Origin of the sequence: Streptomyces sp. NBC_00385, assembly GCF_035917155.1 — a bacterium.
In the GTDB taxonomy this organism is placed as follows: Bacteria; Actinomycetota; Actinomycetes; order Streptomycetales; family Streptomycetaceae; genus Streptomyces; species Streptomyces poriferorum.
Genome location: NZ_CP107951.1, coordinates 3,917,521 through 3,973,624, shown reverse-complemented (window position 1 = coordinate 3,973,624; position 56,104 = coordinate 3,917,521). Strand labels below are relative to the sequence as shown.

The window sequence follows — 56,104 nt, the reverse complement described above, 5'->3', positions numbered from 1 at the left end:
GACGGGCCGCGCGGATCGACCTGAGCGCGGCGAGGGTGTTACCGGCGCCCTTCTTGCGGCGGTTGACGCCCCAGAGGGTGTCGTCGACGGCGGAGTAGCAGCCGTGGAAGTGCCGGACACCGTGGGTGCGGTGGTAGGTCGCAGGGCGCCGTTCGGGGCGACCAGCAGAGGCCCGCACGATCCGGCGGTGGGGCGGATGCCGAGTGGGCCGACCTCGTCGAACGCGAATTCGCGGTCCTGGAAGCGGTCAGGAACGTGCTCGATGCGGTCGAGCTTGGCGTCGCGCTCGGGGCCCGGTGACTCCTTCCAGGTCTTGGTGCGCTGGAAGGAGACGCCGCGGCGGACCAGGAGGCACCGTAACTCCTCGCGGCCGACCCGGAGCACCAGCAGGCGGCAGGGCAGTGATGCGGATCTTGAGGCCACAGGATCGCGGTTCTGGCCTTCTGGGCAGCGTCCGCCGATATCCGTTTCACCCCGTGTGGGCAGCGACCTACTGTGGCTCGGTGACGACTCAGATGATCATTCTCAACGGTGGTTCCAGTTCGGGGAAGTCCGGGATCGTGCGATGCCTGCAGGACGTACTGCCCGTTCCCTGGCTGGCGTTCGGATGCGACTCGTTCGTCGACGCCATGCCCGTGAGGATGCAGACGTCGGACGAGGGGATCGTGTTCTCGGCGGATGGGGCGGTGAACGTCGGGGAGGAGTTCCGGGCGTTGGAGGCGGCCTGGATGAGGGGCGTGGTGGCGATGGTCCGTGCTGGCGCGAGGGTGGTCATCGATGACGTCTTCCTCGGCGGAGCCGCGTCCCAGCAGCGTTGGCAGAGGGCGCTGGACGGACTGCCCGTGTTGTGGGTCGGCGTCAGGTGCGACAGCGCGGTCGCGGCAGGACGTGAGGTCGCACGAGGAGATCGCACTCAGGGGATGGCGGCGGCGCAGGCGGATGCGGTTCACGAAGGGGTGAGCTACGACCTGGAGGTGGACACGACGCATACCGAGTCCCTGGTGTGCGCGCGAACCATTGCCGCCCGCCTCGGCTGATCGCAGGATCGGTGCCGGCGCACGCCGCCGGTGTGCGGGCTCCGATGGCGGTTGTGCCCGACCACGACCTCAGCGACGAGGAGACGCGTGTGATTGTCTGGGTGAACGGTGCGTTCGGCAGTGGGAAGACCACGCTCGTCGAAGAGCTGCGTCGGCGTCGGCCCGAGGCGCTGGTCCACGACCCGGAGATGGTTGGCTACGTGCTGCGCGAGATCGTGGAGGTCCCCACCGGCGACTTCCAGGATCTGAGGTTGTGGCGAAGGCAGGTCGTGCACCTGGCGGTGGGTCTTGTCGAGGAGTACCAGAGACCCGTACTCGTACCCATGACCCTGATCAACGCGGCGTATGTCGAAGAAGTCTTCGGCGCGCTGAAGGACGCGGGGGTCGTGGTCCATCACTTCTTCCTCAAGGTCTACGAGGAGGTCTTGAGGAAGCGGATCGAGGGGCGGAGCTTCACGCCGGACCATCCCGAGCAGGATGAACGGGTCCGGCAGTGGTGCAAGGCCAGGATCGAGCCGTGCACGGCCGCTATGAGTACGCTCCCCAGCGACACCGTGTTCCTGGACGGCGAGCTGACAACGACGGAGTTGGCCGACGGCGTGCTGGCTCGCGTGGGTGGGGGGTCGGGCGGGTCGGCCTGGTGTCCAAGGTCGCTTTCATGACGAGGCCCACGCCTTCGCGCCCTCTCGATGTTGAGGCGCTCTTCCCGGAGTTGGCCGACTATCGGGGGACGACAACACGGCTTCACCCGCGCCCGGGTGCACCGGATCCGGCGGCCTGCTCCGTGGGCGGCCCATGTTGTGGCCGGCGGGTGAACCGTGGCCCGTATGCAGCGAGGCCCACGGCCGCGGGCGCGGGCGACGGCCTGCCGACATCCGCCGCTACCGACAGGTCCTGGCTTCGGCATGGGCACGCGAACCGGTCTCCGGTCCGACGGACGAGGAACGGGAGCTCCTGGGCGACCTGCACCGGGATCACCGGATCGCGGGGGCGGCCGAGACCGACCCGCTGCCGATGGTCGGCCTTGCGCAGCTGTACCGGCGGGACGTGCCCGACCTTCCGGCGGGGCCGGGCGACTGCGACCTGCCCCAGGTGTTCTGGTGCCCGTTCAACGCACACGGCCCTGGCAGGTACGACCTGGAGGTGCACCTGCGCTGGCGGCGGTCGTGGGAGGTCGGCGAGGCACTGACGGCGCCTCCGCAGCCGCTGGTCGTGGGGTCCGACGGCTTCGTGCCCGGGCCCTGCGTCTTGTACCCGGAGCAGGTGGTCACCTATCCGGACGCCGGCCTTCTGCCCGAGGAGCTGTGCTCCCGGATCGACGCCTGGGAGGAAGCACTTGAGGGAGACGCCGAGCAGTCTGCGGACGGAACCACGGCAGAGCCGCTCGGCTACCAGTACGACCTGTCCATCCCGTCCGGCTGGCGCGGGGGCTTCGCCTCCTGGCACGCGACTGATCCGTACCCGATGGGCTGCCTGGTCTGCACGACACCGATGAGCCTGCTCCTGACCATCGACAGTTCGGAGTGGGACGGGGAAGCGGCAGCTGGATCCCGCTGGAGGAACGGGCCCAGCCCACTTACCGGCGCGCGTCTCCCACCCAGGTCACCGTCGGCCGCTGGGGTGAGCTCAACGTGTTCGCCTGCCCCAGCGATGCTGATCATCCACATCGCTGGAGCATTCAGTAGCTTGTCGCGGGCGAGCGCCGTCGCTTCTGTCTCCTGAAAGAGGGTCCTGGCGGACCAGGGCTCGCGTCAGGCCGTGCGACCGGAGTGTTCCGCCGGCTCACCCGAGGTGGCCCGGCTGCACCGTCAGGACCGCGACGACTTCGGTGCGCACCCCGTAGCGAACGACAGTCGTCTGCGCCTGTCAGGGACTCTGGACAGAGCTTAGGAATCGCTCGACCGTGCTCAGCCGGTCTGGCGAGATGTCGGAGAGACCGCCCACTGCGAGCGTCAGTTGTTCCGGAAGGTCTGGGTAGGCGCTCCAGACAGCTGGGCTCCTGGCCAGGACCGCGCGCAGCAGGTCTCCCTCGTACATGTCGCCCGCGGCCAGCGGGTTGTCACGGAGTACCTCCACCGCGAGAGCAAGGAGCACCGGAAGCCCAACGTCCTGCCCGATCAGCAGGCGCGGGTCCTCAACGGTCAGAGTTCCGACAGGCTTGCTGCGCAGGGCATGTGCTGTCGCCATGAGATACGTGGCGTCAGCCGGGGGCGTCGGCCAGCGAGCACCTTCGAGTTCCTCAAGGGACCGGCTGCGGTCAGAGCTGGAAGGGGTGAAGGGCGACCTTCTCGCGCTCGAGGAAGAGCTCGACCCATGTGCCCGCGAGGCCTTCGGACAACGGGGCGGCGAGGTCCAGCAGGACCTGCGTGCCGTCGAGGTCCAGCACGGCCGCCCCGTCCACGGTGAGGTTCAACCGCCCGCGCAGGACAACACAGCGCCCGCCAGACCGGAGTCCTGGCCCGGCTTCGGTAGCCGGCTTGGCGTTCCGCCCCCAGGCGATGTCCTCGTCGACCGTCCACTCGACGTGGTACTCGCCCGGTCCAGCCGCCTGGTCACCGCACCAGCGGACCGAGGTCCCCCCGAGCGGGGTGCGGATCTGGGCCAGCCAGGGACTCGAGGGAAACTTGACGACCCTCACCAGTTCGATCAGCATCGTCCGATCGTGCTGTAGCGGAGCTCCTGCCGGAAGCGGTGAAGTCGTGCCGATGCCGCCTCGAAGTCCGTTGGCACGTCGGCGGGTTACTGATGCGCGTTCCAGGCCGGGCCCTCGCACGCGGTCGGTGCGGGACGTCGCAGCCCGGTGCGGGCGGGCCCAGAGAGGCCCGGGCCCATGTGCCGAGGGTCGTGGAAATGATGGGGCGTCAGGCAAGGCCGGGGGGTGGGAATCGAGCCCGAAAGTCTCTGGTAGAGTTGAGCTCGCTGGAAAGGGAAAGCGCGAAAGCGAAGAACTGGAAAGCGAAAATGCGAAACCCGCTTCGACCGGGAATCGGACACGAAAGAGTCTGATAGAGTCGGAAACGCAAGACCGAAGGGAAGCGCCCGGAGGAAAGCCCGAGAGGGTGAGTACGAAGGAAGCGTCCGTTCCTTGAGAACTCAACAGCGTGCCAAAAGTCAACGCCAGATATGTTGATACCCCGACCTGTTTCGGCAGGTTCGAGGTTCCTTTGAAAGTCCTGCCAGGCCTTTACCGGCTTGGTAGGCAATGCACACAGCGAGGACATAGCGAACGACCGGTCCTATTCCGACTCGGTTGTTCCGCTCTCGTGGTGTCTACCCGATTACGGGAAAACATTCACGGAGAGTTTGATCCTGGCTCAGGACGAACGCTGGCGGCGTGCTTAACACATGCAAGTCGAACGATGAAGCCTTTCGGGGTGGATTAGTGGCGAACGGGTGAGTAACACGTGGGCAATCTGCCCTTCACTCTGGGACAAGCCCTGGAAACGGGGTCTAATACCGGATAATACTTTCTCTCTCATGGGGGAAGGTTAAAAGCTCCGGCGGTGAAGGATGAGCCCGCGGCCTATCAGCTAGTTGGTGGGGTAATGGCCTACCAAGGCGACGACGGGTAGCCGGCCTGAGAGGGCGACCGGCCACACTGGGACTGAGACACGGCCCAGACTCCTACGGGAGGCAGCAGTGGGGAATATTGCACAATGGGCGAAAGCCTGATGCAGCGACGCCGCGTGAGGGATGACGGCCTTCGGGTTGTAAACCTCTTTCAGCAGGGAAGAAGCGAAAGTGACGGTACCTGCAGAAGAAGCGCCGGCTAACTACGTGCCAGCAGCCGCGGTAATACGTAGGGCGCAAGCGTTGTCCGGAATTATTGGGCGTAAAGAGCTCGTAGGCGGCTTGTTGCGTCGGTTGTGAAAGCCCGGGGCTTAACCCCGGGTCTGCAGTCGATACGGGCAGGCTAGAGTTTGGTAGGGGAGATCGGAATTCCTGGTGTAGCGGTGAAATGCGCAGATATCAGGAGGAACACCGGTGGCGAAGGCGGATCTCTGGGCCATTACTGACGCTGAGGAGCGAAAGCGTGGGGAGCGAACAGGATTAGATACCCTGGTAGTCCACGCCGTAAACGTTGGGAACTAGGTGTTGGCGACATTCCACGTCGTCGGTGCCGCAGCTAACGCATTAAGTTCCCCGCCTGGGGAGTACGGCCGCAAGGCTAAAACTCAAAGGAATTGACGGGGGCCCGCACAAGCAGCGGAGCATGTGGCTTAATTCGACGCAACGCGAAGAACCTTACCAAGGCTTGACATCGCCCGGAAAGCCGTAGAGATACGGCCCCCCTTGTGGTCGGGTGACAGGTGGTGCATGGCTGTCGTCAGCTCGTGTCGTGAGATGTTGGGTTAAGTCCCGCAACGAGCGCAACCCTTGTTCTGTGTTGCCAGCATGCCCTTCGGGGTGATGGGGACTCACAGGAGACTGCCGGGGTCAACTCGGAGGAAGGTGGGGACGACGTCAAGTCATCATGCCCCTTATGTCTTGGGCTGCACACGTGCTACAATGGCCGGTACAATGAGCTGCGATGCCGCGAGGCGGAGCGAATCTCAAAAAGCCGGTCTCAGTTCGGATTGGGGTCTGCAACTCGACCCCATGAAGTCGGAGTTGCTAGTAATCGCAGATCAGCATTGCTGCGGTGAATACGTTCCCGGGCCTTGTACACACCGCCCGTCACGTCACGAAAGTCGGTAACACCCGAAGCCGGTGGCCCAACCCCTTGTGGGAGGGAGCTGTCGAAGGTGGGACTGGCGATTGGGACGAAGTCGTAACAAGGTAGCCGTACCGGAAGGTGCGGCTGGATCACCTCCTTTCTAAGGAGCATCTAGATTCCGCAAGGAATCCAGAGACCATTTCGTCGGCAAATGTTCGACGGTGGTTGCTCAAGGGTGGAACGTTGACTATTCGGCACGATGAGCACGGTTTCGTTAGTACTGCTTCGGCGTGGAAAACGGGAACGGGTTGATCGGGTCGGGCACGCTGTTGGGTATCTGAAGGTACGGGCTCATTTGAGTCTGTCCTTCGGTTGCCGGCCCCAGTGAACTCGTTCTTCGGAGCGGGGTGATGGGTGGCTGGTCGTTGTTTGAGAACTGCACAGTGGACGCGAGCATCTGTGGCCAAGTTTTTAAGGGCGCACGGTGGATGCCTTGGCACCAGGAACCGATGAAGGACGTGGGAGGCCACGATAGTCCCCGGGGAGCTGTCAACCAAGCTTTGATCCGGGGGTTTCCGAATGGGGAAACCCGGCAGTCGTCATGGGCTGTCACCCGCTGCTGAACACATAGGCAGTGTGGAGGGAACGAGGGGAAGTGAAACATCTCAGTACCCTCAGGAAGAGAAAACAACCGTGATTCCGGGAGTAGTGGCGAGCGAAACTGGATCAGGCCAAACCGTATGCGTGTGATACCCGGCAGGGGTTGCGCATGCGGGGTTGTGGGATCTCTTTTTCATGGTCTGCCGGCCGTGAGACGAGTCAGAAACCGTTGATGTAGGCGAAGGACATGCGAAAGGTCCGGCGTAGAGGGTAAGACCCCCGTAGCTGAAACATCAACGGCTCGTTTAAGAGACACCCAAGTAGCACGGGGCCCGAGAAATCCCGTGTGAATCTGGCGGGACCACCCGTTAAGCCTAAATATTCCCTGGTGACCGATAGCGGATAGTACCGTGAGGGAATGGTGAAAAGTACCGCGGGAGCGGAGTGAAATAGTACCTGAAACCGTGTGCCTACAAGCCGTGGGAGCGTCGCTGTGTGTGCTTGCACATGCAGTCGTGACTGCGTGCCTTTTGAAGAATGAGCCTGCGAGTTTGCGGTGTGTTGCGAGGTTAACCCGTGTGGGGAAGCCGTAGCGAAAGCGAGTCCGAATAGGGCGATTTAGTAGCGCGCTCAAGACCCGAAGCGGAGTGATCTAGCCATGGGCAGGTTGAAGCGGAGGTAAGACTTCGTGGAGGACCGAACCCACCAGGGTTGAAAACCTGGGGGATGACCTGTGGTTAGGGGTGAAAGGCCAATCAAACTCCGTGATAGCTGGTTCTCCCCGAAATGCATTTAGGTGCAGCGTCGTGTGTTTCTTGCCGGAGGTAGAGCACTGGATAGGCGATGGGCCCTACCGGGTTACTGACCTTAGCCAAACTCCGAATGCCGGTAAGTGAGAGCACGGCAGTGAGACTGTGGGGGATAAGCTCCATGGTCGAGAGGGAAACAGCCCAGAGCATCGACTAAGGCCCCTAAGCGTACGCTAAGTGGGAAAGGATGTGGAGTCGCAGAGACAACCAGGAGGTTGGCTTAGAAGCAGCCACCCTTGAAAGAGTGCGTAATAGCTCACTGGTCAAGTGATTCCGCGCCGACAATGTAGCGGGGCTCAAGCGTACCGCCGAAGTCGTGTCATTCACACATATAGGGCCAACGCCTGTGTGGATGGGTAGGGGAGCGTCGTGTGCCGGGTGAAGCAGCCGCGGAAGCGAGTTGTGGACGGTTCACGAGTGAGAATGCAGGCATGAGTAGCGATACACACGTGAGAAACGTGTGCGCCGATTGACTAAGGGTTCCTGGGTCAAGCTGATCTGCCCAGGGTAAGTCGGGACCTAAGGCGAGGCCGACAGGCGTAGTCGATGGACAACCGGTTGATATTCCGGTACCCGCTTTGAAACGCCCAATACTGAATCAGGCGATGCTAAGTCCGTGAAGCCGGCCCGATCTCTTCGGAGTTGAGGGTAGTGGTGGAGCCGACGAACCAGACTTGTACTAGGTAAGCGATGGGGTGACGCAGGAAGGTAGTCCAGCCCGGGCGGTGGTAGTCCCGGGGTAAGGGTGTAGGCCGTGTGGTAGGTAAATCCGTCACACATTAAGGCTGAGACCTGATGCCGAGCCGATTGTGGTGAAGTGGATGATCCTATGCTGTCGAGAAAAGCCTCTAGCGAGTTTCATGGCGGCCCGTACCCTAAACCGACTCAGGTGGTCAGGTAGAGAATACCGAGGCGTTCGGGTGAACTATGGTTAAGGAACTCGGCAAAATGCCCCCGTAACTTCGGGAGAAGGGGGGCCATCACTGGTGAGGGAACTTGCTTCCTGAGCTGGGGGTGGCCGCAGAGACCAGCGAGAAGCGACTGTTTACTAAAAACACAGGTCCGTGCGAAGCCGTAAGGCGATGTATACGGACTGACGCCTGCCCGGTGCTGGAACGTTAAGGGGACCGGTTAGCTGACTTTCGGGTCGGCGAAGCTGAGAACTTAAGCGCCAGTAAACGGCGGTGGTAACTATAACCATCCTAAGGTAGCGAAATTCCTTGTCGGGTAAGTTCCGACCTGCACGAATGGCGTAACGACTTCTCGACTGTCTCAACCATAGGCCCGGTGAAATTGCACTACGAGTAAAGATGCTCGTTTCGCGCAGCAGGACGGAAAGACCCCGGGACCTTTACTATAGTTTGATATTGGTGTTTGGTTCGGCTTGTGTAGGATAGGTGGGAGACTTTGAAGCGGCCACGCCAGTGGTTGTGGAGTCGTCGTTGAAATACCACTCTGGTCGTGCTGGATGTCTAACCTGGGTCCGTGATCCGGATCAGGGACAGTGTCTGATGGGTAGTTTAACTGGGGCGGTTGCCTCCTAAAGAGTAACGGAGGCGCCCAAAGGTTCCCTCAGCCTGGTTGGCAATCAGGTGTTGAGTGTAAGTGCACAAGGGAGCTTGACTGTGAGACCGACGGGTCGAGCAGGGACGAAAGTCGGGACTAGTGATCCGGCAGTGGCTTGTGGAAGCGCTGTCGCTCAACGGATAAAAGGTACCCCGGGGATAACAGGCTGATCTTCCCCAAGAGTCCATATCGACGGGATGGTTTGGCACCTCGATGTCGGCTCGTCGCATCCTGGGGCTGGAGTCGGTCCCAAGGGTTGGGCTGTTCGCCCATTAAAGCGGTACGCGAGCTGGGTTTAGAACGTCGTGAGACAGTTCGGTCCCTATCCGCTGTGCGCGTAGGAATATTGAGAAGGGCTGTCCCTAGTACGAGAGGACCGGGACGGACGAACCTCTGGTGTGCCAGTTGTCCTGCCAAGGGCATGGCTGGTTGGCTACGTTCGGAAAGGATAACCGCTGAAAGCATCTAAGCGGGAAGCCTGCTTCGAGATGAGTATTCCCACCCTCTTGAAGGGTTAAGGCTCCCAGTAGACGACTGGGTTGATAGGCCAGATGTGGAAGCCCGGTAACGGGTGGAGCTGACTGGTACTAATAGGCCGAGGGCTTGTCCTCAGTTGCTCGCGTCCACTGTGTTAGTTCTGAAATAACGAACGGCCGTGTTTTGTTCCGGTGTTGGTTAATTTCATAGTGTTTCGGTGGTCATTGCGTTAGGGAAACGCCCGGTTACATTCCGAACCCGGAAGCTAAGCCTTTCAGCGCCGATGGTACTGCAGGGGGGACCCTGTGGGAGAGTAGGACGCCGCCGAACTCCTTTTGATAGTTAAGCCCCGTGCCCTTGTGGCACGGGGCTTTTCTGCGTTCCCGGCCAGGAACGGCCTTCAGCCTGCGGTGACCAAGTGGGTGTCGTACGCCAGGATGACCGCCTGAACGCGGTCCCTGGCTCCGGTCTTCGCGAGGATGCGCGAGACGTGCGTCTTTACCGTCGATTCGGCTACATGGAAGCGTTCGGCGATTTCCGTGTTGGTCCAGCCCTGTCCGATGACGGTGAGGATCTCCCGTTCCCGGTCGGTGAGTTTCTCGATCCGTGCGTCCGGGGTCGCGGGTCCGCCGGGGGCGGCCGGCAAGTGCTGTACGTACGCGTCCAGGAGACGGCGGGTCAGGCTCGGGGCGACCACCGCGTCGCCGCTGGCCACGGCCCTGATGCCGGAGAGGAGCTCCTCGGGCAGCGCGTCCTTGATCAGGAAGCCGCTGGCGCCGGCGCGCAGACCGTCGTACGCATAGCGGTCCAGGTCGAACGTGGTGACGATGAGGACGCGCGTGCGGGAGCCGGTCCTGATGATGCGGCGGGTCGCCTCGATTCCGTCGAGCAGGGGCATGCGGATGTCCATCAGGGCGACGTCCGGCTGGTGGCGGTCGACGAGCTGGAGGGCCTCGTGGCCGTTGGCGGCCTCGCCGACGACCGTCATGTCGTCCTGGCTCTCCAACAGCATGCGGAATCCGAAGCGTTGCATCGGCTGGTCGTCCGCGATGAGCACGGTCGTCACGAGGGGGAGTCCTCCAGAGGGAGTCGGAGCCGTACCTGCCAGCCTGTGGCGGCGGGGCGGCCGGCTTCCAGTGTGCCGTCGTACAGGGAGGCGCGTTCGCGCATGCCCGTGATGCCTTGACCGGTGCCGGCGGGCGGGACGTCGGTGGGGTGCGGGGTGCCGTTGTCCGTGATCAGGACCTCCAGCTCCGTCGGACGGTACGTCAACGTGACCTCGGCTGCCAGGGATTCATCGGTGGCCCCGTGCTTCAGCGTGTTCGTCAGTCCCTCCTGCACCACCCGGTACACCGTCAGCTGGCGTCCGGCGGTGAGCGGGATGGGCGGGGGTGTGCCATTGCGGTTCAGGTGTACGGGGAGGCCTGCGTTGCGTACGCCCTCCAGGAGCGCGTCGACGTCGTCGAGTGTGGGCTGCGGAGTGCGGTCGGCCCGGTCCGGGTGGTCGCGCAGGACGCCCAGCAGGCGGCGGAGTTCGGCGAGGGCCTGGCGGCTGGTGGTGCCGATGGCGTCCAGGGCCTGGGCGGCCCGCTCGGGGCTCTTGGCCGCGGCGTAGGCACCGCCGTCAGCGAGGCCCGTGATCACGGACAGGTTGTGGCCGATGATGTCGTGCATCTCGCGGGCGATCCGGGTCCGTTCGGCGGCGGCCGCCAGTTGGGCCTGCTGGTCGCGTTCGACTTCCAGGCGGTTGGCGCGGTCGACGAGGGCCTCCGTGTACTCCTTGCGCGTACGGACCACGATGCCGACGAGGGCGGCGAACGCGAACGCGTACAGGTGCGGGACGAAGACGCGGTCCCAGTCGTCCGGGAAGTGGCCCGATCCGATCGCGAGCGGGGCGAGCACGATCGCGCCCGACCATGCCAGGGTCCGCACGGGCTGCCGCAGCGCGATGTTGAAGACGACGATCTCCTGGAGGAACGCGGCCTGGATGACCGCCCCCGTCCAGATGTTGACCAGGGAGAACGGCGCCATGAACAGCAGCACGGCCAGCGGATGGCTGCGGCGCCACAGCAGCGGGGCGGAGAACGTCACGCTCATCGCCAGGACCAGCGACGCCGGCACGTCGTCGTCGAGGGCGACCGTGCGCCAGCCGCCGGTCGAGACATCGAGGACGGCGAACAGTACCCAGAACGTGGTGAGCAGTCCGTCCCAGACGAGGGGGCGGCGGCGGTCGAACGCGCGGACCCGCTGGACCAGGCGCTGGATGTGACCGGTGAGCGGGGAGGCGCCCGTCGGGCGGTGGGTGTCGTCGTCCGTCACTTGTCCCTCACTCGTTCATCCTCGCGCCCGGTCCCGTGGGTGTCACGCGTCGCGGCGTCGCAGCAGGGCGGCTGCAGCGATCAGTGTGGCCCCTGCCCACAGGGCGAGGGCGAGCAGGGCTCCGCCGGTGGAGGCGGCGTCGGGGAGCGGAGTCGCGGAGCCCAGGACGCCTGCCGCCTGGGTGGGGAAGTAGCGCACGGCGGTCTCGACGGCGTCGTACGGGAGCATGCCGAGAACCTCGGGCAGGACCATGACACCGCCGATGAAGGCGCCGATCGCGCCCGGGACCGAGCGGAGCAGGGCGCCGAGGCCGAGAGCGATGAGGCTGAGGAGGGTGGCGCCGACCGCGTTGCCCGCGACGGCCCGGAGTACGCCGGGGTCGGTGAGGGCAGCCGCCTGGTCCGTGTCGTGGAGGAAGAGCTGTGCGACGACGAACGTGAGGAGCGAGGTGGCCAGCATGACGCCGAGGACGGTGGCGGTGAAGACGGCGGCCTTGGCCCAAAGGACCGGGAGCCGGCGGGGGACAGCGGTGAGCGAGGCGCGGATCATGCCGGAGGAGTACTCCCCGGCGGTGACGAGAATGCCCAGCACCACCGTGCAGAGCGTGCCGAGGGTGGTGCCGTAGAGGACGAGGATCACCGTGTCGACGTCCGAATCGCCGCCGTCCGATGTGTATGTGGTGCCCATGACGATGCCGACGGCGAGGACGAGGGCGGCGGCCGAGCCCAGGGTGATCCAGCTGGAGCGCAGGGTGCGGAGCTTGTGCCACTCGGAGCGCAGTACCCGGGTGGGGGTGACGCGGTAGGGGTGTGGGGCGGGTGCCGTGGTGGTCATGCGAGGGCTCCGGTCGGTTGGGGGGGGCGGTGACCCGGTACTCGACGGCTTCCTGGGTGAGGTCCATGAAGGCCTGCTCCAGCGAGGCGGCGAGCGGGGTGAGTTCGTACAGCGGGATGGCGTGGGCGGCGGCGACGCGGCCGATGTGGACGGAGTCCGTGCCGCGGATCTCCAGTCGGTCCGGGCCGTCCGCGCCGGTGGTGATGTCGATGCCGGGGCCGCGCAGCAGGTCGCGCAGGACGGAGGCCTGGGGGGTGACGACCTTGACGGCGGTGCCGCCCGCGCCGGCGACGAAGTCGGCGACGGTGGTGTCGGCGAGGAGGCGCCCGCGTCCGATGATGACCAGGTGGTCGGCGGTGAGGGCCATCTCGCTCATCAGGTGTGAGGAGACGAGCACGGTGCGGCCCTGCGTCGCGAGGGATTTGAGCAGGGTACGGATCCAGAGCACGCCCTCCGGGTCGAGTCCGTTGACCGGCTCGTCCAGGATCAGGGTGGCGGGGTCGCCGAGCAGGGCGGCGGCGATGCCGAGCCGTTGGCCCATGCCGAGCGAGAAGCCCTTGACGCGTTTCCCGGCCACCGCGGTCAGCCCGGCCAGGTCGAGGACGTGCTCCACACGGCTGCGCGGGATGCCGTGGGTGTGGGCGAGCGCCATGAGGTGGTGGAAGGCGGTCCGGCCGGGGTGGACGGAGCGGGCCTCCAGCAGGGCGCCGACTTCGGTGAGGGGTGCGCGGTGGGTGGCGTAGGCGCGTCCGCCGATCGTGGAGCGGCCGCGGGTGGGGGCGTCCAGGCCGAGGAGCATGCGCATGGTCGTGGACTTTCCGGCGCCGTTCGGGCCGAGGAAGCCGGTGACGGTTCCGGGGTGGACGGTGAAGTCGAGGTCCTGGACGACGGTGGTGTCGCCGTACCGTTTGGTGAGTTCGTAGGCCCTGATCATGCGGTCGACGCTACGGAGCGGGCGGCGGCCTGGCGTCGGACCGGGGGCGGGATCCGGCGGTGGACGTAGTACCGGGGTACGACGGTGGCCCTGGCCGAATCTGTTTGCGCGGGTGTCGGCGACAGGTCAGGATCGGGGCATGGACTACGTGATACGCCCGGTGCGCGCCGAGGAATGGCGGCTGGTCAAGGAACTGCGGCTGGCCGCTGTGCAGGATCCGGTGGCGCCGGTGGCGTTCCTGGAGACGTATGAGCAGGCCGCGGAGCGGTCCGACGACTTCTGGCGGGAGCGGACGGCCGGCGGGTCCGAGGCGGGCGATGGCGGGGCGAGGCAGTTCATCGCGGAGGCGCCCGACGGGAGTTGGGCGGGCACGGTGACCGTGCTGATCGAGCGGCCGGACGGCGAGGTGCGGTTCGGTGAGGTGGCGGCGGTCCACCAGGCGCATGTGGTCGGGGTGTTCGTGCGGCCCGAGGCGCGCGGCAGGGGCCTGGCGGAGGAGTTGTTCCGGGCCGGGACGGACTGGGCGTGGTCGCTGGGTGAGCCGTTGATCGAGCGCGTACGGCTGTATGTGCACGAGGACAATCCGCGGGCGGCGGCGTTCTACCGCCGGATCGGGTTCGTGCCGACGGGGGAGAGCGTGCCGATGCCGGGTGACCCGACGGCCAGGGAGCTGGAGTACGCGGTGGTGCGTCCGTAGGGCCTGCTCAGGTGGCGCCGTGGCGTACGGCGGTCGTGGCCAGGGTGGTGTAGTTCATGGTGAAGCGTCCGCCCAGGGAGTCGATGGCGTCCCCGACCGCGTTCAGGATTCCGGCGAGTTGCTCGGGGCGGAGCTGGGTGAGGCCGCCGGTGGTGGGCAGCAGGGCCAGCCACTGGTCGCGTGTGTAGGACTGTTCCCAGTCGAAGCGCCACTGTTCCGTTTCGTCGAAGTGTCCGGTCTCGTCGATCGTGTCGGCGACCTTGGCGTAGGCCGCCCGGTAGAGGTCCAGCGGGCGGCGAGCCGGTCCGTTGCTGAACGGGGAGTCGGGTGCTGCCCGCCGGTATGCGGCGGCGAAGGGTTCGGCCACCTCGGCGGGCGGCTCGTACGCGTGCCCGAAGACGGCCAGACGTCCCCCCGGGCGCAGCACCTGTGCCGCCTTCGTGGCGCCGGTGGACGGGTCCACCCAGTGCCACGACTGGGCGGCGACGACCGCGTCGAACGTCCGGCCGGCCGGCTGCCAGGCTTCGAAGGTCGCCACCTCGACGTTCAGGCCGTGGGACTGCGCGAAGGCGGCCATCCTGGCGTCGGGCTCGACGCCGAGGACGGTGCAGCCGACGGCCTGGAACTGGCGGGCTGCGATGCCGGTGCCGCAGCCGATGTCGAGTACGTCGGGGCCGGGGCTTGCGTTGACGATCCGGTTCACCAGCGCGGCCGGGTAGCCGGGCTGTGCCCGGTCGTAGCGCTCTGCGTCCACGCCGAAGGACTCGGCGATCCGGCGGGACTCGTGCGGCTTCGACGGGGGCGGTTCCGGGTGGTCCCTCGATACGATGGGCATGCGCCCACTCTAGTGGGCGTGTGCCCACTCGCCAATGACGCGGGCGGGCGACATCATCGAGAGGATCTGCGAGTGCCGACCGGTGTGCACCTTCGCGGCGCGCGGCAGCAGCTGTTCGACGCGGCCGAACGCGTCCTGTTGCGGGACGGGCCGAACGGGCTGACCAGCCGGGCCGTGACCGACGAGGCGGGCTGTGCCAAAGGCGTCCTGCACCGGCACTTCGCCGACTTCGACGCCTTCCTCGCCGGCCTCGTGCTCGACCGGGCCGCCCAGCTGGAGACGCAGGCGGGGGCGCTGCGCGAGTCCGCAGGGACCGGCACGGTGACCGGGAACCTCACCGCGGCGCTGACCGCCCTGTTCGGACCGGTTCCGGTGGCGATCATCCCGCTCATCACCTTCCGGGACGCGCTGCGCACCCGGTTGCGGGAGGCCCGGCCCGGAGGCGGGATCGCGATCCTCGCCGAGGCCACGACCGCGGTCTCCGTCTACCTGGCCGCCGAGCGTGAGCTGGGCCGTATCGCGGCCGACGCGGACGTCGACTCGCTCACCCTGTCCCTGGTCGGCGGCGGGCATCTCCTGTTCACGGACCGCGAGGCCCCCGGCCCGCCGGACACGGCGGCCGTCGAACGGTTCGTGGCCGTGGCCGTCGCCGACGCGGTGCGGCGCCGGCCCTAGGGTCCTGTCGTCAAACTGCCGTCTGCCGCGCGACGGCAGTTTCACGACAGGCTCTAGTCCCCTGGTTCAGAGGGTGGTCGGCGTCTGGAGCTGCTGGGTCCAGTGGGCGCGGGCCTGTTCGCGGGAGCGGAGCAGGGCGATGGTCGGCAGGCCCTGTTCCTCGCCGGTGGTGAGGAGTTCCGGCAGCCGGGGCAGGGGTGCGACGGCCGCGATGTCGTCGAGGACGAGCGCCATTGGTGGGTCGAGCCGGCCGTCGGATGACCGTGCGGCCATGCGGCGGCCGTGCTCGACCACGTCTGAGGCGAGCGCCGTGAGCAGGGGCATCGCCCCGGGGCCCGAGCGCGGGTTCTCGATGGGTTCGCCGACCACATAGAGGCTGCCCCCCTCGTCCACGAATGATTCCAGTGCGAGCGAATCGGCTCGGTTCGGTGTGCAGGCGTCCCGGATGTGGACCGAGGACAGGGCGCCGAAGGCCCGGACCGTCAGTTCCTGTGCCATCTCGCGCCGTTCGGGGTGTGCGGTGAGCGCGGACTCCAGCAGTCCGGCGAGTCCGGAGGCCGCCTTGGGGTGCGTACGGAGCAGGCGCACCGGTTCGTGGGCGCTGCCGCCGAGCGCCCAGCGGTGGACCTGGCGGAAGGGGCGGCCGTCGATCGCGGCGGCGTGCAGCCAGCACCGCAGGAGGGTCTCCGCGGTGTCGGCCGTCGCCGCGTCGATGCGGGACTGCGGCCGTACGGGGGCGAGGAGCGCGGCGGAGCGGGCGGCCGCACGGTCGGGCTGTTCGCAGCCGGTCGTGGGGGACCAGTGGAGCCGGGCCGGGGTGTCGCAGAGGTGGCCGGGGTCGTAGACGAGGACCGGGCCGAGCTTGGCCCGGGCGTCCTTCGTCTCGGCCCAGACGCTGGGGTCGGACGTGACGACGAGCACGGGGCCGTCCGCCTCGCGGATGGCCTGGACGGCGGTGGGCCGGCGGGTGGCGGCGGGGCCGTAGAGGACGAGGGGGGTGCGCGGGGAGGGGACGACGGGCGGGAGGGGAGTGGCCGGGGGAGGCAGCGGCTGGGTGGCTTCGGCCGGCGCGGTCAGTGGTCGGGTGGCCTCGGCCGGGTCCGCTTGCTCGGTGAACGGCCGAGCAGCGGCGGGTTCCTGGCGGGCGGCCCGCTCCTCGGGCGCGTACTCCTCGGGGACGTGCTTCTCGTGGACGTACTTCTGAGGGGGTTCGTTCCGCTGCTCCAGGCGTTCGGTACGCTGCCGGGCCCGGACGCCCCGCCAGCGGGCGATCACGCCCATCACGAACACCGTCAGGACGACCAGCACCATCAGCTGCCCGATGAACAGGCCCCAGAACAGCCCGTACCCGGAGAGCTCGCCGGCCGGGGTGGCCGGCCAGGCGGCCGGAAGGTCGTGCGGGGCCTCGACCAGCCGGCGCATGGCCAGCGGGGTCTCGGCGAGGGTCACGGCCTCGGGCCAGCCGCCGTGGGCGAGGAGGCCGGCCAGGCCGGTGGCCGTCCAGGCCAGCAGCGTCAGTCCGAGCAGGAAGAGCAGCAGCCCGATCAGCAGCCCGTCGGGGATGCCGCCACTGCTCCCGTTTCCGCCGCCGTTGCGTACGTCGCCGCGCCCCGCACCCGCCATGTCATGCCACCGTTGACTCGGACGACTCGTTCAGCCGTTGCTGGTTCTCGATCCGTGCCGCGCGTTGCTCCGCCTCCAGTTCGGCGGCGCGTACGTCCTCCGGGAGGAGATCGGATGCCGAGGACTCGGTCATGGCGCGGTCGGTGAAGACGAGGGGGCGTTCGGCCTCGGTGATCAGGTGTTTGACGACCTGTACGTTGCCGTTGACGTCCCAGACGGCGATGCCCGGGGTGAGCGTCGGGATGATCTCGACCGCCCATCGGGGCAGCCCGAGTACCCGCCCGGTGGCTCTGGCCTCGTCGGCCTTCTGGGCGTAGATCGTGCGCGTGGAGGCCATCTTCAGGATGGCCGCCGCCTCCCGTGCCGCGGCTCCGTCGACCACGTCGCTGAGGTGGTGGACGACGGCGACGAACGAGAGTCCGAGCCGTCGGCCGAACTTCAGCAGACGCTGGAAGAGCTGAGCGACGAAGGGCGAGTTGATGATGTGCCAGGCCTCCTCCACCAGGAAGATGCGCTTCTTCCGGTCGGGCCTGATCCAGGTGTGCTCCAGCCAGACGCCGACGATCGCCATCAGGATCGGCATGGCGATCGAGTTGCGGTCGATGTGTGAGAGGTCGAAGACGATCAGCGGGGAGTCCAGATCGATGCCGGCGGACGTCGGCCCGTCGAACATGCCGCGCAGGTCGCCGTCGACGAGCCGGTCCAGGACGAGTGCGACGTCCAGGCCCCAGGCCCGTACGTCGTCTATGTCGACGTTCATCGCCTCGGCGGATTCCGGTTCCGGGTGGCGCAGCTGGTCGACGATGTCCATCAGCACGGGCTGGCGGTCGGTCGTGGTCTCGTTCACGTAGGCGTGCGCGACCTTGAGCGCGAAGCCGGAGCGCTCGTCGAGGCCGTGGCCCATGGCGACTTCGATGATGGTGCGCAGCAGGGCGAGCTGCCCGGTGGTGGTGATCGCGGGGTCGAGCGGGTTGAGGCGGATCCCGCCGTTGAGCGCGGACGTGGGGTCGAGGCGGATCGGGGTGAGGCCGAGCTCCTGCGCGATGAGGTTCCACTCGCCGACGCCGTCCTCGCCCTGGGCGTCCAGGACGACGACCTGGCGGTCGCGGAAGCGGAGCTGGCGGAGCACGTACGTCTTCTCCAGCGCGGACTTGCCGTTGCCGGACTCGCCGAGCACCAGCCAGTGCGGGGCGGGGAGCTGTTGCCCGTACAGCTGGAAGGGGTCGTAGATGTAGCCCTTGCCGGAGTACACCTCGCGACCGATGATTACGCCGGAGTCGCCGAGGCCGGGGGCGGCGGTGGGCAGGTAGACCGCCTGGGCCTGTCCGGTCGAGGTGCGGACGGGCAGCCGGGTCGTCTCCACCTTCCCGAAGAGGAAGGCGGTGAAGGCGTCCGTCAATGCGGACATCGGATCTCGCATGGCGTGACTGACCTCCCTCTCGGTGTCGCGGACTGGTGGGCTAGCGGCGGATGCCGGTGGCGAACGGCAGGGTGTTGACGAAGGCGCGGTGGTGCTCGCGGTCGCACCACTCCAGCTTCAGATACGACTTGCCGGCGGAGGCCCGGATCGTCCGCTTGTCGCGGGCGAGGGACTCGGGCGAGCGCGACGACACGGTGATGTACCCCACGAGGTTGACCCCGGCCGCGCCGCTGGCGAGATCTTCACCCCGCTGGTCGAGCCGGCCGTGGGCGGCGATGTCGCGCGGGTCGACGGTGCGGTTCATCTTGGCCTGGCGGCTGGCCTCGGCCTCGTCGTTGGTCTTCTCGGTGAGCATCCGCTCGATGGCGATCTCGGTGGGTTCGAGGTCCATGGTGACCGCGACCGTACGGATCACGTCGGGCGTGTGGACGAGGAGCGGGGCGAGGAAGTTGACGCCGACGGGCGTCATCGGCCATTCCTTCACCCAGGCCGTGGAGTGGCACCAGGGCGCCCGGGTGGACGACTCGCGGGTCTTGGCCTGGAGGAACGTCGGCTCGACCGCGTCCAGTTCGGCCGGCCAGGCGTTGCGCTTCGTCATTGCCTGGATGTGGTCGATGGGGTGGTCGGGGTCGTACATGGAGTGTACGAGGGAGGCCAGCCGGCTCTGGCCGAGCGGCTGACGGACCCGGATGTCGGCCTCGGCGAGGCGGGCGCAGATGTCGGTGAGCTCGCGCGCCATGACGACGGCGAGCCCCGCGTCCCGGTCGAGCTTGCGGCCGGCGTGCGGTCGGGCGGCGCGGGCCATCGCGTTGGCCTCGGCGGCGAGCTCGCGGGTGAAGTGCATGCAAGCGACGAGGTAGGCGCGGTGCTGCTCGCTGGAGGTGGAGACCATGGACTGGAGCTGCTCGTACGACTCCTGCAGCCAGCCCGGGGAGGCCTTGTCGCCGCGCTGGGCGACGTCCTTGGCGTGGGCGTCGGGGTCGGCCGGCAGGGTGCGGGCCAGCATCTGGATACGGGTGACGAAGCCGTCCCCGTTGGCGACGTGCTTGAGCAGGGTGCCGAACCGGTCGACGAGGGCTTCCTGGTCCTCGCTGTCGCGCAGGCCGACGCCGGGTCCCTCGATCTCGATGGCCGCGGTGACGGTGCGGCGGTCGGCGTGCAGCAGTACGGCGATCTCGTCCGGCCCGAAGGGTGCGGCCAGCCAGTTGATCCGGCCGATGCCGGGGGGCGGGCCGATCTCGACCTCACGCCCGTCGGCGCTGACGCCCGCCTCCATGGCGGTGGAGCGGTAGGACGTGCCGCGGCGCAGCGAGCGTTTGAAGCTGCGGTTGATCTCGAACCATTTGTAGAAGGTCCGGTGCTTGTACGGGACGTAGACGATCGCCAGGGCGAGCAGTGGGAAGCCGGTGAGCAGCACGATCCGCAGGGAGAGGACCGGGACGAGCAGCCCGCTCATCATGCCGAGGAACGCGCCGCCGATGATCAGGGCGATCTCGCCCGTCTCGCGGTTCTTGCCGACGATCGCGTTCGGCCGGGCGCGGCCGATGAGATACGTACGGCGGGGCGCGATCGGATGGGACTGAGTGCTCAACGCCCGCCACCTCCTGTGCTCTTGTTACCTGAACTGCCTGGTCCACCGGATCCGCCGCGGGAGCCGCGGCTGCCGTGCGGGGTGCCGGACGTGGGGCCCGAACCGCTGCGGGGCGGAGGTGCGGCGGAGGGGACAGATCCGCCGCCGACCCCGCTCCCGGAGTTACGGGAGCTGTGCGCGGCGACTCCGCCGCTGACCGGGTTGGCGGGCCGGCCGCCGCCGCTGTTGTTGCCGCCGCTGTCCTGGCCGCCGCCCCGACTGCTGTGGGTCTTGATGCCCTGAGAGACGAGAGCGGCGGGCGAGCTGATCATCGCGGCGGCCTGGGAGCCGTCCGTGGCCTGCTTGCGGTTGGTGCGGGCGCCCTGGATCTCGTCGCCGAAACCGGGCACGAAGCGGTAGATCATGCCGGAGGCGAAGATGGCGAGCAGGATGATCGCCAGACCGGAGACGACGGCCGAGAACGCGTCGGGGCCGTCGTCCGACGACAGTGCGCCGGCCAGCCCGAGCACGATGACGATGACCGGCTTCACCATGATCACGGCGATCATGATGCCCGCCCAGCGGCGAACGTGTCCCCACATGTTCTTGTCGACGAGCCCCGCGTACACGGCGGTTCCGAGGAGGGCGCCGACGTAGAGCAGGGCGGCGCGGATCACGAGCTCCAGCCAGAGGATGCCCGCGGCGAGGATCGACACGAGCGAGACGACGATCAGCATGATCGGTCCGCCGCCGATGTCGGCGTCCTTCTTGAGTGCCTCGGCGAACGACCCGAAGAAGACGTCGGTCTGCCCGCCGGAGGACGAGGAGATGACCTCGGTGACGCCGTCGGTGGCCGACACGATCGTGTAGAGGATCAGCGGCGTGAAGGCCGATGCGAGCACGGTGAGCCAGAGGAACCCGATGGCCTCGGAGATCGCGGTGGTCAGCGGTACGCCGCGGATCGCCCGCTTGGCGACGGCGAGGAGCCAGAGGATGAGCGTCAGCACGGTGGAGGCGGCGAAGACGATCGCGTACTGCTGGAGGAAACGGGTGTTGGTGAAGTCGACGTTGGCGGTGCTTTTGACGGCCTCGCTGAGCTTGCCCACGATCCACGCCGCGGCGTCGGCACAGCCGCGGCCGAGGGAGGTGAGGGGGTCCTGGGCGGGGTCGACGCTGTCGGGGAGGTTGGACTTGGGGGCGGCTGCGTCGCCGCCTTCGCAGTAGTTCTTGGCTGGGCCGCGGATCAGATCGCAGGCGCTGTTGTCCTTGCTCGGCGTTGGACTCGGGGAGGGCTCGGCGAATGCGTGGCTGGCAAGCAAAACAGCAGACACTTGCAGTGTGGCTGCGAGGCCTGCCACCGAGAGGGCGCGATTCCGTCGCTTACCGGGCATACGTGAACCCTCCGAACTGTTCCACGGCATCGGCCATTTCCCCAGCGGGAGAGGCAGCCTGGTCACGGCCAACGGGAGCGGGGCCGTCCTTCTGTGTGAAGTCGGTGACCTTCCAGTCCCCATCGATCCACGTGAGCTCGAAGGTGTTCGTGAACCAGCTTTCGGAGACCGGGTTCTTCGAGCCTTCACCGGCCAGGCCGAACAGGGCTGAGTACCACACGGCGACGCTGGCTGTGTCGCCGCTGAACCTCACAACCTTCGTTCCGACTGGGTTGGAACGTGAGATGAACGACTGTCCTGCAGGAGCGGTTCCATCTGCGTTCAGGCCGATATTCGTGAGGAAGGACTGGTCGGAGTAGACGTTGTCCAGGTCGCCCTGACGGGCAGTAGCGACTGCAGGCGCGTACACAGCGTTGGCGATGGCGCGCCGACGCTCTCTGTCGAACATCTCGGCTGACCCGAGGGCAACTGAGTAGTTCGCCGCCGCGCTCTGCGCCCCCTGCTCATCGTGTGCGAACCCCGACGGAATCTCGCCGTTCTTCCCCGTCACCGGCTTCGTCCCCGTGGCCGCCGTCGACGTCGCGTCCGCCGTCTTGCCGTTGCTGCCCGACGCGCCGTCGCCGCTCCCGTCGCCCCCGCCCATGTTGGCGAACGCGATCGCTCCGAGCAGCAGGACGATCACGCCCACGACCGTGACCAGTGAGCGCGAGTTGCGGGCCGGGCGGCGGGGGCCGTAGCCGTCGCCGCCCTCGCCGTCGGGGAGGCGGGTGCGGGTCTGGCGGGTGCCGCCGATGGTGCTGTAGCCGTCGCCCGTACGCCCCGAGTCGTTGCCGTAGCCGTCGTCGTGACTCATGCCGCGTACGCCCCCTCAACCGTTGCCTGAATCGTGCCTCTGTACGACGGTAGCCGTGCTGCTTTCCGCGTGGACGCGGTGTGGTGACTCGACATCAGGGGGACGCAACCTCTGCCGGTGGGCACGACGGACGGATGGTGAGGGGTGGGCGGCGCTGCCCGGGCGGGGGTCGGCGGCCGGTTAGACGGCCATCCCGTAGACGATGGTGAACACGGTTCCTAGCGATCCGATGATGAACACACCGGTCAGGCCCGCGACGATCAGGCCCTTGCCCTGTTCCGCGCTGAACGTGTCGCGCAGGGCCGTCGCACCGATGCGCTGTTTCGCCGCGCCCCACACCGCGATGCCGAGGCAGAGCAGGATCGCGATCGCCATCACGACCTCGATCATCACGCGGGCCTCGTTGCCCAAGGTCCCGAACGGCCCCCAGTTCGGGGCGATTCCGCCGATGATGGTGGTGATGTCGCCCTTTTCAGCTGCCAGGATCATGTAAGTCACCGCCCCTGTTGGGTAGTTCGGTACCCGTGCCGCATGGCACGGGTCACCCTCTATCTTCGCTGATGAAACTGCTCTCGTACGACGACTTGGCGGCTCTCTTTACCCGGATCTCGTACATATGACCGGTCTGGCCGCCCTGACCTGCGGATCGAATCGGTGTGTGAGCGATTTGTGTCTGGTTACTCTGTGTATCACGGAGGGTGACGCCGGGCAATGATCGCCATCGCGCCACCCTGGCCGAGACCTGCGACGGGGGCCGAACCGCACCCATCAGGGGAGGTGCGGGGAGGTCGGGGTGGGCTTCGGTGTCAGAAGCGGGTGGCGGGGGACCGGTGGGCGGGGCGGGGTCCGCCAGGCCGGCGGCGGCCGGAAATCGCACCAGGACCCGTCGAAGGGAAAGGTTCCGGCCTCCGCGAGCCGGGCCACCCTGTTCCCCTCGGTCCTGATGGCCGTGGCCTCCTCCGCGTTCCAGTACGCGGGATGACCGGTCTTCTCGGCGAAGGAGTCCTCGTCCTTCCACTGCCAGGTCCGGTCCGGTGCCACGTTGATGTCGAGTTCGTGGTCGGCGATGTCGATGTCTTCGCCGCGGTGGACGCGGCGCTCCAGATTGACGTACCAGCCGCGGAACTTCTGTCTGCGGCCGAAGAGCCACAGGACGGAGTGCGCGGCACCCGTCGGCTGGTAGAAGAGTGCGCTGCCCATCGGCCACCGGCCGGCGACCACGGGGTAGCCCTCGGCGGGGCGCTCGTGCGGGGCGATGTCCCGCAGGTGTGTGGCGCCGCGCGGCAGGGCCGTGCACCACATCGGGGTGCCCGTCTCCATCCAGACGAGCTGGCCCTCGGGTGTGCGTTCGACGAGGCGCACGGGTACGGAGGCGCTCAGGTGGCCGCCTATGAAGAAGTTCCAGTGCAGGATCTGCCCCGGTTCATCGCTGAGGTGGGTGCTGACGCGGTCGCGTGCGTCGGCTCCCGCGTCGTCCGTTTCCGGGCCGGTTCTCGTCCCGGTGCCTGCGCCGTTGCCGACGGCGTCCCTCTTGCCCGTTTTCATGCAATTGATCATGCCCGCGGAGACGGCCCCGGACACGTGCCCGGCCACCTTGTCAGTGGCCTCCCCGGTTCTCCACGCACGGCCCCGTTCCCGGCTGTGGTTCGGCGTAGGCGCCGTGTACCTCGATGGTCAGTTCCTCCGCCGTGAGACGGCCGGACACGCACACGTCCCCTGTGTGGACGCTGTAGAGCCCGTCCCAGACGTAGACGCCGTGCTCCTTGCCGCAGCCCAGGTGTGCCAGTGCCGCCGTGATCCGCTTCTTGCTGACGTCGCCCTCCTTCCGGGCCTTCTCCAGTTCGTACCGGATGCGCTCCGCCGATGCCTCGCCCTTGGCGCGCTTGTCGGGGCTGAGTTCGCCCGACATGCGGTAGGCGTGGTTGTCGCCGTAGTTGGGCGGCCGGTCCTCGCTGTTTCCCTCGTTCGGCGTTCCGGTCGCGACGGTCGCCGTGGGCGTGGGCGTGGGAGAGGACGTCTGCTTCGGAGGAGCCTCGGTGGGCTGGGCGCACTTCGGCCTGGGGGTGAACGACGGTCGCGGCACGGCCGACTGGGCCTGCTGCTGCCCGGGCTGCCCGGGCTGCCCGGGCTGCTCGGTGCCGCACGCGCTCACGGTGAGAGCCAGGAGGATCGCTGCTGCGGCTGTTCGTCCGAGGTGTGCGGTGAGGCGTGTGGTGAGAGGCATGGCATGAGTCTCCGGGGCTGGTCGCGACGGCGGCTGGATCAGTCGGTGTCGATGCCCCGGGCCGCCAGCACCTCGTGGTCGAAGGCGGCGCCGATCCCGCAGTCGTCGACGCCCGAGATCAGCCGGAGGTTCGGGAGCAGGTCGAGGTCGTCGAGCGAGCCCACGTCGTAGAGGTCGTCCTCGCCGTCCCAGACCGGGGAGCACTCCTGGTACACCTCGAGCCCGCCGTCGAGGGTGAGCTCTTCGACCGTCGCGAGCAGCTCCGTGCTGATCTCCAGCGCCTCGAAGTGGGCGCGGGCCTCGGCGAGCACGGTGTGGGCGAGGTCGTTCTCGTACGCGTAACCCTGCGGGTCGTCGATTCCCTTCGCCTTCAGGCAGTCCGCGATACGAAATGCCGGAGTGAGGGTCTCGTCGGTGTACATGAGCTGCTCGATGACGAGGAGCTTGAAGTTGAAGTCGCGGAAGGCAGGCATGCGGTGAGCGTAGCGAGGGGCTGTGACAGCCGGTCCGGGTGGCTGCCGCGCTACGCGGCCGGGCGGTGGCGGCCCGTGGTGGAGCCGAAGCCCAGCCAGGTGTGCCGGTTGCCGGCCCAGCACCAGCCGGCCTTCGGTGCGTTGCGCCGCTCCCGGCCGTCGCGGCCGGTGCCGTTGCTGATCCAGAGCGCCGGTGTACGGGCGTCCAGGGCGCCGTTGGCCTTGCGCAGCCGGGATCCGATGGTCATGAAGCAGTGGTTCCGCTCCAGGGCGGCGGGCTGCTGCAGCACCCAGTGGATGCCCTCGGTGAGGAGCAGCGGGGTGCGGTCCTGCGCGGTGAGGGCGGGCAGTGCCTCGTCCGGGCTCCAGTTGGCCATGTGGTCGCCGCGGTCGACGCCGCTGAGGACGTAGAGCGGGGCGTCGGGGACCGCGACCGTGTCGAGCGGGGTGAAGAGGTCGACGTCAGGCATGTCGACGACGACGAAGCCCGGCTTGTCGTCGCGGCGGAGCAGCGGCGCGAGAGAGGAGGCGGGCGCCCGGTCCGGGTGGACGGCGAGCAGGCCGCCGCCTTCTCCGCCTTCGGACTCGGCCGCCTTGGCGAACTCACGGATCCCGCCGGCCGACAGGCCGGCGATCTCGTGCACCCCGAGCTCGATCAGCGTCTCGGCCTGCGTACTCAGGGGCGGAAGGGCGGGGAGCGCTGCGGCGGTGACGGGGGCGGGCTCGGGCACGTTGCTCCTCGGGCGGCTGCGGATGGTGAGGTGTACGACCGCCGCCGTAACGAGGGGGGGCCCGGCGGAACGTTCCCTTCACCTTTGCTGCCGCTCAGGCCCGGCGGGCGGATGGCCGCGGCAGCACTTCGCCCCACGGGCGCACCAGGCCGATGGTCAGGAGGGCCGGCAACTCGGTGGCCGCGCTCAGGAACAGCATCCACACCTTCGCGCCCGGGGTTTCGAAGCCCGCGAACCCCTCGGCCGTGTAGCCGGCCGGGAAGCCGAGGACGAGCGCGATGCGCCAGAGGCCGGCCGGAAGGACCACGAGGGCGGCCAGGTGTGCGGAGCGGACGGTCCAACGAGGGGCGGACGAGGCGAGGGCGGCATCGGTCGGGGAGTGGGCGCGTTGTGTCGGTCGCATGACGTCAGCCTGTCGTGCGTATCCAACCGTCTCATCGGTCCGCAAGGTGAGTTCGGTGCCCGTGCGGGGAGGAGGCGAGGCCCCGGATGCCTCCGCCGTCCGGCGGAGCGGCGGTCGTCCCGCTGCATGTGGCTCCGCGCCGTCCGGCCGGGTGGCGGTCCTCAGTCCTCGAAGTCCCGGGCCAGTTCGTCCCACGGCAGGCTGCGCAGGCCTGCGGGGGCGTTGTCGTTCGTCGGGGGGTCCGCGGTGGCCTGGAACCAGATGACGACGAGCGCGGAGAAGTACCAACCGGAGTCATGGGCGGGGTCGATCTCGCCCGAGTCGAACGCGCCGATGCAGGCGACGGCCGGCAGGTCCTCGATCGGCTCGTCGCGGTGGGTGGTCCCGCCCCGAGCTGTGACCTCGGGGGGTATGAGGTGGACGGGCCGGCCGGGGTAGGAGCTTTCGGCGGTGCGCAGGAGGTGGGCGATGATCCGCTCGTTGACCTGTTTCGTCGGAACACCCTCGATGAGACCGCCGTAGGTCGAGCGCAGCCGTAATTCGGTGAGGGCGATGCCGCGGCGCGGCGAGAGGGTGAGGTGGCTCAGAGGCATGGATGGACGGTACAGCCGGGTCCCGCTCTGTACGAGTGACCGACGGTAGCGGGGATAAGGGCTCAGCCGGTGACGGAGTGGTCGGACTCGCCCGCCCGGACGCCGTTCGCGAACGCCTCCCACTTGGCCCGGGTCGTCGTGACGACGTTCGCGGGGTCGCTGGTCCCGCGCAGGTGGACGAGGTCGTCGCCCTCGCCGAAGGCGATCTCGGTCCAGGGGCCTGGGCCGGGTTCGTCCTCGGGGGCGGCGCGGGTCCAGGTGAGGGCGCAGGTTCCGCGGGAACTCGCCGAGCGCCGGCGGGGGCCGTACCTCGTCACGCTTTACACGGAGAGCTGGGGCGGCTGCCCGATGCGCGGCGGGCTGCCCGCCCACTGGCCTCAGGTGCGGGTGAAGATGTACGGGACGCCGCGTTGGGTGAGGACCCGCAGGCGGTCCTTCCCGGCGGGGCGGATGTCGAAGGTGCTGTGGCCGTGACAGATGCCGATGTCCGGTGCGGTAGGCCGTGTGACGGCGCCGAAGATCCTGTCCGGGGTGGCCTCGGTGACTCCGGCAGACCACGTACACGAGCGTGCGCCTTCACCGCCGGTAAATTCGAACACGGCTCCAGGCCTGAGATCATTGATGGAGAGCCCCATCGACGGCGTCGTGTCCGACGTTCTCCATGTCCCCTTGTATGTGCGCAGGAGTTCTTCGTCCGCATACGCCGAGGTGTCCTTGCGCAGGTCGGCAGTGGCACCTTCGGTGCGCCACTCCAATACGTCGCCGTTGAGCGTGAGCATTTGGGTGTACGGCAAGCAGGACAAGTTGTCGGGGTCGTCTTCCTCGGTGGGTGGGCTCACCTTGTCCAGCTCCACGAGTGCCTGCCCGCTCACGACGTGCAATTCGCTGACATGACCCAGGCAGACCTGTTCGGGGTACTGCAGGATCAAGTCCGCTATGTTTCCCGTTGGCGGATTTCCGCTGGTGATTGTGAAGTTGACGAACTGGACACCTCCCGTTTGTGTCCTGCCCGACGCCTTGCCCGACCAGGTCCCCACGAAGGCGGCGCTGTTGAGGGCGCGAGGGGAGGCCGAAGCCGTCTGCTTCGGCTTCCGGTCGTTGTGCCCGGCCGTGTTGTTTCCGTCGCTCAGCATCGGCGCGAGCGCCACGCCCGCGCCGATGAGCACGAGCAGTCCCGTGGCGAGCGCGAGCCTTCGCCGGATCTTGGGGTTGCGCGGGCGTCGTGCCGACTCGTCGGGTGTCTTCCCTCCTTCCCGTGGTTCCGGACCGGATGTCGTCCGCGGCCTCCGGTCCGGGTGCACCGCCGTTTCGGTTGAGGGCTCCGTCCGCCCCTGCGGCAGCGGCAGGGGCAGCGGCGCCGGCTCGGTCGCAGGTGCGGGGACGTACTGGGTCGGGCGAGGGTCAGCTCGGGAGCCGATCGAGGCGAGCAGTTCGGCGGGAAGCCAGGCGGGGCGGGTATCGGGGGCCCAGGGTTCGGTGTCCGTCGCGATGTCCTGCGTCGCGGGTCTGTCGCGAGGGTCCTTCCGAAGGCAGTTCCGTACCAGCTCCACCAGGAGTGACGGCAGGCCGGTCAGGTCCGCTTCCTCCTCGGCGATGCGGAACATCAGCGCGTGGGCTCCGCTGTCCAGGGCGCCGAAGGGGGTCCGTCCGGTGGCCGCGTAATGGAGGACCGCGCCCAGGCAGAAGACGTCCGAGGCCGGGGTGAGGCGCCGCTCGCCGCGGACCTGTTCCGGCGACATGAAGCCCGGCGATCCGATCACGGCACCGGTCCGCGTCAGGAAACCGTCGACGGGCGTCTCCACGGCGCGGGCGATCCCGAAGTCGATGACGCGCGGCCCGTCGACGGTGAGCAGGACGTTGGACGGCTTCAGATCGCGGTGGACCAGGCCGGCCCCGTGAACGTCGCCGAGTGCTCGGGCGAGCCCGTTGGCGAGAGCGAGGACCGATTCCACGGGCAGTGGGCCGTGTTCCCCGGCCGACACCACGGTGTGGAGGTCGGGGCCCGGTACGTAGCCGATGACGACCCAGGGCGTCGGGCACTCCGTGTCGGCGTCGAGGACGGGTGCGGTCCATGTTCCGCCGACCTTCCGGGCGGACTCGACCTCCTGGGCGAACCGCCGCCGGAACTCGGGGCTGTGCGCGAAGCCGTCGTGTACCACCTTGATGGCGACGGTACGTCCGGCCTCGGAACGGGCCAGGTACACCCGCCCCATCCCGCCGGCCCCGAGCCTGCCGATGAGTCGGTACGGCCCGATCTCTGAAGGGTCCCCAGGTAATAACGTGTCCACGTCACGACCGTAAGGCACCCATGATCGGACGTCAGCCGGTCGGCCGGACAGCTGGTGGCCAGAGTCCGGCGAAGTGGTCGAACTCGCCCGCCCGGACGCCCTTTCGCGAACGCCTCCCACTTGGCCCGGGTCGTCGTGACGACGTTCTCGGGGTCGCTGGTCCCGCGCAGGTGGACGAGGTCGTCGTCCTCGTCGAAGGTGATCTCGGTTCAGGGGCCTGGGCCGGGTTCGTCCTCGGGGGCGGCGCGGGTCCGGGTGGGGGCGTCAGCCATGGAGGCGCTCCTCCGCCTTCGCCAAGGGCCTGTGAAAGGAGCCACGATGCACCGGCACACCTGGCAGAAGTCGTCGTACTGCGCACAGGGCGGAGCCTGCGTTCACGTGGGCACCGGCCGACGAGGATCAAGAGGCCTGACCGAATCGGGCGACCCCGCCGGCGCGATACTCCGCAGCGAACGCCTCCGGGGCGCACACCTGCGCGGCCACCTGCGCGGGGCCGTGCGGTGAGCCGCGCCTCGGAGGAGTCCAACCGCCGCATGCTGCGGGTCAGGGACGCGATGGACCGGGCGTACGCCCATCCGCTCGACGTACCGGCGCTCGCCCGGCTCGCCCATGTGTCCGAGGCGCACTTCTCGCGCACCTTCCGGGTCACGTTCGGCGAGACGCCGCACCGCTATCTGCAGCGGCGCCGCGTCGAGCGGGCGATGTTCCTGCTGCGGGAGACCGACCGGAGTGTGACGGACATCTGCTTCGAGGTCGGGTTCGGCAGTGCGGGGACGTTCAGCCGGACGTTCCGGGAGATCGTCGGCCGGTCGCCGAGGGCGTACCGGAAGGAGGCGGTGGTCACGGGTGTCCCTACCTGTTTCACGATGGCTTGGACGCGGCCGAGCGCCTGATCGGGGCTTGATCGGGGCGTTGGCCGGGGCGCGCTCTCCTCGCTCGATTGACAAAGCGGAGCAGTGTTCCGGATACTAAATGGAGCGACGTTCCGTTTTTGTTGGCCGAGCCGACACGGGACGCCCCTGACCACCGTGTCCGCCGCTGGTCGAACGAGACCAGGGGCGGCAGGTGCCACTTCAAGGGAGCCCTCATCGTGAGCACGTCCTCGTCCTCGTCCACATCCGTATCCACCGGCGCCGGGTCCGAGGGGTTGGGCGCGCCCGCCCCGGTCCTGTCCTTCAGCCCCGTGACCCTCGCCGTGCCCGGCCGCCCCGTGGATCTCCAGGTGCGCGTCTCCGCACCCGCGACCGGAACCGCACTGCCGGTCCTCCTCCTCTCCCACGGCCACGGCCCCTCGAACAACCTCTCCTCGCTCAACGGCTACGCCCCGCTGGCCGGCTTCTGGGCCGCCCACGGGTTCGTCGTCCTCCAGCCCACCCATCTCACCTCCAGGACACTGAGCCACCTGGTCTCCGACGCCCCCGGAGCCCCCGACTTCTGGCGTTCCCGTGCCGAGGACATGACGCACATCCTCGACCGGCTCGACGTGATCGAGAGCACCGTGCCGCAGCTCGCCGGGCGGATCGACCGCAGCAGCATCGCCCTCGCCGGACACTCGCTCGGCGGCTTCACCGCGGCCCTGCTGCTGGGTGCCGGGCTCACCGACCCCGCCACCGGGGACGTGGTGCACCTCGTCGAGCCCCGGATCAAGGCCGGCGTCCTGCTCGCCGCGCCCGGCAGGGGCGGCGAGGTATTCAACGGGCCCATGGCCGGGCAGTGGCCGATCATCGGTGGCGTCGACTTCTCCACCATGACCGCACCCGCTCTGGTCGTCGCGGGGGACAAGGACGACTCCCGGCACTTCACGGACATGGGGCCGGAGTGGCACGCCGACCCCTACACCCTCGCCCCCGGGCCCAAGGACCTGCTCACCCTGTTCGACGCGGAGCACGGGCTCGGCGGGATCGCCGGATACGACGCCGCCGAGACCACCGACGAGAGCCCCGCGCGCGTGGCCGCCCTCGCCCGGCTCACCGCGGCCTACCTCCGGACCCGGCTCCACCCCGGCGATCCGGCGTGGCGGACCACGTCCGAGGCGCTGACGACCGGCCCCGGCACGGTGGGACGGATCGTGTCCAAGTAGGCCGCTGCTCCCCGCTGCCGAGGCCTGCGCCGATTGAGCAGTTCCGGATAAGTTTTCGCGGCGCCGGCGTCGTAGCGTGAACGTCATGTTCAACGCCATCACGCACTCGCAGATGTACGTCCTCGACCAGGACGAGGCCCTCGACTTCTACGTCGGCAAGCTCGGGCTGGAAGTGGCCGCCGATGTCGACCTGGGGTTCATGCGCTGGCTGGCCGTCAGCGTCCCGGGCCATCCGGAACGTCAGATCCTCCTGGAGAAGCCGGGCGCTCCGGCGATGTCCGAGGAGACGGCGGCGCAGGTCCGCGACCTGGTGACGAAGGGCGCGATGGGCGGCTGGGTCATCCTCACCACGGACGACTGCCGCAAGACGTACGAGACGCTGCGCGCCCAGGGCGTCGAGTTCATCGAGAAGCCCACCGAGCGTCCCTACGGTACGGACTGCGGTCTCCGCGACCCGTTCGGCAACCGCATCCGCTTCACGCAGCCGAAGACGGCCGGCTGACGGGGGCCCCGGCCGCCCCGGTTTTCCCGGTCTCCCCGGTCACGCCGGTCTCCTGACGGAACGACCGAGCCTCCTGACGGGCCGCCGTTGAGGCGTTCGTCAGGAGGCTCGCGGGGGTGGGCTCCGGCCGGGTCAGGACTTCGAGTCGGCCTGCTTCATCGAGCTCACCGCATCGGCGATCGTGCCGCTGTACAGGCCCAGCTTCGGGTCGAGGACCTTCACGTCGGGGCCGAGCGGGAAGTTGAGCTGCTCCGCGTTGGGCATGTGGTCGCCGTCGGCCAGCACGTTCAGCTCGTTGATCCAGGTCAGGGCGGTGTCCGCGCCGCTCGGGTTGAGGTCGATCACCGCGATGGCGGCGGTCTTCGGCTTGACCGGGTAGGCGGGGGCGCCGCCCAGGCCGCCCGGGACCAGCGGGGTGACGTCACCGCTGTGGTCCTGGGCGCTCGCGCTGCCCAGGCTGACCCGCGGGAAGTAGCTCAGACCGCACGCGTTCGCGCCGGTGTTGTTGACCTCGATCACCTGCTGGGTGGCCGAGCCCTCACGGGCGTACACGCGCACCGACAGGTCCTCGCTCTTGCACGGGTGCTTGTAGGCGTAACCGTCGCTGGTGTCGCCGCCGGTGGTCGTGCCGGTCTTGGCGGTGCCGCTCTTGGACGTGCCCGTGCTGGAGGTGACCTTCTCCGCGGATCCACCGGTCGTCGTGGTGTCCGAGGAGCCGCCGGAGCCTGACTGCTGCGAGGCGCCCGCCGAGGCGGCGCTCTTCGCGGCGTTGTCCGCCGGACCGGCCGACTTGGTGCCGCCGCCGTCCCCACCGCAGGCGGTGAGGGCCAGAGCGAGCACGGCGGTGACGGCTGCGCCGAGGGTGGCGGTGCGCTTGCGGGAGTGGATCGTACGCATGTGAGTTCCCCGAGTGTGTGGCGGTCGAGTGTGGAGGTGCTGCCGAGGCCCGGAACTTGCGGCGAACCGCTCCCCCTCCTGACCTGCTGACATGTGAAGCTTCCCGCCCGCTGCTCATGTTCTGCTAACGCCTCCCTGACGTCCCGCTGACGCCCCCCGGATGGCGGCAGCCACCCTCGTACGGTCCGGGCGGCGGCGCCCTGGTCGGTACGCTCATCCGTAACCCCGGTGATGTGGCCCACGTCACGCGTGACTTCCGCGGTGTGATCACCGTTAGATGTGATGTGCCCAAGCCTGCCTTTTCGGACGAGACCGCCGCAGTGCCGCCTCCGCCACCAGCGCCCCTGCCGTTTCTGCTGACGCCACGACAGGGGGAAGCGGCGCGTGAGCTCCTCTCGTACGTGAGCCGACTGCCGCTGACCACCGTCGATGCGCAACTGCTCGCCGTCGTGGTGGGGATCCGGGCCGCGCGGGCCGGGGTCGGGAACCTCACGGGCACGGACCTGCGGTCGCTGCGGCTGGACCATCCGGAGCAGGCGGTGGGCGAACTGGCCGCCGCCGGGTGGCAGGTGCCCGCCTCGCTGCTCGACGGGGATCCGGACAAGCCGGCCGCGATCATCGTGCCGGAGATGACGCCGGGCCCGGACCACGTGCTGCCCCTGGGCAAGGGCACGCGGTCGAAGGTCTCGGGATGGGCCATGCGTACGCGCATGGCCAAGCCGGTCAAGAAGGCCTCGCCGGCCGCGCGGCTCGCCGCGCTGTTCCTCGCCGCGTACTGCACCGACGAACTCCTCGGCGAGGCACCCGAAGAGCTGCCCGTCGCCTGCTACCCGGCCGTGCCCGTCCTCATCGAGAAGGGGTTCCTGGCCGAGATCTCCGGGCGGACCTACCGGCTCGGCCCGGCGGTCAGGCACCTCGCCGGCCTGTTCCGTACCCCTGAGGAGGTCGCGGAGCTCGCGGCCGATGAGGCGGCGCGCAGGGCGGTGCGGGAGGCGGCGGCCGCCGCCGAACTCGATGAGGTCACCCCGGCCCAGTGGGCGGAGTGGAAGTCCGGGATCAGCCCGGCGCTGTTGCGGCACGTGGAGGCGGTGGAGCAGTGCACGCTGTGCCGGCCTTCCTTCGGACGCGTCGCGAAGGCGTTCATGTCCGCACCCTCGCCCGTCCCCGCGCCGCGGCCCGCCGCGAGCGACTACGGCACGTGGCGGGAAGCGCATCCCGAGTGCGGCCGGGAGGCGGCCGAGTTCACCGTGGCCTTCCGCACGGAGCACGGACACGGGCCTTCGTACGGACAGTTGTGCAAGGGGCTGGGCTGGAAGAAGCTCTCGCGCTCGCTGCGCGGCCTCGTCGTGAGCGGGATCGTCTCCGACGGCTGGCTGACCGAGACCTCTCCGGTGCCGTGGACCCTGCGCCCCGGGAAGGCCGCCCAGGCACAGGGGATCGTGCTGCCGGGACAGTCGGGACAGGCGGGACAGCCGGCGAAGGCGCGCAGTACGGGCTGAGGCGCGCAGTACGGGCCAGCCGCGCCGGGCTCAGGAAGTCGGCGGCGTGAGTGGGGCCTCGGAGGCCGGCGGAGTGCCTTTGTCCGTGTCACCGCGTGCGGTGCTCCGCGCGGAAAGGACCAGCGTCGCGGCGATGAGGAGCGCCGTGATGATGCCGGTGACGAGGACCGGCGACGGCGCAAACGTGGCGGCCAGGACGGCGAGGACCGCGACGGGGTGGAGTACGTCGGCCGCGCGGCGCAGGCCACCGTCGCGGTGGTGCAGCAGCCACACGAGGGTCACGAAGACGGCGACCGGGATGGTGTAGACCGCCGCCGCGGCCCGGTCGGAGAGGTGTCCGTGGCCGGTCGTGTGAGCCACGTTGACCGCGAGACCCGCGCCGACCGCCGCCGCGGACGCGAAGACCAGGTAGTGGCCGTAGCCCCACAGGAGTGCCGTGCGCAGGGTGGTGAGCCGGTCGTGCACGCGCGCACTGCGCGCGAAGTAGAGCCACCACAGGGCGAAGACGGTCAGAATGCCGCCGACGACCAGGGCGGCGAGGTCGCCGAGTGCCGTGTGGGAGTCGAGCGCGGCGTGTACGGCTCCGGTGGCGGCGGTGATGGACTCGCCCAGCACGATCAGGGTGAACAGGCCGTACCGCTCGGCGATGTGGTGCGGGTGCCAGGTGGTGGTGGCCGAGCGTTCCGCCCAGGCGGGTACGGCGATCTCGGCCAGGACCAGGATGCCGAAGGTGACGAGGCCGGTGTCCTCGGGCAGCGTCAGACGTACGACCCAGCCGACCTGTACGACGAAGATCCCCACGGCGTAGCGCAGGCAGGTGGCACGCCGCTCGGGGTCGGACCGGGCGGCCCGCAGCCATTGGGTGACCATGGCGAGTCGCATGATCACGTAGCCCCAGGTGATGACCGTGAAGTCCTCGTGCTGCAGAGCCTGTGACGCCCCGGCGGCGAGGACGAGGGCGCCGGTGATCTGGACCAGGGTGAGCAGCCGGTAGGGCACGTCGTCGGTGTCGTAGGCGGAGGCGAACCAGGTGAAGTTCATCCAGGCCCACCAGATCGCGAAGAACACCATCGCGTAGCCGAGGACGCCGTGGCCGATGTGTCCCTCCGCGAGTTCGTGCTCGAACGCCGTCGCCGCCTGGGCCACGGCCGTGACGAAGCAGAGGTCGAAGAACAGCTCCAGCATGGTCGCGGTGCGGTGCTGTTCGTCGGAGAGGCGGGCGACCATGGGCCGGTGCCAGGAGGCGGGGGAGAGCGGGGAGGGTTGCGAATGGCTCATGGGGGCGCATTCTTCCTGTGTTCCGGCCGGGAGGGTGCATGGCGAGAGGGCTGCGGCGAGGGCGACCGGTAGTGAGGTAATCCGCTGGCGCGGTGGTCGGGGTCCTGCCAGACTCCGCCGCATGACGTACGGAATCGAGAACCACCCCACCCGTTGAGCGCCCCGGAAGAGCGCGGAGCGCTCACTTCCCGGTCCTCGCTGTACCTGTGCGCGGTGTCCGTCCAACAGGCCGAGCCCGAAGGGCCGTGGTCCCTGGAGTACGCGACACCGCCCGATCGCCCGGGGCCGAGGAATCGAGCCCGTCGTGGCTGGCCGCAGACCCGGGACGAGCTGACCGACATGCTCACCCCGCTGCTGGTGGATCCGGACGCCGCCTCGGCCGCGGAGGCACTGCAACGGCGCTTGGCCGCGATGGATCCGCCCGTCCGGCACCACAGCATCCACCTGATCGTGAGCGGGCTCCCGCTGGAGAACGAGGCACGGGCGCGTGCGCTCGCGCGGTGCCTGGTCCGTACGGGACGGAGCGTCCAGTCCGTATGCGTCGGGCTCGCTCTGCTGATCCGGCTCGGTGAGCCGCAGGACGTGCCGAACCTCGAGACGCTGGGGCTGCTGCGGGATCTCGTGCGTCCCGTCATCCACACACTCGACACCATCGACAGGCGGACCGCGGCCCTGATCCACCTGAGGAATCGGGCCGGGAAGCCCGAACTGGGCCGGCTGCGCGGTGCACTCGACGCAGGGGATGACGCCGATGTGCGGGAGCGGCTGGTCGCGTTGCCGCGGACGATCGGGCCGGAGGACGCCAGGCGGGCGGCGGAGGCCGCGGAGCTGGTGCGGTTGCTGGAGCTCGACGAGGCGGTCGCGGGGCCTTCGGGGCGGGCCGGCGCGCCGCATGTGCGGGCACCCGAACTGGTCGCTCAAGCAGCCTGGTTGCTGTTCCAGATGACCTGTGTGCGTGATTCGAGTCCCGAAATCCTCTCCTACCGGGAAGCCGTTCGCGCGTACGAGTCGTTGGCGCGGGGTGCCGCCCGTCACCTGGCGCCCACCCTTGACCACTACGCCTTGCTCCTTTCAGCGGCCCAGGAGCTCTCCAGCGGGGCCGGTGTGCTGCACGACTGGGGCGGGCCGGGGCGTCGGGAGGCGGTGGTCTCGGAGCTGCTCGCCGTCCTGGACCGGCCCGCATGGCGGACGGCAGTGGACCGGGAAGGGGTGCCCGGGAGCGTGCGGCGGCGCACCGAATGGGCGCGGCGGGCCCGGCGGCAGTTGGCGCGCGGCCCGGCCGGACCGGTGGAGGGGCTGCGGATCGAGGTCGCCGAACGTGATCCCCTCGAACCGGGCACCGTCGAGGCCCGCATCGTGGCCGACGGCCGCCCCCTGGTGCCGGCGGTGTTCGGGCGGGGGGCCGTGCACAGCCCGGAGTGGCTGCTGGACAGCGGCCGGTTGCGGGCGACGGAGGAGCCGCGGGAGGTGGAGCTCGCGGAGGCGTACTGCTCCGAGGGCTGTTGCGGAGCGCTGTACGTCACGATCCGTCGGGTCGGCGGCGAGGTGGTGTGGTCCGACTGGCGGTGCCCGCCCCCGCCGCCGTCCGCGCTGCACGTGCGTGAGATTCCGGAACTCCGCTTCGATGCGGCCGCGTACGACGCCGAGATCCGTCGTGCCGAGAACGACCACACATGGACCTGGCCGGCCCGCAAGGCCGCCCGGCTGATCGTCGCAGGCCTGCGTGACCGGCCGGAGCTGCTCACTCGCTGGGGCGTGGAACTGAGCTGGGCCGGGACGGCGTTCAATGACATGGACCAGACCGTGTTGAGCCTGCGGTACGCGGGGGAGGACGGCTCGGCGACGTACTTCATGTGGCGCATCCAGGAGGACGGAACCCTGCCCGAGGACCGTGCGGCCGACGCGTTGCGCCGGCTGGCGTCGGAGGACCCGAGGACGTACGGGGCGTAGCGGGGCTGTCCCCTGACGGTTCGTGGCCGGTCCGCTTCCGGTCCGTGGCCGGTCTGCCAGCGGGTTCGTGGCCGGTCCACCGTTCGATCGCTCTGCGTGCGGATGTGATGCGTCAGGGCGTCCGGGGGTGGCAGCTGAGCACCGCTGACTGACGGCGTCGGTACGGCCGGGCTAGCCCCGCTGCTGCCGCCCGTAACCGTTCGTGATGCCTGTTCATGACGCTTTCACCGTTGTGTCACAAGGGTTCGTGTTGTGACACAAGGGTCCGAGCGACCTTCACGGCGTTGCCGAGGGGTGGCTAGCGTCCGTGTGCAAGGTCATCGGGGGATGAGCCACGGTGGGCTGCCGCGGCGTCGTGAACCGGGCGATCGTCGTGGGCATTGCTGACTCGGCTGGTATCGCCCCCACGACAGGTGCCCGGGACGCTCATGGTCCGTCCTCGGTGAAAAATCCGAAGAGAAAGGAGGCACGTGCATGCGTGCCATTTCGCGCAGGTTGCAGGTCCTGGTCACGGCCACGGCGGTGACCGCCGCGTCGCTGTCGCTCGCCGTCGCCACGGGTTCCTCCGCGCAAGCGGCCGTCGCGGCGTGCAACACCACCTCGCTGCGCTACACCGGGAACTACGAGTACGTCAGGGTGCCGGCCCGCTCGGGCAGCGGTGTCAGCTGCAACCTGAAACTGGGACAGGGATCCACGTCCGCGGTCAAGGCTCTGCAGGACGCGATCGTGACCTGCTACTCCGCAAGTGCGGCTGCCAAGCTGATCCAGAACAGTGGGGGCGTCGACGGCTCTTACGGGCCGGGGACGGTGAAGGCCGTCAAGTCCCTTCAGAAGTACCAGCTGCACTTCACGGGGAGCAACATCGACGGTGTCTTCGGGCCGAAGACGCGGGGCGCCATGATGTGGCAGGTGCTTGGGAGCAAGGGTGCTCCGTTCTACCCCTGGATGTGCAAGAACCCGACGCAGGTATGACGAGCGCCGGAGGCCGGCAGTCCCCCGCGTGGGACGTTGCCCGCGCGGGGCAGCCCGGTGATGCCGGTCCGTTCCGGATCACGGGGACCGGGCCCGGCGCTCGGGGCAGGCGGCCCCGGCCGGGCGTGATGCTCGGTCCCCGCCGTGGGGGCGGGGACCGAGTACGGGGCGGCGCGTCGAAGTTCCTTCTGCTCGGCGGTGGGCTCGGGCCCGTTGCCGCGTCCACAGGGTTCCATCGACGTGTGCCCTATCGCCTACGTCCAGGACCGGCCGGCGGCGGGACCGGACGGCGGGATCAGCAGGGGAAGGAGCCGCTGTAGAGGGCGTGTCCGTAGGAGGAGCTTCCGGAACCGAAGCCGTAGACGCCGTCGTCGCTCCAGACCGCCTCACGGAAGCCGTTGACGCAGGTCGACGTCGGAGCCAGCGCGAAGCCTTCCAGGTTGTCCGTCGGCATGACGGCCGGATTCGTGTAGGTCACGTCCGGCACGATCGCGCCCGAGGTGTTGACCTTCATGAAGGTGTGCGTCTCACCGCAGGTGTTGTCGCAGGTCGCTACGAGACGCTGGGTGCCGGCGTCGAACATCACGTCCATCACGGAGCCCTTGCCGGTCGTGACCGTGCCGAACGTGGTGAACGTGCCGTCGGAGTTCAGACCGTAGACGTGCAGCGAGCCGTCCCACTCCAGACCGGCGAAGAACAGACCCGCACCATGCAGCGGGTAGTTCGACGGGTTGTACACGGAGCCGGTGCGCGGGTCGACCCAGCTGTTGCCGGTCAGCCAGCTGTCGGGCACGTAGCCGACGCCCTCGAAGCCGAGGTTGGCGTCGTCCTTGCTGCCGGTGTCGAGTTGCGGGAACTGCGAGGTCATGTCCCACTGGTGAACCGGCGTCAGGGTCGACCCGGAGGCCGCCGGGTCGAATTCCAGGATCGTGTCCTTGGGCTTCTTGTTGTCGGCGTTGTCGCGCTCGGACGTCACGTAGATGTGGCCGTTGCCGCCGACGGTCAGGCCCTCGGCGTCCGGCTCGCCGGAGCCGCCCGCGAAGCGGATCTGCTTGCCGGTCGCGCTCCAGGAGGTGTCCGGGATCCACTTGCCGTTGCTCTTGACCAGCTTGTACAGCCAGTTCTTGTTCTTGGCGGCCCACAGCACCGACGGATTCGCCGGGTCGAACGCCAGGCCGCTCAGATCCCGGCCTTCCGGGCCGGTCGATGTGGTGAACGCGCAGACGTTGTCCGCGATCGTGACGTCCAGCCCGCCCGGCCATGCCGACGTGCCCGCCGGGGTGGAACCCGTGCCGCTGGGCGCCTCGGGGGTGCAGCCGCTGGTGAGGGAGCCGCCGCCGCCCAGCAGGTGGCCGCCCGGCTGGGGATCGCCGTCGCCGTCGCCGTCGCCGTCGCCCTCGCCGTCGCCCTCGCCTTCGCCCGAGCAGGAGTTCGGGCCGCCGGGGGTTGCGGTCGTGGCGGTCCGGAACCGGCCGGTGCCGTTGGCGCAGCGCTCGTCCGACGGCTTGGCCCCGTCGGTTGCCCAGGTCACCGAGTCGATGGTGTTGCCGCTGCTGTCGACCAGGAGGACCGAGTCGTTGTCGCCCAGCCCGATGGCGGAGTTGAACGTGATGTAGCCGCCGGCGGGAATGCTGGTCGCGCTCGGTGAGGAGGACGAGACGGACACGGGGGAATGGGAGGAGTCGCTGTCCACGTACTTCCAGGACCCGACGCCGACCGCGCTCGTTCCGCCGTTGTACAGCTCAACGGTGTCGGAGCCGTCCGAGGTGACCTCGTTGATCCGCACCCGGCTCGCCGCCGGGACCGACGACGGGCAGCCCGCCGCGTTCGGGGCGCCGAACGTGGACGCCGAGGTGCCGGTCACCCACGCCCCGGTGCCGTCGCCGCCGCACCGCGCCATGGCCGGCTTCGCCCGGTCGGTCGCCCACGCGACCTGGTCGACCATCGTGCCGCCGGCCGTGTAGATCACCAGCTTGTCGGAATCGCCCAGCCCCTTGGGTGAGTTGAACGTGACGGCGCCGCCGGCGGGGATCGTGGCGGCGGACGGGCTGAACGACTGCGGCGAGAGGCTGTCGTCCGACATCTTCCAGCCGCTGATGCTCACCGCGGTCGGACCGGTGTTGTACAGCTCCACCGTGTCGTTGCCCGACGAGGTGACTTCGTTGATCCGGACGTTCGGATAGCCGGGCGGGTCCGCGGCAGCCGCGGGCTGAGCGGCAGCCATTGAGGTGAGGAGCAGTCCTGAAAGCGTCAGAGCCGCGGCGCATACGGAGGCGACGCCGGCACGCGAGTGTGAGGTAGGCACGAGTCGCCACTCTGGTGACAGGATCTTGAAACGGCGTGTACACCAGCTGAACGCCGCCTGCTGGCCGTCGGAACGTCCGGCTCGCTCCGGCAGCGCCGGTGCGGCGTGCAGCGGGGGCGGCACGCGCGCGGGAGGTGACGGGTCCACCGTTCGGGTGATCTCCGAGCGATGCGACCGGCGGAGGGGGCCCCGGCGGGCCGGGGAATCCCGCTCGTCCCGGCCTTCGTACGTGTGTCGGCGCGGCGTGTCGTACCTGCGGGGTTTGGGACAGTCCGCTCCACGATCAAGGAGCGGGGTGAGTGGTGTGACCGTGGTGGGACAGCCCGGTGGGCGGCAGAGACTGAGTGACCTGGCCGGTGGCACGGGTCCGGGGACCGGCGGGGACCAGCTGAGGCACAGCGACGGGGCGTGGTTGCGGGCTGCCGGGGGCGCGGAGGGGATGGGAGTGCACCTCGGCCCGGTGAGGACGGAGCTGGCGACCGCGCACGAGGGGCTGCTCGCGGGGACGGTCGGCCTGAGTGCGCTGGCGGAACTGGGTGCCGTACGCGAGTCGTGGGAGCGGCGCTTCGAAACGGCGCGCCGTGAGTGCGGCGCGCTGGCCGGCAACCTTCGGGCGGTCGCCCGGGCGCAGGGTGAGACGAACGAGACCGTGAAGTCGTCCTTCGCCCCCGTGGCGCGGCGGACGCGGGGGGTCGAGCGATGACCGCCGGGACGTCCGGCCTGACCTGGGCGCAGTTACGGGACCTGAACTGCTCCGAGCTGGAGGGCGCGGCCGACGGCTGGGGCAAGGCGAGCAATCGGGCCGATGCCGGGCGGGACCGGATCGAGAAGCAGCTGCTGAACGGACTGCGCGAGACGCAGCAGGGCGCGGCGGCGGACGCGGCGGTGGGGAGGCTGCGGCAGCTGAGCCGGAACCTTCAGTACGTGTACACGGAGTGCGGCCTCGTCCGTACGACGCTGAACAGCCTGGCGCACGAGATGAAGGCTCAGCAGCGGGTGTTGCGCGAGGCGTTGGAGGATGCGCAGGCGCTGAGGTTCACCGTGCACGCGGACGGGTCGGTGACGTATCCGGAGGCGGGGGAGGGCCTGGTCGACGGGAAGCCGTTGGCGGGCGGAACGGCGTCGGCGAAGGGTGCGCCGGGGCTGCTGCCGCCGTCGGGGCTGGTGGCCCCGAACCCCAACACGGCCAAGGCGCAGGACATCGCGGACCGGGTGGCGAAAGCGGTCCGGACGGCGGCCGAGGTCGACTGGCGGTTCGCCAGGATCCTGCGGAAGCTCAAGGCCGAGGAGGGCCTGAGGGTCCCGGACCGGACGTGGACGGACGCGGCGGGCGACGCGGCGGTGGTCCGGGACGTGGCTGGGGGGTACCTGAGGTCGCGCATCCCCTACGACGCGAGTCCGGCGGCGCGGCGGGAGTGGTGGGCGGGCCTGACGGACGAACAGCGCGAGGAGTACCTCGCGGTGTACCCGGACCAGATCGGCAACCTGGACGGCATCCCGGCCCTGGTCCGCGACACGGCCAACCGCGACAACCTGCAGTTGCTGATCGGCAAGCTGGAGGGGCGGGACGGGGAGCGGGCGGAGACGCAGTTGGCGGGGCTGCGGGAAATCGATCGGCAGTTGCAGGCGGGGCGGCAGCCGCCTATGTATTTGCTTGGCATCGGTGACGAGGGGAACGGTCGCGCGATCGTTTCTTACGGGAATCCGGATACGGCGCGGAATGTTTCGGCTTATGTGCCGGGGTTGAATACGTCGTTGGATGCGGATTTTGCGAAGAATGACCTTAAGCGGGCATTGGACACCGCCAAGGGCGTCAGTAAGTACGACCACTCGAATGCCTCGATTGTTTGGCTGGGCTATGACGCCCCCCAGTCACCAGATGGTCTTGGCAGTCTGGATGTAATGGGAAATGAAAAAGCTGTCAAGGGCGGGAATTCGTTCCACCAGTTCATGGGTGGCCTGTCGGCTACCAATGAGAATGATGATCCGCACATTACGGCTATTGGGCACTCATATGGATCCCGCACGGTAGGCGCTGCCACACAGCACGGCGGTGGTATTCCAGGAGTTGACGACATCGTCCTGGTTGGGAGCCCGGGAGTTGGCGTAGATCGTGCTGAGGATCTCGGCGTAGGCAGGGATCACGTTTTCGTTGGTGCAGCAGAAAATGATGTCGTGACCAAGCTTCCTTCGAAGCAGCAGAGCGCAGTCGGTGTTGCTGTTCTAGCCGCTACTGGGCCTGTAGGTGCGCACATCCTTGGAGGGGTGGCTGATCAAGATGACGACGACCTCTGGTTTGGGAGAGACCCGGCAAGTGGGGCATTCGGCGCCAGGCGCTTTCCAGTGAACGAGGGGCCGCAGGTCATCGGGAGTAATGGGGTATCCATCGATGCGCACTCTCAATATTTCGACCCGAAACGTGATGCCATGTCTTCGGACAGTATCGCTTTGATTGCTGCTGGACGGGCTGACAAGGTTAAGACGGAGGAGCCACGTTGAAGGTCAGGGTTTCGGTTGCAGTCGGAGTGCTGCTCCTGTGGGGGTCGCTAGTGGGATGCGAACATGGATCGGGGAAGTCTGACGGGGATGGGAGCGCCAAGATGAACATGCAGGATGCCGCAGATCGGGCAGATAGAATTCTTGATGCTGTCCTCGCGGAGGTTAAACCCGCGGTCCAATGGGCGCACGGTCCGACCAGTTCAGGGAGCTGTGATGTATCGCGAATGCGTGTCGTTATGACGATTGTTTCCGAACAGCGGCGCGGTAGCCTCCTGGGGGTAGTAGATCGATTTTGGCGTAAGAGCGGGTATAGGATCAAAGCGATTAACAACGACGGTGACGTGCCCGCGATCTATGCGCAGACAAACGACGGATTCGGCGTAACGCTGAGCGTCGGAGGGCAAGGGCAAGCCTTCTTCGAAGTAGACAGCCCCTGCGTGGAGGAGTCCGCCGTGGCCGAGTCAACCGCAGCGCCCAACGGTCCGTCCTACGACGGGGTCTACCCCCTTCCCCGCCCCAACGTCCACTCCGACTTCTGGTCCACCGGCGCATCCTGATGGCCCATCAGTGACCCCAATGACTCGTACACACCGTCGAAAACACCCATGAACCCCCCACCGATAGGGGATGGTTGAGGGGTGCGGAAATACTGGATGGCAGGTGGGATCGGCGTCGGCTTCGCCATGCTCTTCGTGGCGCTGCTCGTCGTCGGTACGTACTCCGCCGCCGCCGGCCTCACGGGCGGCGGCGGTGGGGCCGTGGCGTTGGCCAAGGGGGCTGTGCCGGCCAAGTACCAGCCTCTGGTGCAGAAGTGGGGCAACCTCTGCCCTGCCATCAACCCCGCCCTCCTCGCCGCCCAGCTCTACCAGGAGAGCGGCTGGAATCCGCGTGCGCAGAGTCCGGCCGCAGCCCAGGGCATCGCGCAGTTCATCCCGGGAACCTGGGCCTCGCACGGGCTCGACGGGGACAACGACGGGGACCGGGACGTCTGGGATCCGGCCGATGCGATTCCGTCCGCCGCCTCGTACGACTGCGAGCTGGCCGGGTACGTGAAGAAGGTGCCGGGGGACCCGACCGACAACATGCTGGCCGCCTACAACGCAGGTGCGTACCGGGTCATCAAGTCCGGCGGGGTCCCCGCCATCGCGGAGACCCAGAACTACGTCAAGATCATCCGGACCCTGGAGAAGAGCTTCGCCCGGCCCGTCGGGCGGGTGCAGCCGTCTCAGCAGGCCGCGGGTGCCATCTACTTCGCCCAGAAGAAGCTCGGTACGAAGTACCTGTGGGGCGGCAACGGCACTCCGGAGCAGGGCGGCCGGTTCGACTGTTCGGGGCTGACCCAGGCCGCGTACCGGACCGTCGACATCGAGCTGCCACGTGTGGCGAACGATCAGTACAACGCCGGGCCGCACCCCTCGCGCGACGAGCTGCTCCCCGGGGATCTGGTGTTCTTCTCCGACGATCTCAGCAACTCGCGGGCCATTCACCACGTCGGTCTGTACGTCGGGGGCGGGTACATGATCAACGCCCCGTACACCGGTGCCGTCATCCGGTTCGACAAGATCGACACACCCGACTACTTCGGTGCGACCCGCGTCACCAAGGACGGTGCCGCGGCCCTCCCGACCGCTCAGCCGGCGGCCTGACGTGGGGGCGTCGGTGGCCGGAACTCTCTGTGAAGCCTGGGCCCTGAGCTGCGACGATGAGTCACTCTTCGATAACGTCATGGTGATCATTCGGTAGAGAGTGGAACGTACGCACGGGACGCGTCGTTCTCTGGTTGGACCGGGGCCGCAGCCACTGACCTAGCGTCGCCCCGACGCACGTAAGTGACCGAACCGAATACGGGGGTTCGTCATAGCGGCGCACATGGGTGTGTGCCGCAGCAGCAGACAAGGCAAGGGGCCGCGGCAGATGGCTGGACTCGCACTGGATGGGTCGAACCCCGATGTCAGCCTGCTCTACGACATCAACGGGCTCGCGAAGTCCGCTCCCACCTGGTTCGACCGGGTCATGGAGTTCGTCGGTGAGTACGGAATCATGCTCGGTATGGTCCTGGTGGTCCTGTGGTGCTGGTGGAGCGTCCGCCGGCGCGGCACGGCCGAGGATTCGGTGAGCGCGGTCGCCGGGCTCGTCTGGGCACCGCTCGCGGCCGGGATCGCCCTCCTGATCAACATCCCGATCCGTGGATTCGTGGAACGGCCGCGTCCGTTCAAGGACCACCAGGGCCTCGACGTCCTGGTGGACGGGAAGAACGACTTCTCCTTCGTCAGTGATCACGCCACCATGGCGATGGCCCTGGGCGTCGGGCTCTTCGTGGCGAACCGGAAGTTCGGCATCGCGGCGATCGCGCTCGCCCTGCTGGAAGGGTTCTGCCGGATCTACATGGGTGTTCACTACCCGACCGACGTCATCGGCGGCTTCGCGCTCGGCACCGCCGCCGCGCTGCTCCTCGCGCCGCTCGCCATGATGCTGCTCACCCCCCTGGTGGGCGCCGTCGCGCGGTCGGGCCGGCTGGGCAGGCTGGTCAGGTCGCGCAGCCCGCTCGCGGCGGCGGCCGGGGACGGTGGCGAGGCGCTCGGGATCCCCGAGCCGCGGCCCGGTTCGGGCGGTGGCTCGGAAGGCGAGAAAGGGCTGGCCGCCTGAGGGCTGTCCCGCCAGGAATTGCGGGACAGCCCTTGGCGTGGAGGGTGAGGGGCGGTCAGCCGGAGGCCGCGCGTCACAGTGATTGCGGGTACGTGAAGAACCCCTCCGGGTCGTACTGCTTCTTCACCTCGCCGAGCCGGGCCAGCGCAGAGCCGTAGTAGGCCGAGCGCCAGTCCGTCAGGGCCGGGTCCGCGTAGTTCTGGTAGGCCGCCCCCGAGGCGTAAGGGCGCAGCGCGGCATGGGTGTCTTTCAGCCACTTCTGCTGAGCGGTGCCGGCCGTCCCCGTGCGCCACGCCCCGATGTACTGGGCCAGCACCCGCGAACCGCGGTGGACGAACGCGGTGGACCGCGGGTCGATCCGGTTGATCGCGCCGCCCAGGGCGGTGAGGGCGACCGAGCCGCCGCCGCCCTGGTCCTCGGGGATCCGGGTGAAGGCCTCGGTCCGGTCGAGGAGGGTCTGGACGCCGCCCGGGGGCAGGGAGCGGTCGTAGAAGTCGGACGCCGCCGCGTACGTCTCGCGCTGGAGCGAACCCTGCGGATCGCGGCCCGGTGTGGTGCCGGGCAAGTGGCACTGGGCGTCCGTGATGCCGGAGCAGCCCGCGTACACGAGCATCGCCTCCTGGTAGCTGCGGCGGCGCAGCGAGACGGAGGACGCGGAGGCACCGATCCGGTCGGCGAGGCGGTCGACGGCGTTCTGCAGGTCGCCGTACGTGCCGAGACTGAACGCCGACACCGACACGGTCGGGTTGCCGCCGGCCGGGCCCGCCGCGACGTGTGCGGCGGACCAGATCTCGTCCGGCTGGTCCGGGCCCCACTCCTGCCAGGCCGTCACCACGGCCCGGGCGCGCGACCACGGCCACGACATGTACGCGGCGACGGTCTGCGGCGCGGGGCGGGTACGGAAGCGGAGCTCGGTGACGACGCCGAAGTTGCCGTTGCCCGCGCCGCGCAGCGCCCAGAACAGGTCGGGATGGTGCTTGGCGTCGGTGGTGAGCGTCCTGCCGTCGGCGGTGACGAGCGTCGCGCCCGTGAGGCTGTCGCACGTCAGACCGTACGCGCGCGAGGCGACGCCGTGACCGCCGCCGAGGGTCAGGCCGGAGATGCCGACCGTGGGGCAGGAGCCGCCGGGGACGGTCAGGCCGTGCGCGGCGAGGCCCTGGTAGACGTCGAGGAGCCGGGCTCCCGCGCCGATCGTGCCGTTCCGGTCGACGCCGTTGAGTGACGAGACGTCAACGACCAGCCGTCCGTTGCCGCTCGACCAGCCGCCGTAGGAGTGGCCGCCGCTGCGGATGGCGACGGGTACGGCGCTGCGCCGGGCGAAGGCCAGGCACTCGCGGATGTCCGCCTCGTGCCGGACGTAGGCGACCGCGGCCGGTTCCTGGCCGTCGTAGCGGGTGTTGTAGAGCTGACGGGCGGTCGGGTAGGCCGCGTCGTCGGGGCGCACGAGGGAACCGGCGAGGCTCTTGGCCAGGGCCGGCCAGTCCGCCGGAACGGCCGGTGAGGTCGGCGACGGTGCGGCGGGGGAACCGGTCGTGGCCGTCGACGTGGCCGGGGTGGGGCCGGCGGCCGGGGGGCCGGGGCTCGTGCCGTCGCACGCGGCGGTGGCGGCGGTGAGTACGGCCGCGGCGCCGGCGGTCAGGACGGTGCGCCGGTTCGGCAGGGGCATCGGACCTCCGGAGTGGGGGGAGGGAGGGCGAGAGTGGAGGCCGGTGGTCAGGCCGTGGTGGCGCGGTGGTCCTCGGCGTCCGTACGGGCCCGGTCGCGGGAGCGGCGGGCCGGGCCCGACCAGCCGCAGCTGCAGCGGGCCGTGCAGAACGAGCCGCGTTCGACGGTGGTGGCTTCGTGGGCGGGCCGGGCCGGTGGGACGGCCGGCGGGACCTCTGCGGTGTGTTGGTCGTACACGCGTCCAAGGTACTGGGCGGGGCCGTCCGGCGGTGAGGGGTGTGCGGGCGGCGTTACGGGGGGCACGGGCCGTCGTTATGCGGAACGGGTGGGGAGCTCGGGCAGGCGGTCGGCGTTGGGGGTTGGCAGGCGATGGTGGTGCAGCAGCACAGGTCCGGAGGCGGGACGCGCGCTGTGTGCGCCCTCGCGGTCGTGGGCGTGATGGTGGCGGCCGCCGGGTGCGCCGGGGACGGCGGGGGCGGGGATCGTGCCGCGGCCGACGACCGGTCCGGTCCGGGCGCCGTCGCGGCGGTGCGGCGGGCCGCGGCGGTGCTGGTGGGGCCGGGCTCCGGGGCCGCGGCCGGGAGCGCCGAGGTGGTCACGTCCATGGAGACGGCGGCCGGCGGCACCCGCGTGACGATCCGGGGCAAGGGGACGTACGACTTCCGTACCCAGTCCGGCCGGCTCAAGGTCGTGCTGCCGCAGGACCCGGCGGGCGAGGACGAGCACCGGCCCATCACGGAACTGCTGGCTCCGGGTGCGCTGTACATGATGAACCGCGGGGCCGGGGTGCCCGCCGACAAGTGGGTCAGGATCGACACGACGGCGCTGGCGGACGGCAACCTGGTGACCGGCGGGGTCACCGACCCGATGGCCGCGGCCGAACTGCTCGGCGGGGTGAGCGCGGTGACGTACGTGGGCGAGACCGATCTGGCCGGGGTCACCGTGCGGCACTACCGGGGAACCGCCGACATCGGACGCGCCGCGCGCCGGGCCTCGGCCGCTTCGCGCGGTGCGCTGACGGCGGCGGCGAACGGGTTCCGTACGGACTCGGTGCCGTTCGACGCGTATCTGGACGAGCAGGGCCGGCTGCGCAAGGTCCGCCACCGGTTCAGCTTCGCCAACGAGGGGCAGACGCGTGAGGTGGTGTCGACGACGCTTCTGTACGGGTTCGGTGTGGCGGTCTCCGTACCGTTGCCGGATGCGCGCGACATCTACACCGGAGAGATCGAACAGGGGCGCGCACCGGGAACTCCGGACCGGAACCAGGCCGGAACCGGGCCGTCCGTAGGCAGTCCCTAGGCATCCGGCGGCGGTGAAATGGTCCGTCCGTGCCATGCGCGGTGTGTGCCGCGGTCCCTACCCTGGGAAGTCGGCGACGGCAGTGAGAGGTGAGTGACGTGGTGACGCTCAGCCCGCGGACCGTATCGGACCATGTGGCTCTCGCCGAGATCGAGCTCTGCGGGGAGCTGATGATCGCGGCGTCCGCGGCCATCGGGGAGCGGCTCAGCGCCGACCGTATCGACGAGGTGCTCGATGTGAAGGTGGTCACCGAGCGCACCACCGTCCCCCGGCAGGCGGACCACCGGGGGTGACGGGGCGGGCGACAGGCGCGGGCCGAGGCTCTGATCAGGTGCGCAGCAGGCGGGCGATGGCCTTGGTGGCCTCCTCGACCTTCGCGTCGATCTCCTCGCCGCCCTTGACCGCGGCATCGGCGACGCAGTGGCGCAGGTGCTCCTCCAGCAGCTGGAGCGCGAAGGACTGGAGCGCCTTGGTGGACGCCGACACCTGGGTGAGTATGTCGATGCAGTAGACGTCCTCGTCGACCATGCGCTGCAGGCCGCGGATCTGGCCCTCGATGCGGCGCAGGCGCTTGAGGTGTTCGGCCTTCTGGTGGTGGTAGCCGTGGATCCCGCGGTCGTGGTCGGTCACGATCGCTTCGGCGGGAGCCGTGGCGTCGGCCGTACCCGCGCCGGGCGCCGCGTCGGGCGACCGATCCGCCTCGGTGGCCTCGGTAGTGGTCATTGCTGCCTCCCGTTTTCCCTTTACCCTGCCGTTTATATACCCCTGGTGGGTATATCTTAACGAATTCAGCTGAAACGTGACCGGGGCCCCGTGCTGATCACTGTGCCTGATGCGCGACACTGAAGAATGCCGGTTAGCCGTGGCCGGATGATGCGCCTAGCATCAGCCTGACCGAATCCAAAGCACCCCGAGGACCCCACGTGCGCTTTCGTCTGACCCCCAGGGAGACGAGCTTCTACGACATGTTCTCCGCATCCGCGGACAACATCGTCACGGGCTCGAAACTCCTGATGGAACTGCTCGGGGCGGATTCTGCCTCCCGAGTCGAGATCGCGGAGCGCATGCGGGCAGCGGAGCACGCGGGGGACGATGCCACCCACGCGATCTTCCACCAGCTGAACTCCTCATTCATTACGCCCTTCGACCGCGAGGACATTTACAACCTCGCCTCGTCGCTCGACGACATCATGGACTTCATGGAGGAGGCCGTCGACCTGGTCGTTCTGTACCAGGTGGACGAGCTGCCGAAGGGCGTCGAGCAGCAGGTCGAGGTACTGGCGCGGGCGGCCGAACTGACCGCCGCGGCCATGCCGAACCTGCGGACCATGGACAACCTCACCGAGTACTGGATCGAGGTCAACCGCCTGGAGAACCAGGCCGACCAGATCCACCGCAAGCTGCTCGCCCAGCTCTTCAACGGCAAGTACGACGCCATAGAGGTCCTGAAGCTGAAGCAGATCGTGGACGTGCTGGAAGAGGCTGCGGACGCGTTCGAGCACGTCGCGAACACGGTGGAGACCATCGCGGTCAAGGAGTCCTGAACCACGTGGACACCTTTGTACTGGTCGTGACCATCGGCGTCGCGCTCGGCTTCACGTACACGAACGGCTTCCACGACTCGGCGAACGCCATCGCCACGTCGGTCTCCACCCGCGCGCTCACCCCCCGTGCGGCCCTGGCCATGGCGGCGGTGATGAACCTCGCCGGCGCGTTCCTCGGCAGCGGGGTCGCCAAGACCGTCAGCGAGGGCCTGATCGCTACGCCCACGGGCGACAAGGGGATGGGAATCCTCTTCGCCGCCCTGGTCGGCGCCATCATCTGGAACCTGATCACCTGGTACTTCGGCCTGCCCTCGTCGTCGTCCCATGCCCTGTTCGGCGGAATGGTCGGAGCCGCGCTCGCGGGCGGGACGCTGGTGCACTGGGACGGGGTGCTCGACAAGGTCGTCATCCCGATGTTCATCTCGCCGGTGATCGGCCTGGTGGCCGGCTATCTCGTGATGGTCGCCATCATGTGGATGTTCCGGAAGTCCAACCCGCACAAGGCCAAGCGCGGCTTCCGGATCGCACAGACCGTCTCGGCCGCGGGCATGGCGCTCGGTCACGGTCTGCAGGACGCGCAGAAGACGATGGGCATCGTGGTGATGGCCCTGGTCATCTCCGGCCACGAGACGTACAGCGACCCGATCCCGGTCTGGGTGAAGCTCGTCTGCGCGCTGATGCTGTCGCTGGGTACGTACGCCGGTGGCTGGCGCATCATGCGTACGCTCGGCCGGAAGATCATCGAGCTGGACCCGCCGCAGGGTTTCGCCGCGGAGACGACGGGGGCCTCGATCATGTTCGGTTCGGCGTTCCTGTTCCACGCGCCGATCTCGACGACGCACGTCATCACCTCGGCGATCATGGGTGTCGGCGCCACGAAGCGGGTGAACGCGGTCCGCTGGGGTGTCGCGAAGAACATCATCCTGGGGTGGTTCATCACGATGCCGGCGGCGGCGCTGGTCGCTGCCGCGAGCTACGGGGTTGTCGTCCTGCTGTTCGGCTGACCGCCGGCCCGCACACCGTACGAACGGGTCCGCCCCGCCCTCCGTGAGGAGAGCGGGGCGGACCCTTCGCCTTGTGGTGGCACCGCCATGCAGCACCCCAAGGCCGTCTGCGGGAACCCTCAGCCGAAGCGGCCGGAGATGTAGTCCTCCGTGGCCTGGACCGAGGGGTTGGAGAAGATGCGTTCCGTCTCGTCGATCTCGACGAGCTTGCCGGGCATGCCGACCGCCGCGAGGTTGAAGAACGCCGTACGGTCCGAGACCCGGGCCGCCTGCTGCATGTTGTGCGTCACGATGACGATCGTGAAGCGTTCCTTCAGCTCGCCGATCAGGTCCTCGATGGCGAGGGTGGAGATCGGGTCAAGGGCGGAGCACGGCTCGTCCATCAGCAGGACGTCGGGCTCGACCGCGATGGCGCGGGCGATGCACAGACGCTGCTGCTGACCGCCGGAGAGACCGGAGCCGGGCTTGTTCAGCCGGTCCTTGACCTCGTTCCACAGGTTCGCGCCACGCAGCGACTTCTCCACGATGTCGGCCAGGGCGTTCTTGCGGTACGAGCCGTTGAGCCGCAGGCCCGCCGCGACGTTGTCGAAGATCGACATGGTCGGGAACGGGTTCGGGCGCTGGAAGACCATGCCGACCGTGCGGCGCACGGTGACCGGGTCGACGTTCGATCCGTACAGGTTCTCGTCGTCCAGCAGCACCTTGCCCTCGACGCGGCCACCGGGGGTGACCTCGTGCATCCGGTTCAGGGTGCGCAGGAAGGTGGACTTGCCGCAGCCGGACGGGCCGATGAAGGCGGTCACGGAGCGGGGCTCCACGGTCATGGAGATGTCGTCGATCGCCTTGTGGCTGCCGTAGAAGGCGGACAGGCCACTGATGTCGATGCGCTTGGCCATCTGAATCACTGCTTTCTGCTGGCCCTATCGGCCGGTCTTGGGGGCCTTCCAGCGGGCGATGCCGCGGGCCACCAGGTTGAGGATCATGACGAAGGCGATCAGGACCAGGGCAGCGGCCCAGGCGCGGTCGTAGGACGCAGCCTCACCGATCTTGTACTGCTCGTAGATGTAGAACGGCAGTGACGACTGGGCGCCTTCGAAGGGGTTCGGGTTGATCAGCTGGCTGCCGAAGACGAGCAGGATGATCGGCGCGGTCTCGCCGGCGATGCGCGCGATGGCGAGCATGACGCCGGTGGCGATGCCGCCGATCGCGGTCGGCAGGACCACCTTCAGGATGGTGCGCCACTTCGGGATGCCGAGGGCGAGGGAGGCCTCGCGGAGCTCGTTGGGTACGAGCTTCAGCATCTCCTCGGTGGAGCGGACCACGACCGGGATCATCAGGATCGTCAGGGCCAGCGCGCCCATCAGGCCGGAGGGCTCAAGACCCGCGATCAGCATGATCGAGAGGATGAACAGACCGGCCACGATGGACGGGATGCCGGTCATCACGTCGACGAAGAAGGTGACGGCCCTGGCCAGCGCGCCCTTGCCGTACTCCACCAGGTAGACCGCGGTGAGCAGGCCGAGCGGGGCGGAGATCAGGGTGGCGATGCCGACCTGCTCCAGGGTGCCGATCAGGGCGTGGTAGACGCCGCCGCTGGCCTCGGGCCCGAGGACACCGGCCATCGAGTGGGTCAGGAAGTAGCCGTCCAGGCGCTCCGAGCCCCGGCTGATGGTCGTCCAGAGCAGCGAGGCCAGCGGGACGACGGCGATCAGGAAGCAGACCCAGACGAGGCTGGTGGCGAGGCGGTCCTTCGCCTGGCGCTTGTTCTCCACGACGCTCGTCGCGACGTACGAGATCGTCAGGAAGAGCAGCGCGGAGAGCAGGCCCCACTGGACCCGGCTGTGCCAGCCGGCGGCCGCGCCGATGCCGACGCCCAGGGCGATCGAGACGACGGCGAAGCCGAGCGGGGCCAGGCGGGGCAGGGTCCGGCTGCTGAGGCTGCTCACCGGCGCGGGCGGTGTGGGCGTCGGGCGGTCCTGGACGCTGGTGGATGCGTGGCTCATGCGTTGGCCCCCGAGTACTCCTTGCGGCGGGCGATGATGAGCCGCGCGGCGCCGTTGACCAGCAGGGTGAGGACGAAGAGGACCAGGCCGGAGGCGATCAGGGCGTCGCGCCCGAACGCGTCGGCCTCGCCGAACTTCGCGGCGATGTTCTGGGCGAACGTCCCGCCGCCCGGGTTGAGCACGTGCAGCGAGATGAGGAAGTTCGGCGACAGGACCGTGGCGACGGCCATCGTCTCGCCGAGCGCGCGGCCCAGGCCCAGCATCGAGGCGGAGATCACGCCCGAGCGGCCGAAGGGCAGCACCGAGAGGCGGATGACCTCCCAGCGGGTGGCGCCGAGGGCGAGCGCGGCCTCCTCGTTCATCCTCGGGACCTGGAGGAAGACCTCGCGGCTGACGCTGGTCACGATCGGCAGGATCATGATCGCGAGCAGGATGCCGACGGTGAAGAGCGAGCGGGCGACGCCGATCTCGGTCTTCTCGAAGATGTACGTCCAGCCGAAGAACTGGTCGAGCCAGAGGTTCAGGCCTTCGAGGTACGGCACGAGGACGAGCGCGCCCCAGATGCCGTAGACGATGCTGGGCACCGCGGCGAGCAGGTCGATGACGTACGCGATCGCACCGGCCAGCTTGCGCGGCGCGTAGTGCGAGATGAACAGGGCGATGCCGACAGCGATCGGAACCGCGATGACCATCGCGATGATCGAGCTGACGACGGTCCCGAAGAGCAGGACGGCGATGCCGAAGACGGGCGGGTCACCGGCCGGGTTCCAGTCGAACGTGGTGAGGAAGTTGCCCTCGTCGTCGGAGATGGCGATGGCCGCGCGGTACGTGAGGAAGGCGGCGATCGACGCCATGATCACGAGCAGCAGGATGCCCGAGCCGCGGGAGAGGCCCAGGAAGATCTTGTCACCGACGCGGCCGGTGGACTTGGCGCGGGTGCGCCTGCCCGGCGGGGCCGGTGGAATTTCTGTCTGTGTGGTGGAAGCCATGGTCTTTCCGGTCTGTGTGGGGGAGTCCCTGCGGGGCTCCCCTGGCGGCGGTGCACCGGATGGGTCGGGTGGCGGGCCGGTCCGGAGAGATGCGCCGGACCGGGCCGCCGGTTGCGTCGTGCGTCGTGCGGGGCGTGCGGGCTACGAGAGGCCGGAGACCGTCTCGCGGACCTTGGCGTTGATCGCCTCGGGGATCGGGGCGTAGCCGGCCTCGGTGAGCAGCTTCTGGCCGTCGGCGGAGGCGGTGTAGGTGAGGAAGGACTTCACGGTGCCGAGGGTGTCGGCCTTGTTGCCGGTGTCGCAGACGACCTCGTACGTCACCAGGACCAGCGGGTACGCGCCCTCGGCCTTGGTGGTGTAGTCGAGGTCGAGCGCCAGGTCCTTGCCGGTGCCCTTGACCTTGGCGGCGGCGATGGCCTTGGAGGCGTTCTCCGAGGAGGCCTTCACCGGGGCGGCACCACCGGTGTTGATGTCGACCGTGGTGATCTGCTGCGAGGCGGCGTACGAGAGCTCGAAGTAGCCGATCGAGCCGTCGACCTGCTTGACCTGGGTGGCCACGCCGGAGGAGTTGGTCGCACCCTGGCCACCGGGGGCGGGCCACTTCTTCTCGGCCTCGTACTTCCAGTCGCTCGGGGCCGCGGCGCCGAGGTACTTGCCGAGGTTCTGCGTGGTGCCGGAGTCCTCGGAGCGGTGGAAGGGCTGGATCGCCTTGTCCGGGAGCTTGGCGCCCGGGTTGAGCTTGGCGATGGCCTCGTCGTTCCACTTCTTGATCTTCGTGTCGAAGATCTTGGCGAGGGTGGGGGCGTCCAGCGTCAGGCTGTCGACGCCGTCCAGGTGGAAGCCGATCGCGATCGGGCCGCCGACCATCGGGAGGTTGATGCCCTGGCCGGTCTTGCAGATCTTCTTCGAGTCGGCGACCTCCTCGGGCTTCAGCGCCGAGTCGGAACCGGCGAAGCCGACGGTGCCCTGGTTGAAGGCGACGATGCCCTCGCCGGACGAGGAGGAGTTGTAGTTGATCTCCACGCCGGAGCAGGCGGCCATGTACTCCTTGACCCAGAGGTCCATGGCGTTCTTCTGGGCGCTGGACCCGGAGGCGCGCAGCTGGCCCTTGGCGCCGTCGCACTTGACGTTGGACGCGGCCTTCGTCTGGCCGCCGGTCCCGCCGGTGTCGCCACCGCTGTTGTTGTCCGAACCGCACGCCGTGAGGACCAGGGCGCCGGAGACGGCGAGGGCACCGAGCGCGGTGGCACGAAGCCGGTTCTTGCGCTGAAGCTTCACTTTCGGGTGTTCCTTCCAGGAGCCGCCGCGGTGGTTTCGGTCTACGACGGCGTGCGAGGTGGTGGGTGGAGCGGAAGTCGTGTCCGGTGCGGTGTGTTCCTCGCACCGTGCACTGCCGAAATTAGGCAGAACAGGTGAAGCGGTCTGCGGGGGTGGGTGAACGGAAGGTGAACCGTGTCGGGCGGCCTGGTTCCGGGGTGGTACGCCACTTCAGCCCGTCCGGTGTTCGAGGACGGAAACCCCGGCCCGGGAGCGGGCCGCCCCGGCGCCCTAAGCGCGCGGCAGCACCCGAAGGGCAGCGTCCAGCAGGTCCCGGTCGCGGGGCTGGGTCAGGCGGGCGCGGGCGGCGGCCGGGCCGAGCCACAGCACGCCGTCCACCTCGTCGTTCGGCACGAAGGCGCCCGCCGTGGCCTCGGCCGCCCAGTACGTGACCTCTTTCGGCCGGCCGTTCGCCACGTACCGGACCATGGGCAGCACGGCCCCGGGCACGCAGTGGTGGCCCGTCTCCTCCAGGACCTCGCGCAGGGCCGCGTCCCGCGGGGACTCGCCGCGCTTCAGCTTGCCCTTCGGGAACGACCAGTCGCCATAGCGCGGACGGTGGACGAGGCAGAGCTCCACGCCGCCTCCGGCGGAGGCGGGCGGGCGGCGCCAGAGCACGCAGCCCGCCGCCCGCACCGTGGAGCCC

52 protein-coding genes, 3 rRNA genes and 2 pseudogenes (2 of these 57 running past the window's edge) are annotated in these 56,104 nt (G+C 68.7%); 24 read left to right on the top strand and 33 right to left on the bottom strand.

From position 1 onward, the window contains the following. Nucleotides 1-384: pseudogene (locus tag OG959_RS17555) on the bottom strand (transposase); its annotated part reaches 146 nt to the left of the window's first position; the annotation flags it as partial. A 131-nt stretch (nucleotides 385-515) separates the two neighbouring features. Between OG959_RS17555 and cpt the strand changes: the two are divergent. The 3 genes from cpt (at nucleotide 516) to OG959_RS17540 (ending at nucleotide 2,759) form a co-directional block, all read left to right on the top strand. Next, a complete protein-coding gene (cpt, locus tag OG959_RS17550; RefSeq protein ID WP_326666438.1) occupies nucleotides 516-1,037 on the top strand; it encodes a chloramphenicol phosphotransferase CPT in 522 nt (173 codons plus the stop codon). An 89-nt stretch (nucleotides 1,038-1,126) separates the two neighbouring features. Further along, nucleotides 1,127-1,699 carry an AAA family ATPase gene (locus tag OG959_RS17545; RefSeq protein ID WP_326666437.1) on the top strand — a complete coding sequence of 191 codons (573 nt, stop codon included), beginning with the start codon at nucleotides 1,127-1,129 and terminating at the stop codon, nucleotides 1,697-1,699. Between the two features lie 133 nt (nucleotides 1,700-1,832). Then, nucleotides 1,833-2,759, top strand: coding sequence for a hypothetical protein (locus OG959_RS17540; RefSeq protein WP_326659525.1), 927 nt, complete (start codon nucleotides 1,833-1,835; stop codon nucleotides 2,757-2,759). Nucleotides 2,760-2,903: 144 nt separating this feature from the next. Here the strand turns inward: OG959_RS17540 and OG959_RS17535 are convergent, their stop codons facing one another. Continuing rightward, entirely contained in the window at nucleotides 2,904-3,224 is a 321-nt protein-coding gene (locus OG959_RS17535; protein ID WP_442805587.1) for a contact-dependent growth inhibition system immunity protein, read from the bottom strand. 70 nt (nucleotides 3,225-3,294) lie between these two features. Beyond that, nucleotides 3,295-3,690, bottom strand: coding sequence for a hypothetical protein (locus OG959_RS17530; RefSeq protein ID WP_326659523.1), 396 nt, complete (start codon nucleotides 3,688-3,690; stop codon nucleotides 3,295-3,297). Nucleotides 3,691-4,328: 638 nt separating this feature from the next. Between OG959_RS17530 and OG959_RS17525 the strand changes: the two genes are divergently transcribed. The 3 genes from OG959_RS17525 to rrf all read left to right on the top strand — a co-directional run bounded on the left by OG959_RS17525 (nucleotide 4,329) and on the right by rrf (nucleotide 9,476). Continuing rightward, nucleotides 4,329-5,854 (top strand): 16S ribosomal RNA (locus OG959_RS17525). A gap of 301 nt (nucleotides 5,855-6,155) precedes the next feature. Then, nucleotides 6,156-9,280, top strand: a 23S ribosomal RNA gene (locus OG959_RS17520). A 79-nt stretch (nucleotides 9,281-9,359) separates the two neighbouring features. Beyond that, nucleotides 9,360-9,476 (top strand): 5S ribosomal RNA (gene rrf, locus OG959_RS17515). The 16S, 23S and 5S rRNA genes sit together here, the layout of an rRNA operon. A gap of 70 nt (nucleotides 9,477-9,546) precedes the next feature. Here the strand turns inward: rrf and OG959_RS17510 are convergent. The 4 genes and pseudogenes from OG959_RS17510 to OG959_RS17495 form a co-directional block, all read right to left on the bottom strand. Beyond that, complete coding sequence (locus tag OG959_RS17510) at nucleotides 9,547-10,212, bottom strand: response regulator transcription factor (protein ID WP_326659521.1); 666 nt, start codon at nucleotides 10,210-10,212, stop codon at nucleotides 9,547-9,549. Next, on the bottom strand, nucleotides 10,209-11,465 hold the full coding sequence (locus OG959_RS17505) for a sensor histidine kinase (RefSeq protein ID WP_326659519.1): 1,257 nt from the start codon (nucleotides 11,463-11,465) through the stop codon (nucleotides 10,209-10,211). Before OG959_RS17505 ends, OG959_RS17510 begins: the two co-directional genes overlap by 4 nt. Nucleotides 11,466-11,507: 42 nt before the next feature. Beyond that, a complete protein-coding gene (locus OG959_RS17500) occupies nucleotides 11,508-12,299 on the bottom strand; it encodes an ABC transporter permease (protein ID WP_326659517.1) in 792 nt (263 codons plus the stop codon). Between the two features lie 22 nt (nucleotides 12,300-12,321). Continuing rightward, nucleotides 12,322-13,233, bottom strand: a pseudogene (locus tag OG959_RS17495) (ATP-binding cassette domain-containing protein); the annotation flags it as partial. A 139-nt stretch (nucleotides 13,234-13,372) separates the two neighbouring features. On the opposite strand from OG959_RS17495, the gene OG959_RS17490 reads away from it, so the two are divergent. Beyond that, nucleotides 13,373-13,930 carry a GNAT family N-acetyltransferase gene (locus OG959_RS17490; RefSeq protein ID WP_326659515.1) on the top strand — a complete coding sequence of 186 codons (558 nt, stop codon included), beginning with the start codon at nucleotides 13,373-13,375 and terminating at the stop codon, nucleotides 13,928-13,930. 7 nt (nucleotides 13,931-13,937) lie between these two features. On the opposite strand, the gene OG959_RS17485 is transcribed toward OG959_RS17490, so the two are convergent. Then, nucleotides 13,938-14,765, bottom strand: coding sequence for a class I SAM-dependent methyltransferase (locus OG959_RS17485; RefSeq protein WP_326659513.1), 828 nt, complete (start codon nucleotides 14,763-14,765; stop codon nucleotides 13,938-13,940). 72 nt (nucleotides 14,766-14,837) lie between these two features. Between OG959_RS17485 and OG959_RS17480 the strand changes: the two genes are divergently transcribed. Continuing rightward, entirely contained in the window at nucleotides 14,838-15,440 is a 603-nt protein-coding gene (locus OG959_RS17480; RefSeq protein ID WP_326659510.1) for a TetR/AcrR family transcriptional regulator, read from the top strand. A 66-nt stretch (nucleotides 15,441-15,506) separates the two neighbouring features. Here the strand turns inward: OG959_RS17480 and OG959_RS17475 are convergent, their stop codons facing one another. The 14 genes from OG959_RS17475 to OG959_RS17410 form a co-directional block, all read right to left on the bottom strand. Further along, complete coding sequence (locus OG959_RS17475; protein ID WP_326659508.1) at nucleotides 15,507-17,063, bottom strand: type IV secretory system conjugative DNA transfer family protein; 1,557 nt, start codon at nucleotides 17,061-17,063, stop codon at nucleotides 15,507-15,509. A 1-nt stretch (nucleotide 17,064) separates the two neighbouring features. Beyond that, a complete protein-coding gene (locus OG959_RS17470; protein ID WP_148019504.1) occupies nucleotides 17,065-18,483 on the bottom strand; it encodes an ATP-binding protein in 1,419 nt (472 codons plus the stop codon). Nucleotides 18,484-18,523: 40 nt separating this feature from the next. Further along, nucleotides 18,524-20,074 (bottom strand): SCO6880 family protein, encoded by a 1,551-nt coding sequence (locus tag OG959_RS17465; RefSeq protein ID WP_326659505.1) that lies wholly within the window; start codon nucleotides 20,072-20,074, stop codon nucleotides 18,524-18,526. Beyond that, nucleotides 20,071-21,444, bottom strand: coding sequence for a hypothetical protein (locus OG959_RS17460; RefSeq protein WP_326659503.1), 1,374 nt, complete (start codon nucleotides 21,442-21,444; stop codon nucleotides 20,071-20,073). The genes OG959_RS17465 and OG959_RS17460 overlap by 4 nt, the downstream gene beginning before the upstream one ends. Next, the gene (locus OG959_RS17455; RefSeq protein ID WP_326659501.1) at nucleotides 21,434-22,297 is read right to left on the bottom strand and encodes a hypothetical protein; all 864 of its coding nucleotides are present in this window, start codon (nucleotides 22,295-22,297) and stop codon (nucleotides 21,434-21,436) included. The genes OG959_RS17460 and OG959_RS17455 overlap by 11 nt, the downstream gene beginning before the upstream one ends. A gap of 180 nt (nucleotides 22,298-22,477) precedes the next feature. Then, complete coding sequence (locus OG959_RS17450) at nucleotides 22,478-22,786, bottom strand: hypothetical protein (RefSeq protein ID WP_072489575.1); 309 nt, start codon at nucleotides 22,784-22,786, stop codon at nucleotides 22,478-22,480. Nucleotides 22,787-23,065: 279 nt separating this feature from the next. After that, nucleotides 23,066-23,842 (bottom strand): DUF402 domain-containing protein, encoded by a 777-nt coding sequence (locus OG959_RS17445; protein ID WP_326659496.1) that lies wholly within the window; start codon nucleotides 23,840-23,842, stop codon nucleotides 23,066-23,068. A gap of 52 nt (nucleotides 23,843-23,894) precedes the next feature. Then, complete coding sequence (locus tag OG959_RS17440) at nucleotides 23,895-24,521, bottom strand: hypothetical protein (protein ID WP_326659494.1); 627 nt, start codon at nucleotides 24,519-24,521, stop codon at nucleotides 23,895-23,897. 38 nt (nucleotides 24,522-24,559) lie between these two features. Further along, nucleotides 24,560-24,994 carry a DUF6892 domain-containing protein gene (locus tag OG959_RS17435; RefSeq protein ID WP_326659492.1) on the bottom strand — a complete coding sequence of 145 codons (435 nt, stop codon included), beginning with the start codon at nucleotides 24,992-24,994 and terminating at the stop codon, nucleotides 24,560-24,562. A gap of 50 nt (nucleotides 24,995-25,044) precedes the next feature. Continuing rightward, nucleotides 25,045-25,725 carry a DUF5701 family protein gene (locus OG959_RS17430; protein ID WP_326659490.1) on the bottom strand — a complete coding sequence of 227 codons (681 nt, stop codon included), beginning with the start codon at nucleotides 25,723-25,725 and terminating at the stop codon, nucleotides 25,045-25,047. Nucleotides 25,726-25,819: 94 nt separating this feature from the next. Next, the gene (locus tag OG959_RS17425) at nucleotides 25,820-26,128 is read right to left on the bottom strand and encodes a hypothetical protein (protein WP_326659488.1); all 309 of its coding nucleotides are present in this window, start codon (nucleotides 26,126-26,128) and stop codon (nucleotides 25,820-25,822) included. 161 nt (nucleotides 26,129-26,289) lie between these two features. Continuing rightward, entirely contained in the window at nucleotides 26,290-26,721 is a 432-nt protein-coding gene (locus OG959_RS17420; protein ID WP_326659486.1) for a hypothetical protein, read from the bottom strand. 62 nt (nucleotides 26,722-26,783) lie between these two features. After that, entirely contained in the window at nucleotides 26,784-27,038 is a 255-nt protein-coding gene (locus tag OG959_RS17415; RefSeq protein ID WP_326659484.1) for a DUF397 domain-containing protein, read from the bottom strand. 60 nt (nucleotides 27,039-27,098) lie between these two features. After that, on the bottom strand, nucleotides 27,099-29,009 hold the full coding sequence (locus tag OG959_RS17410; protein ID WP_326659482.1) for a serine/threonine protein kinase: 1,911 nt from the start codon (nucleotides 29,007-29,009) through the stop codon (nucleotides 27,099-27,101). A 270-nt stretch (nucleotides 29,010-29,279) separates the two neighbouring features. On the opposite strand from OG959_RS17410, the gene OG959_RS17405 reads away from it, so the two are divergent. From OG959_RS17405 to OG959_RS17390, 4 genes are all read left to right on the top strand, one after another. Continuing rightward, nucleotides 29,280-29,513 carry a DUF397 domain-containing protein gene (locus OG959_RS17405; protein ID WP_326659480.1) on the top strand — a complete coding sequence of 78 codons (234 nt, stop codon included), beginning with the start codon at nucleotides 29,280-29,282 and terminating at the stop codon, nucleotides 29,511-29,513. Further along, a complete protein-coding gene (locus OG959_RS17400; protein ID WP_326659479.1) occupies nucleotides 29,510-29,902 on the top strand; it encodes an AraC family transcriptional regulator in 393 nt (130 codons plus the stop codon). The genes OG959_RS17405 and OG959_RS17400 overlap by 4 nt, the downstream gene beginning before the upstream one ends. 254 nt (nucleotides 29,903-30,156) lie before the next feature. Next, nucleotides 30,157-31,089, top strand: coding sequence for an alpha/beta hydrolase family protein (locus OG959_RS17395; RefSeq protein WP_326666436.1), 933 nt, complete (start codon nucleotides 30,157-30,159; stop codon nucleotides 31,087-31,089). An 85-nt stretch (nucleotides 31,090-31,174) separates the two neighbouring features. Continuing rightward, complete coding sequence (locus tag OG959_RS17390; protein ID WP_326659477.1) at nucleotides 31,175-31,591, top strand: VOC family protein; 417 nt, start codon at nucleotides 31,175-31,177, stop codon at nucleotides 31,589-31,591. A gap of 132 nt (nucleotides 31,592-31,723) precedes the next feature. Here the strand turns inward: OG959_RS17390 and OG959_RS17385 are convergent, their stop codons facing one another. Next, on the bottom strand, nucleotides 31,724-32,488 hold the full coding sequence (locus OG959_RS17385) for a DUF4232 domain-containing protein (protein WP_326659475.1): 765 nt from the start codon (nucleotides 32,486-32,488) through the stop codon (nucleotides 31,724-31,726). 284 nt (nucleotides 32,489-32,772) lie between these two features. Between OG959_RS17385 and OG959_RS17380 the strand changes: the two genes are divergently transcribed. Continuing rightward, entirely contained in the window at nucleotides 32,773-33,987 is a 1,215-nt protein-coding gene (locus OG959_RS17380; protein WP_326659473.1) for a hypothetical protein, read from the top strand. Between the two features lie 30 nt (nucleotides 33,988-34,017). On the opposite strand, the gene OG959_RS17375 is transcribed toward OG959_RS17380, so the two are convergent. Next, nucleotides 34,018-35,265 carry a low temperature requirement protein A gene (locus OG959_RS17375; protein ID WP_326659471.1) on the bottom strand — a complete coding sequence of 416 codons (1,248 nt, stop codon included), beginning with the start codon at nucleotides 35,263-35,265 and terminating at the stop codon, nucleotides 34,018-34,020. Between the two features lie 213 nt (nucleotides 35,266-35,478). Here OG959_RS17375 and OG959_RS17370 point away from each other — a divergent pair, with 213 nt between their 5' ends. Next, complete coding sequence (locus tag OG959_RS17370; protein ID WP_326659469.1) at nucleotides 35,479-37,215, top strand: hypothetical protein; 1,737 nt, start codon at nucleotides 35,479-35,481, stop codon at nucleotides 37,213-37,215. A gap of 474 nt (nucleotides 37,216-37,689) precedes the next feature. After that, nucleotides 37,690-38,187: a peptidoglycan-binding domain-containing protein gene (locus OG959_RS17365; protein ID WP_326659467.1), complete on the top strand. Its 498-nt coding sequence runs from the start codon at nucleotides 37,690-37,692 to the stop codon at nucleotides 38,185-38,187. 295 nt (nucleotides 38,188-38,482) lie between these two features. Here the strand turns inward: OG959_RS17365 and OG959_RS17360 are convergent, their stop codons facing one another. Then, a complete protein-coding gene (locus tag OG959_RS17360) occupies nucleotides 38,483-40,411 on the bottom strand; it encodes a lamin tail domain-containing protein (RefSeq protein ID WP_326659465.1) in 1,929 nt (642 codons plus the stop codon). A 376-nt stretch (nucleotides 40,412-40,787) separates the two neighbouring features. Here OG959_RS17360 and OG959_RS17355 point away from each other — a divergent pair, with 376 nt between their 5' ends. The 5 genes from OG959_RS17355 to OG959_RS17340 all read left to right on the top strand — a co-directional run bounded on the left by OG959_RS17355 (nucleotide 40,788) and on the right by OG959_RS17340 (nucleotide 45,637). After that, the gene (locus tag OG959_RS17355; protein WP_326659463.1) at nucleotides 40,788-41,195 is read left to right on the top strand and encodes a hypothetical protein; all 408 of its coding nucleotides are present in this window, start codon (nucleotides 40,788-40,790) and stop codon (nucleotides 41,193-41,195) included. Next, nucleotides 41,192-42,991 (top strand): alpha/beta hydrolase, encoded by a 1,800-nt coding sequence (locus tag OG959_RS17350; protein WP_326659461.1) that lies wholly within the window; start codon nucleotides 41,192-41,194, stop codon nucleotides 42,989-42,991. Before OG959_RS17355 ends, OG959_RS17350 begins: the two co-directional genes overlap by 4 nt. 101 nt (nucleotides 42,992-43,092) lie before the next feature. After that, on the top strand, nucleotides 43,093-43,548 hold the full coding sequence (locus tag OG959_RS38715; protein WP_442805586.1) for a hypothetical protein: 456 nt from the start codon (nucleotides 43,093-43,095) through the stop codon (nucleotides 43,546-43,548). A gap of 96 nt (nucleotides 43,549-43,644) precedes the next feature. Then, nucleotides 43,645-44,637, top strand: coding sequence for a C40 family peptidase (locus OG959_RS17345; protein ID WP_326659459.1), 993 nt, complete (start codon nucleotides 43,645-43,647; stop codon nucleotides 44,635-44,637). Nucleotides 44,638-44,905: 268 nt separating this feature from the next. Beyond that, entirely contained in the window at nucleotides 44,906-45,637 is a 732-nt protein-coding gene (locus tag OG959_RS17340; RefSeq protein WP_326659457.1) for a phosphatase PAP2 family protein, read from the top strand. A gap of 73 nt (nucleotides 45,638-45,710) precedes the next feature. Here OG959_RS17340 and OG959_RS17335 read toward each other — a convergent pair whose 3' ends face one another. Together OG959_RS17335 and OG959_RS17330 are read right to left on the bottom strand one after the other, a co-directional pair. Next, nucleotides 45,711-47,303 (bottom strand): FAD-binding oxidoreductase, encoded by a 1,593-nt coding sequence (locus OG959_RS17335; RefSeq protein WP_326659455.1) that lies wholly within the window; start codon nucleotides 47,301-47,303, stop codon nucleotides 45,711-45,713. A gap of 47 nt (nucleotides 47,304-47,350) precedes the next feature. Next, a complete protein-coding gene (locus OG959_RS17330; protein WP_326659454.1) occupies nucleotides 47,351-47,539 on the bottom strand; it encodes a hypothetical protein in 189 nt (62 codons plus the stop codon). Between the two features lie 132 nt (nucleotides 47,540-47,671). Here OG959_RS17330 and OG959_RS17325 point away from each other — a divergent pair, with 132 nt between their 5' ends. Beyond that, nucleotides 47,672-48,601: a hypothetical protein gene (locus tag OG959_RS17325; RefSeq protein WP_326659452.1), complete on the top strand. Its 930-nt coding sequence runs from the start codon at nucleotides 47,672-47,674 to the stop codon at nucleotides 48,599-48,601. Between the two features lie 98 nt (nucleotides 48,602-48,699). Further along, nucleotides 48,700-48,894 carry a hypothetical protein gene (locus tag OG959_RS17320; RefSeq protein WP_326659450.1) on the top strand — a complete coding sequence of 65 codons (195 nt, stop codon included), beginning with the start codon at nucleotides 48,700-48,702 and terminating at the stop codon, nucleotides 48,892-48,894. Nucleotides 48,895-48,928: 34 nt separating this feature from the next. On the opposite strand, the gene OG959_RS17315 is transcribed toward OG959_RS17320, so the two are convergent. Next, entirely contained in the window at nucleotides 48,929-49,324 is a 396-nt protein-coding gene (locus OG959_RS17315; RefSeq protein WP_326659448.1) for a metal-sensitive transcriptional regulator, read from the bottom strand. Between the two features lie 200 nt (nucleotides 49,325-49,524). Between OG959_RS17315 and OG959_RS17310 the strand changes: the two genes are divergently transcribed. After that, complete coding sequence (locus tag OG959_RS17310) at nucleotides 49,525-50,145, top strand: DUF47 domain-containing protein (RefSeq protein WP_148019498.1); 621 nt, start codon at nucleotides 49,525-49,527, stop codon at nucleotides 50,143-50,145. A 5-nt stretch (nucleotides 50,146-50,150) separates the two neighbouring features. Beyond that, on the top strand, nucleotides 50,151-51,149 hold the full coding sequence (locus OG959_RS17305; RefSeq protein WP_326659445.1) for an inorganic phosphate transporter: 999 nt from the start codon (nucleotides 50,151-50,153) through the stop codon (nucleotides 51,147-51,149). Nucleotides 51,150-51,268: 119 nt separating this feature from the next. Here the strand turns inward: OG959_RS17305 and pstB are convergent, their stop codons facing one another. The 5 genes from pstB to OG959_RS17280 all read right to left on the bottom strand — a co-directional run. Then, entirely contained in the window at nucleotides 51,269-52,045 is a 777-nt protein-coding gene (gene pstB / locus OG959_RS17300; RefSeq protein ID WP_326659443.1) for a phosphate ABC transporter ATP-binding protein PstB, read from the bottom strand. 24 nt (nucleotides 52,046-52,069) lie between these two features. After that, complete coding sequence (pstA, locus tag OG959_RS17295; protein ID WP_326659441.1) at nucleotides 52,070-53,152, bottom strand: phosphate ABC transporter permease PstA; 1,083 nt, start codon at nucleotides 53,150-53,152, stop codon at nucleotides 52,070-52,072. Continuing rightward, complete coding sequence (pstC, locus tag OG959_RS17290) at nucleotides 53,149-54,141, bottom strand: phosphate ABC transporter permease subunit PstC (RefSeq protein ID WP_219567626.1); 993 nt, start codon at nucleotides 54,139-54,141, stop codon at nucleotides 53,149-53,151. Before pstC ends, pstA begins: the two co-directional genes overlap by 4 nt. Before the next feature lie 141 nt (nucleotides 54,142-54,282). After that, nucleotides 54,283-55,419, bottom strand: a complete 1,137-nt coding sequence (pstS, locus tag OG959_RS17285; RefSeq protein WP_219567627.1) for a phosphate ABC transporter substrate-binding protein PstS — start codon at nucleotides 55,417-55,419, stop codon at nucleotides 54,283-54,285. Nucleotides 55,420-55,689: 270 nt separating this feature from the next. Further along, nucleotides 55,690-56,104, bottom strand: the 3' portion of a protein-coding gene (locus OG959_RS17280; protein WP_326666434.1) for an NUDIX hydrolase. The gene runs 2 nt beyond the window's last position; the window shows 415 of its 417 coding nt (coding positions 3-417); only part of the start codon is in view: it crosses the right edge, with 1 base visible at nucleotide 56,104; it ends in the stop codon at nucleotides 55,690-55,692.

Coding starts and splice junctions, on each gene's coding strand:
- OG959_RS17425 (WP_326659488.1), bottom strand. CDS start 26,128: ATGCGACCGACACAACGCGCCCACTCCCCGACCGATGCCGCCCTCGCC.
- OG959_RS17470 (WP_148019504.1), bottom strand. CDS start 18,483: ATGCGAGATCCGATGTCCGCATTGACGGACGCCTTCACCGCCTTCCTC.
- pstA (WP_326659441.1), bottom strand. CDS start 53,152: ATGAGCCACGCATCCACCAGCGTCCAGGACCGCCCGACGCCCACACCG.
- OG959_RS17530 (WP_326659523.1), bottom strand. CDS start 3,690: ATGCTGATCGAACTGGTGAGGGTCGTCAAGTTTCCCTCGAGTCCCTGG.
- OG959_RS17345 (WP_326659459.1), top strand. CDS start 43,645: ATGGCAGGTGGGATCGGCGTCGGCTTCGCCATGCTCTTCGTGGCGCTG.
- OG959_RS17375 (WP_326659471.1), bottom strand. CDS start 35,265: ATGAGCCATTCGCAACCCTCCCCGCTCTCCCCCGCCTCCTGGCACCGG.
- OG959_RS17460 (WP_326659503.1), bottom strand. CDS start 21,444: ATGCCCGGTAAGCGACGGAATCGCGCCCTCTCGGTGGCAGGCCTCGCA.
- OG959_RS17420 (WP_326659486.1), bottom strand. CDS start 26,721: ATGCCTCTGAGCCACCTCACCCTCTCGCCGCGCCGCGGCATCGCCCTC.
- OG959_RS17335 (WP_326659455.1), bottom strand. CDS start 47,303: ATGCCCCTGCCGAACCGGCGCACCGTCCTGACCGCCGGCGCCGCGGCC.
- OG959_RS17540 (WP_326659525.1), top strand. CDS start 1,833: ATGTTGTGGCCGGCGGGTGAACCGTGGCCCGTATGCAGCGAGGCCCAC.
- OG959_RS17435 (WP_326659492.1), bottom strand. CDS start 24,994: ATGCCTGCCTTCCGCGACTTCAACTTCAAGCTCCTCGTCATCGAGCAG.
- OG959_RS17315 (WP_326659448.1), bottom strand. CDS start 49,324: ATGACCACTACCGAGGCCACCGAGGCGGATCGGTCGCCCGACGCGGCG.
- OG959_RS17445 (WP_326659496.1), bottom strand. CDS start 23,842: ATGAAAACGGGCAAGAGGGACGCCGTCGGCAACGGCGCAGGCACCGGG.
- OG959_RS17325 (WP_326659452.1), top strand. CDS start 47,672: ATGGTGGTGCAGCAGCACAGGTCCGGAGGCGGGACGCGCGCTGTGTGC.
- OG959_RS17350 (WP_326659461.1), top strand. CDS start 41,192: ATGACCGCCGGGACGTCCGGCCTGACCTGGGCGCAGTTACGGGACCTG.
- OG959_RS17405 (WP_326659480.1), top strand. CDS start 29,280: ATGGAGGCGCTCCTCCGCCTTCGCCAAGGGCCTGTGAAAGGAGCCACG.
- OG959_RS17450 (WP_072489575.1), bottom strand. CDS start 22,786: ATGATCCTGGCAGCTGAAAAGGGCGACATCACCACCATCATCGGCGGA.
- OG959_RS17390 (WP_326659477.1), top strand. CDS start 31,175: ATGTTCAACGCCATCACGCACTCGCAGATGTACGTCCTCGACCAGGAC.
- OG959_RS17485 (WP_326659513.1), bottom strand. CDS start 14,765: ATGCCCATCGTATCGAGGGACCACCCGGAACCGCCCCCGTCGAAGCCG.
- OG959_RS17440 (WP_326659494.1), bottom strand. CDS start 24,521: ATGCCTCTCACCACACGCCTCACCGCACACCTCGGACGAACAGCCGCA.
- OG959_RS17475 (WP_326659508.1), bottom strand. CDS start 17,063: ATGGCGGGTGCGGGGCGCGGCGACGTACGCAACGGCGGCGGAAACGGG.
- pstB (WP_326659443.1), bottom strand. CDS start 52,045: ATGGCCAAGCGCATCGACATCAGTGGCCTGTCCGCCTTCTACGGCAGC.
- OG959_RS17385 (WP_326659475.1), bottom strand. CDS start 32,488: ATGCGTACGATCCACTCCCGCAAGCGCACCGCCACCCTCGGCGCAGCC.
- cpt (WP_326666438.1), top strand. CDS start 516: ATGATCATTCTCAACGGTGGTTCCAGTTCGGGGAAGTCCGGGATCGTG.
- OG959_RS17365 (WP_326659467.1), top strand. CDS start 37,690: ATGCGTGCCATTTCGCGCAGGTTGCAGGTCCTGGTCACGGCCACGGCG.
- OG959_RS17360 (WP_326659465.1), bottom strand. CDS start 40,411: ATGGCTGCCGCTCAGCCCGCGGCTGCCGCGGACCCGCCCGGCTATCCG.
- OG959_RS17490 (WP_326659515.1), top strand. CDS start 13,373: ATGGACTACGTGATACGCCCGGTGCGCGCCGAGGAATGGCGGCTGGTC.
- OG959_RS38715 (WP_442805586.1), top strand. CDS start 43,093: ATGAACATGCAGGATGCCGCAGATCGGGCAGATAGAATTCTTGATGCT.
- OG959_RS17340 (WP_326659457.1), top strand. CDS start 44,906: ATGGCTGGACTCGCACTGGATGGGTCGAACCCCGATGTCAGCCTGCTC.
- OG959_RS17455 (WP_326659501.1), bottom strand. CDS start 22,297: ATGAGTCACGACGACGGCTACGGCAACGACTCGGGGCGTACGGGCGAC.
- OG959_RS17535 (WP_442805587.1), bottom strand. CDS start 3,224: ATGGCGACAGCACATGCCCTGCGCAGCAAGCCTGTCGGAACTCTGACC.
- OG959_RS17500 (WP_326659517.1), bottom strand. CDS start 12,299: ATGACCACCACGGCACCCGCCCCACACCCCTACCGCGTCACCCCCACC.
- pstC (WP_219567626.1), bottom strand. CDS start 54,141: ATGGCTTCCACCACACAGACAGAAATTCCACCGGCCCCGCCGGGCAGG.